Origin of the sequence: Nocardia sp. NPDC047654 (genome assembly GCF_043205035.1) — a bacterium.
Taxonomy (GTDB): domain Bacteria; phylum Actinomycetota; class Actinomycetes; order Mycobacteriales; family Mycobacteriaceae; genus Nocardia.
On sequence record NZ_JBIDDF010000006.1, the window covers coordinates 1 to 54,553 of the forward strand.

Below are 54,553 nucleotides of genomic sequence, written 5' to 3' on the forward strand. Positions count from 1 at the left end.
TGATGCCGCGCCGAGAGTTCCTGCCACAACCCGGGTGTCTTCGAGGTCGTGGTGTTTGCCAGCGGGCCGAGCACGATCCCCGATGCCACCGTGTAGGGGGCGCCCAGCTTCGCCGTGGCGGCGGCGCGGGCGAACTGGCGGGCGAGCATCGCGTCCTTCACCCGCTCAGTGCGCCCCAGCGACTTCAACCCGACGGTCTGGGTCTTGTGCACGAACTTCGCCCACAAATACGTGGCGGTCAACGCCGCGAACGGCACACCGAGCGCGAGCATCATCCGCACACCCGACCAGTCACCGTCAGCGAGCTGGGCGGCACCGGACCACAACAGGGAGGCGGGCGTGGTCCAGGAACCGCCGGCCAGCGCCGATGTCGCGGGCAGCAGCAGGGAGGCGATGGCAAAGTTCCGAAGCCGGTGCGGCGCCAGCGGCCACCGCGCCGCCACGGCGACGATCATGACCAGCATCGCCACGATCACCAGCCCACACACCGTGGCCGTGCCCGCGAAGTCACCGACCGCCGACAAGTCCGGGAGATCGATGCCGTCGAGCTGGCGGATCGGCGGCTTCTCGGGGTGAATGCCGATGGACGGCGGCGGGTCCTGTACGACCATCGGCGGCGGTCCCTGGCTGATCGAGGGTGCGTCCGGGGTGGCGGTGTGCAGGGGGTCGCAGTCGTCGGGAGTGAGGATTGGGGTGCAATTCGGGTTGCTCATGATGCTGCTTCCTGAGGGAGATGAATGAGGGTGCGGCGACGACGCCGGTTGGGGCTTTGCTGCTTGGCGGCTTCGCGCATCGCGGCATAGCGGAGAAGAAATTTCGCCCATTCGCTGTCGAAGTCACGGATCACCAGATCCAGGGCGAGATCGCCGAATTCGTTGTCCGGCAGACGCTCCGATGCCGCGGTGACGTTCTTGAACACCGCAGGGGTGCGGCACAGGTACAGCACGCCGACCATCGCTTCTTCGCGGCTGTCGCGGGCGGCGCGGATCGCGCCTCGCAGCGCGATATCCATGTACTCGGGGTCCTTCTTCGACAACTCGACCTCGACCGCCCACCACCCGTGACGGCCCTTCACGACACCGAGGAACCGGCCGTCGTGCACGTGCGGGCGACCCAACCGCGGCTCCCGCCCGGTCGATACCTCCAGCTCAGCGGCCTTGCCTTTGCCGACAGTGCTGCCGACCCGGTGCCGCAATATGCGTTCCGACACCCACAGCTGCGGGTCAGAGCCGACGAGCATGATCCGGGCTTGGGCCACCGCCCGGTAGTGCTCGGCCAACCCCAACGGGGGATGCCAGTCGGCGGGACGCCATCCGAGATAACGGGCGGCGGTCACCCGCGTGGGCACCACCCACTTCTCCCCGGCCTGGACGTCTTCCAGCTCGTAGATGCGGCCCTCGGCGTGCAACTGCTTGGCCAGGCTGTAGACGTGGTTACGTTCCATGCCCAGAAACCAGCCCAGAACGTCCAACTGCAAGCCGTGCATGTCCACCAACCCGCGCAACGCCTGCGTCTTGCGTGGCGTCGACCGGCTCACCCGCTCCGCGCGCAGCAAGTCCTGAACGGTGGTGCGCGGCAACCCGACCCGGCGGGCGATGTCGGCCTGACTGACCTCACGGGCCCGCAATGCCGTGACCTCGCCGAGCACCTGTTCGACCTGCCGCGCCCGGACACCGAGCGTGCGGACGATCTGCTGATACGTCGCACCATTTGCCCGCAGTCCAGCGATGATCTGATCGCGGTAATCGAACTCCAACCCCGCGTAGCGATCCGGCCGCGCCGCCGTCCTCGTGTTGTGGTTCATCGGATTCGTTCCCTTCGATAGATGGGGGCCGCGCGGCGGGCGGCGATATCGCGGCGCGCCTGGATGGCGACCTCGCTCATGACCTCGGTCTCCGAATCCCGCTGCGTGGGTGCCGGTTCGGTGGTGGTCGCTTCGCTGCGGTCGCGGACGACGGTGCGTGCCGTGATCCCGAGTTGCTCGGCGATTTGGTCGGCCGACAGTCCCTGTGCGGTCAGTGCGGCGACCTGCTCCCGGTGTGCGTCGCGGAGTTGGGTCCTCGTTGGCGGTGTCCACCGCCCGCGCTGCGGCCGACCGTGCGGGTCGTCGAGCGCGGTTTCGTCCCACCCGAACGGCAACGCCCACCCGCGTTTGCGGCCGTAGTCGCGGGCCCGCTGCGACGGCCCGGGGGTCATCTGCAACCGGTCGAACAGGGCCTTGATCGCCCGCTCCCGCTCGGCCGAGATGGTCTGACCGGTGTGGTCGACCGGCAGGCGACGCTGAACCAACGCCGCGAACGTCGCGTGACTGGGATCGATCCCCAACTCCCGCGCCAAATGCGATTGCGGGTAACCGAACGCCACCAGCGCCTGCACCCGGCGACGAGCACCAGTGATCGGCACCCGCGCGTTCGCCTCGGCGACATCCGCGACGCGCTCTGGGACCTCGACGGCCAGGAGAGCGCGTTCGATATCAGCGCTGATGCGTGCGGTATCCGCGCGGGTGACGTTGACAACCGTGGCCTTGGAGACCCCGGCCAACGCCGCCACATGCGTCTTCCGCAACCCCGCACCCAGCAACCGCTCCACATGCGCCCGCGCCTCGCCGGCCTCGACGCGCGGCTGCCACCGGCCGTAAGCCATCTGCCGACGCCGCAACCGGTTGTAGGCAGGCGCACACAAACCCCGCCCCTCAGACCCGGGACCGCCACACCCGCACGGGCACACCGGGAACCGATCCGCCGCGCTCATCGGCTGCGCTCCCTGCCCTCACGGCCGTGACCAGCCGACCCGCGACGCGCAGCGATATCCGCCCGAGCCTGCAAGATGAACTCCCGCATCTCGCTCGCATCGATCCCACGGCGCTCACACGCATTGACCGAGCGCTGCCAGCGCGCCAGCTGCAACGCCTCCAACTGCGCGTCGGACGAAACACGCTTCGCCACCGCAGACTCCGCGTCGTATAGGTGCGCCTTCAGCGGCCCTCGTGACCCACCCCGAGCACGCAGCACCTGCGCCTCGTACTCACCACCAGGGCTCTTGCCCTCCCGGGCGAGCTGGCGACGGGTCCGCAGATGCTGCGGCGCCAAACCCCACGGCCACGTCGGGACACCGAACCGCTTGCCATCCGGATCGTGAAACCTGCTCATCGCGACCGCTCGATCCCACGGGAACGCTCCCGACGCAAACGGTCCCGATCAGCCGCGAGCTGGTCGCGGATCTTCACCGCCAACGCCGGACCATGGCGGTAGTCGAGCAACCGGTCCCACACCTCAGTTCGCTCGGCGTGAACCTGCGCCTGATGCTCACCGACGTGCCGTGCCCTCGACATCTCGAAGTCGTTGTCGCGGTAGCCCTTCGCCTCCGACACGTCGCCAGCGGTGAACACCATGTCGGCCAGCACACCGTGAACGAGATCCAAGCGGGCCTTCTCGGCCTCCAGCTCCGCCTGCTCCCGGCGGCGGTCCTGTGCGCTCACCGCGCCACCCCCTCAGGCAGCTGCGACCGCGGCACACACGACCCCGCAGGTTCAGCCGGAACCCCGGCATCCACCGGACGGCAGATGTTCGGCGACGGCACGTAGTCCTGATGATCGATCCATGCAGCGGTACAGCCACCCATCCCGATGAGCAGCAGCACACCGAACACGGCCAGCCGCACCATCAGCGGCAACAGCCCCAACGGGGCGAACACCGCACTGGTACCGGTGAACTCCGGACCAGCCATCGAATGCAGCGGGTTGTGTCCGCCACGGCGGTCGAAATGCGTGACCGTGTAACCCTGAACAGGCGGGTCCTGCCGCCACGGCGCGCTCATCGCCGGACCTTCCATCGCCTCGACGACCGCCAGAACGCGATCGCGCCCAGCAGCATCACCGCGAAACCGACAACCTCAGGCGCCGTCAGCACGAGGTAGCCGACCGCGATGGCGGCGACCGCAAGAATGAACGTCCGCGCCCGCATCAGCACTCACCGCCCTTGCGGCTACGACCGCGACGACGGCGGACCTGCGCAGACTTCAACGCGAGCCGCGTGTAGTGAGCCTTCCGAGCCTGATCAGCGCGGTAGGCGCGCTCCTCCGGGCTCAACAGCCCATCCGGGTCGACAATGCGGTCGAACTTGCTTGCCATCGCCGCCCGCGCCTTCGCGGTGCGCGCCGCGCGATCGGAAGTCTTCGCCCAGGACTCGTGCGCCGCGATACGCGCCTGCAATGTCCGCTCGACCGGGGTGCTCATGCCACACCGCCCGACTCGACCGGCTGCACCAAGGTGACAACCTCGGCCCGGCTGACGTAGAGCACCCGCGATGGGCGCCGTCGATACGCCTTCAACATGCTGCGGGCAATCCACCGGCGGACCGTTGTCGGGTGCACCTCTCCCGCCAAGCTGGCGGCTTGGCGCAAATTGATCAAATCGTTTGGCAGAGAGATGCTTTCGGGCGCGTCAATCTGGGCGCATACTGCGCGTTCGCGCTGGTCACTGACCGTCGGCGTTGGGCGCGCGGGATCTACACTTGACATGCTTCAGGGACTCCTATCCATCTGAAGTGCAGAAATGCTGGAGCGGGCGGCAACCCGCTTTGGCGATCACTCCCCGGCGGCGGCAACCGTCGGGGAGTTTTTTCTTGGAGTAGTCGCTGGGCGCTGAGCCCCATCGACAAGACCACTGTATATGTACAGTTGTATATGTACAAGAGCCTATGTGCAGCTATGCTCGCACAGCTTCGGCTCACACCCCCTGCCGATCGCGCATAAGCGGGAAGGGGCCAGATTGGCCCGTGTGCATATACAGTTGTGTAGGATAAGAATGATTTTCAATAAGAAACGGCTGCTCGCCTGGAAGGACTCAGTTCATGGCAGAACCTGCATACGTCTCCATCGCTGCGGAGTACGCCCGTGAGATTCGCAGTGGGGCGCTCCCCGCTGGCACCCAAATGCGAAGCCTCAACGAACTGGTCGAACGGCACGGCGTGTCGAAGATCGTCATCATCCAGGCCATACAGTTGCTAGAGCGCCAAGGACTCGTTCGCACCGTCCCTCGCCGCGGCACCTTCGTTACCGACCATCCGAACCTTGTTCGGGTCGCGCCCGAGCGTCAGATGGAAGACCCAGAAGACACGTTCAGACACGAATCCGACGGGGACATTCGTATCGAGCGCGAGAGCGAGCATCTTGCAGCGTCAGAAGGGCTTGCCGATGCATTCGCGATCTCAGTCGGCGACGAGGTGCTTCACGCGGTCACCCGCGCGACCGAGGACGGCCGACCGATCTCGATCTCGGACACGTACCAACCGATCGGAGCGCCGGACATCACGACTGCCACCGTCCTCGAGGAGATAGTTGCCGACCGGATTCCGCTGGCGTCACACGCTGCATGGCTCGGCACCCCTGCGGGTGACCTCGTTAAAGCGGTGCGCCAGCGGTATCTCGGTCCAGGCGACGATGTACTGATGCTGTCCGAGATCTCTTATCCCAGGGATCGGTACGACGCATTCGTGTTCCGGATGGAACTCAAGCAACAGCTGAAGCAGTCCCCCACCGAATAGGTGGTCAAGCGGGGGTCAGCGGCGAACCCAGCCTTGCGCTACATCGGCAAGGTTCCACCAGGAGACGTACTGGGCGTCTTCAGATTCCAGCGTCCACCCTGAGGTCAGCGCATCGAAGAAGGCGTCATCGCCAGTCTTACCGCCCTTGGGCTCGCCAACGAACAGAAGTCGATCGCCTCCGGCGCGACTGAACTCGTCGAGCGCCTTCGATGCCATCGCATTGCCCCAGCCAGGCGGCCAACACAGGAACAACACATAGTCATTCCGGCCTCGGATCCGCTCAGTGAACGAAACGAGGTCGCCTACAGGACACCAGGTGTCACGCTGACCAGATGCACTGGGGAAGGAGATATTCTCGGTCGCATCTGGCGGCTGCGAGTCATACGCGTCGACGTCCAGACCAGCGGCGGCCAGCTGTGCTGCCCAATAGCCACGGCCAGCGCCGAGTTCGACTACAGGCCGCCCAGCGCAGAATTCCGTCATCCAAGCGATCGTCTCCGGCGACGGAATCGCGTAAGCGTAGACCGCTTGCAGAATCGTCTGCGCGAACGCGAGTCGCGCACTGCCCTGCGAACGCCCGCCGTTGACCACTCGTCGCCCATCCCGATGGGAAACCGAAGGGGCCACGATGTCCCAGTAGGGATTTCGACTCTGAGTGTCGTCTCCCGTCATGTAGTTCACGAATCGAAGGTCGAATGCAGCGTCGGCCTGGTCGTCACCGCTACCGGGGATCATCGGCGCCGTGTCCAGGTAGTCGGCCACCTTCGGGTACTCGGTCCGGAGCCGCTGCTCGTCACCGAGTAGCGCGGCCAGCTGGTCGCGACGATCTGGAGAGAGGACGAACCCAGTCATGGACTCCATAGTGCCCGTATAGCCTTTACTGATGGTGTCGAATGCACGACAGCTGATGCGTTCGCCATCCGGGTCTCATTACAGCTTGTCTCCAAGACGCGCTCGGCGGTGGGCTGCTTTTGCGCGTTGGTCAGCAACGGACTTGCCGTAGCGGTCGAGCATCTGACGGGAGCGCCATCCGGCCAACATCATGAGGTCCTGTTCCTGGCCGCCGTTGGCGAGCCAGTTGTGAGCGAACCAGTGGCGCAGCATGTGCGGGTGAATGTGGTCGATGCCCGCAGCCTCGGCGCGGCGTTCCAACATCTGCCGTATGCCGTGGTCGGTCATAGGACCCTGCCGCCCGAGCCACAGCCGGTCGCTCTTCTTCGCGAATTGATGTTGGTTGCGGGCGCGCAGGTACCGACGCAGTGCGATGCGCGTCTTGTCACCGAACGGTGACGATCGCGGCCGGCCGCCCTTGCCGACGACCAGCGCGCTGTTTTCCTCGAAGTCCAGATCGTCCAGACCGAGGTTGGCGACCTCGCCGCAGCGACACCCCGTGTCCGCGAACAGACGGATGATCGCGTTGTCCCGCCGCGAATCGAAGTCGGTTCCGGCGCACTGGTCGAGCAGGGCCCGCAGGGATTCGAGGCTCGGCACCGGCACGAGCTTGTCCGGAGCGTCTGGCAGGCTCAGTTTGTCGAAAGGGTCGGATTCGATGATCTCTTCGGCCGCAAGGTATTTGAAGAACTGCTGAAGGCTCCGATACTGGCTGCGCGCGTACTGCGGGGACAGCGGCTCACCGGTCCGCCGGTTCGTTCTCGACAGCAGTGTCTCGATGTACCCGCCGATGTGGTCACGGGTGATCTCGGGCGCGTCTGTCGGGAGAGCCTCGGAGATCAGGTAGTCAGCAAAGTAGCCGATGTGGACCAGGTAGACATCGATCGTCTTCTTGGCGCGGTTCTTCCTCCGCAGCTCGGTCGCGAAGTCGTCTCGCAACTCCCGGATGTCGTCCAGCGAAGCCCTCCCCATGGCCCGATGCTACCGCAATAATCTATTCGTGGAAGAGCGCTGTTCTAGATCGAAACCTCTCCAGAAAAACAAAAACCCGCTGGTCAGCGGGTGTTTGTGGGGCGGGCGGGGCTCGAACCCGCGACCAATGGATTATGAGTCCACGGCTCTAACCGACTGAGCTACCGCCCCGTGCCGCGGGAACCGCGAGCGTTGTGGATGCTACCGGGTTCTATGGGGTGGAAACCAGTCGCCTGGCTTAGGGTGGAGGCTTCGGAAACTTACTGGAGGGTCAGGTATGGCCGGTCTGTTCACGAAGGTGCTGAAGGCGCATCAGTGGGTGTACGAGAACAGTGGTGGGCTGGTGGGGCATCGGCTGCTGCTGGGGAATCCGACGCTGCTGCTGCGGACGGTGGGGCGTAAGTCCGGTGCGCAGCGGACTTCTGCGCTGACGTACGCGCGCGACGGCGGGGACTATCTGGTGACGGCGTCCAACGGCGGGTCGCCGCGGCCGCCGGGGTGGCTGGCGAATCTGAAGACGCGGCCGGAGTGCGAGATCCAGGTCGGGCGGCGGAAACTGACGGTGCGGGCCCGGGCGACGTTGCCGGACGATCCCGAGTACGCCCGGCGGTGGGCGCTTGTCGACAAGGTGAACAAGGGTCGCTACAGCGCCTATCAGAAGCTGACCAAGCGGCCCATCGCGGTCGTGGTGCTGACCCCCGCGCAGCGGGATCAGTCGTCGCGATAGTCCTCGTCCCAGTCGTCCTCGTAGTCGTCGGCGTCGTCACGGTCGTCCCATTGCTCGGCTTCCTTGGGTGGCCGGCTGGCGAACGCCACGACAGCGACGACGAAGCCGAGGACCACGATGACGATACCGACGACGAGCAGAGTCTCCACCCCGGCACCCTAGCGCCGTCGTCGGGACCTCGCACTACGTCAATTGTCCAGTTCGCCGCTTTGTTCACACTGTTAACAAAGTGCGCCCCACGGCCGCTCGGGACTCGATGGCGGCATGCGCCCGATGGGCTTCGTCGAGCGGGAAGGTCTGGCCGATGACGACCTCCAAGCGCCCCGCGGCGACCTCGTCCTGGGCGCGCCGGGCCAGCGCCTGCCAATCGACATCCGAACCGGTGATGTCGAAAAGCCCGTAGACGGTGACATCGCGCGCCGCCGCGTCGTCCCGGTCCAGCGTGGCGAATTCACCTGCGGCAGCGCCGTATCCGAAGAAGCGCCCGCCGTCCGCGACGACCGTGAGGGCAGCCTCGCCGAGCGCGCCGCCCGCGCCGTCGAGCACCACGTGAGCGCCCGCTCCCCCGGTCGCCGCGCGCGCCTCGGCCGCCCAATCGGGCGCGGAGTAGTCGACCACCGCGCTCGCGCCGAGCCGCGCGGCCAGTTCCAGCTTCGTGGCGCCACGCGCGGCGGCGACGACGTTCGCGCCGGCGGCACGGGCGAGCTGGATCAACAGGACGCCCAGCCCGCCGGCCGCGGCGGTGATCAGCACCCATTCCCCCGGTTGGACAGCGGCGCGGTCGGACACGGCGAGCGCCGTCCTGCCGTCGTGGGTGAGCGCGACGGCCTGCGCCGGGGTCAGCCCCTCGGGCGAAGTCACCAGCGTGTCCGCCTTGGCCAGCGCTTTCTCGGCGTATCCGCCGATCGGCAGGCCTCCGCCGATGCCGCTGGCCGCGGTGGGCGTCGACACTCGCTTGCCGACCCAGGACGGATCGACGCCGGGACCGACCGACGCCACCACACCGGCGATCGCGCCGCCGGGCACGTACGGTAGCTCGATCCCGAAGAAGTCGGTGCCCCAGCCGGAACGCAGCCGAGTGTCCAGGAACATCACATCCGCGGCGGCCACGTCGACGACCACCTCCCCCGGCCCGGCCGTAGGATCCGGCAGCTCCCGCACCACGAGCACCTCTGGCCCACCGAACTCACTGGCTTGTACAGCCCTCATGACACACCCTTCGTCGTTCCTTGCCGTCCATCGACGAAGATCAGCATGGAACCTCAAGGCGTGTTGAGGTCAAATCGTGCGTCAGGAACCGCCGCCGCAGCTGGAACTACTGCCCCCGCCGCAACTGGAGCTACTGCCCCCGCCACAGCTGGAACTGCTGCCGCCGCTGCAACTGGAACTGCTTCCCCCACCGCAACTACTACCGCTCCCACCACCGCAACTACTGCCGTGGTGGTGATGGTCGTGGTGGTGGTGATGTCCGCCCCCGCAGCCGCTCGGCTGGTCGAACCCGCCGATCAACCCGGCGCCGCCGGCCGCCCAGAACGGATCCGTGGAACCCCCCTCGTGATATCCCCCGCTTCGATGCCCGACGCCCCACCCACCGTACGGTGGCGGCGGCAGGTACCGGTTGCGCTGCGAGCGGATGACGACGACCACGATGATGATCGGAACCGCCACGAGGAGCAGCACCATCAAAAGAATGAACAGAAGGATGAGTGCGCTCATGTCAGAACGGTAGCGGCCCATCGGCGCCCACGTACAGTGAACTGTGGTGAACTTCAGGTTCCGTAGATCTCCGGCGCGCGAGATCGACCTGGCGATCGTGCGCGCCGCCGTGGACGCGCTGGAACTGCCCGAGGCCGTCTACAAGACCTGCCCTTGGCAGCCGCGGGAATTGGTGGACAAGGGATTGCGGCAGTGGCTGTTGTGCTGCGGCGCCGCCATGCGGGACGACCAGGTGATCGGTATGCCGTCGCACGCGGTGGACGAAGCATGGCACGGGTTCATTCTGTGCACCAAGCTCTACGCGGAGTTCTGCGCGACCGCCTACGGCCGGTTCCTGCACCACTTCCCGGAAGGCGCCGGGCCCCCGGTCGATTCGCACGGCAGCATGGCGGAGCAGCTCGGCCGCACGGTGGTGGCGTGGGCGTTCGTGGCGGCTCCGGGCGAGGAATGCGTGCTGTGGGATCTGGACCGCCGGGTCGGCGTCGAGCAGCCGTGGGGCGTCGAGCCCGAGCGAGTGGTGGCCGTGGAGGCCGAACTCGCCCGTGCCCTCGCCTCCTGATCAGGTCAGCTTCACCCGCGCCGCCAGGAATCGGACGACGGCGGGCGCGAGCCGCCCGAAGTGGTATTGCAGGTGGGCCTCCGGGGTCACCGGCACGACGCTGCGATCGCCCTCGATGGCGCGCACGATCCGTTCGGCCACCTTCTCCGGGCCGTAACGCCGCATCCGATAGAGACTGTCGTAACGCTCCTGCTTGCGCTGCTCCTCCTCCGCGCTGACACCGGAGAACCGAGTGCGCCGCACGATGTCGGTGTGCACGATGCCGGGGCAGATGGTGTGTACCGAGATTCCGCGCCCGGCCACTTCCGCCCGGAGACAGTCGGAGAACATGAACACCGCCGACTTGCTGGTGGAATAGGCGCTGAACCCTTGTTGCGGACTGTAGGCCGCCATGCTCGAGAGGTTCACGATGTGCCCGCCGAGGCCGCGCTCGGCCATGGCCGGGCCGAACGCGCGACAGCCGTTCAGTACGCCGCCGAGGTTGATCCGCATCACCCGGTCGAATTCCGCCGCCGACGTCTCGAAGAATCCCCCGGCCTGTCCGATTCCGGCGTTGTTGATCAGGATGTCCGGCACGCCGTGGGTGTCCAGCACTGTCGCGGCGTGCGCCCGCATCTCGTCTTCGTCGGCGACATCGAGCGGATAGGCATGCGCCACACCGTGTTCGGCGGCGATCAGCTCGGCGGTCTCCTTCGCGGCCGCGAGATCGATGTCGGACACCACGATCTCGGCCCCGCGACGGGCCAGGGCGAGAGCGGTCGCGCGGCCGATGCCGCTGCCCGCGCCCGTGATGACCACCAGCTGATCGTCGAACGGCCGCCCGGTGCGACCCACCTCGGCGCGGCGCAGCGTCCGGGGCGCCGCCGAGCCGCCGAGCGTGTCGATCAGTTCGGTGGTCGCGGTGGCCAGTAATTCCGGATGCGAGAACGGCATCCAGTGCCCGGCGGGCACATCCCGCCGCCACAGCCGCCCGGTCCACTTGTGTTCGTCGTCGAATCCCGCGGGCCGCACGGCGACGTCGCGTCCGGCGACGATCAGCTGCACCGGCACCTCGGTGTGCCGCTCGCGCGGGGCGAGGATGCGCTGCACGATGTTCGCGCGATAGATCAACAGGCCGTCGACGATGTCGGCGCGGAAGGTCGGGCCGAGCCGCACGTTCGACGGCGCGGTCTCGTTCATGATCGAAACCACCCGCTGCCATACCCGTTCGGTCCCGGCCAGGCCGAAGGCGGCGCGCGGCAGCCCGGGAGTCATGAAGAAGAAGGTGTAGGCCGACGACAGCAGCTGGGTGAACGGCTGCCACACGTTGCGCGGGGTCGGCCGGGCCAGCCGGTTGCGGATCCACTTGCCGATGTGGTCCAGGTTCGGCCCCGACACCGAGGTGAACGACGCGACCCGGGTAGCGGCGCGCGGCTCGCACACCGCTTCCCACACCTGCACCGACCCCCAGTCGTGGGCGAGCACGTGCACGGGCCGGTCGGGGCTCACCGCGTCGGCGACCGCGAAGAAGTCCGCGGCCAGGCGATCGAGCCGGAAGTCGGCGGTGCGGCGGGTGCGGGTGGAACGGCCGTGCCCGCGGGTGTCGTAGGTGACGACGTGGAATCGCTCGGCCAGCCGCGGCACGACCGCGTCCCAGAGGTGATGGGTGTCCGGCCAGCCGTGCACCAGCACGACGGTCTCGGCGGCCGGGTCGCCGTATTCGTAGACGGCGAGGTCGAATTCGCCGCTGCGCACGGTTCGTTCGATCGCGGGGAGTTCGGCGATTTCGGTGGTGGTCATCATTCTCCTTGGCCGATCGGGAGGCCGGATCACAGGTCGAGCACGAGGCGTCCGCCATCGGCGCGTGAGACGCAGACGAGCATCGCGCCCGCCTCGCGTTCGGCGGCGGTGAGCACGCTGTCGCGGTGGTCGGGTTCGCCGGCCAGCACCCGGACTTTGCACGTGCGGCAGAAACCCTGCCTGCACGAGTACGGACGGTCGGGCCGGGACGCGAGGACGGCGTCGAGCGCGGTGCGCGTCGCGCCGACCTCGACGACCTCCCCGGTGGAGGCGAATTGGATTTCGAACGGCTTGCCGTTCACGATCGGTGGTGGCGAGAACCGCTCGGAATGCAGTTCCACGGACGGCATTTCCCGCACCGCGGTGGCGATCACGGCGATCATCGGCGCCGGACCGCAGCTGTAGATCGCGGTATCGGGACCGACGCCGGGCAACAGGGCGCCCGCGTCGGGAAGCCCGTGCTCGTCGTCGGTGCGCACCACGACGCGGTCGCCGAAGCCCGAGATCTCGTCGAGGAACGGCAGTGTCGCGCGGCTGCGCCCGGTGTACACCATCGACCACTCGATGCCGAGCCGGTGCGCCAGCCTGGCCATGGGCAGGATCGGCGTGACGCCGATGCCGCCCGCGACGAAATGCGGTCGCGCCGCCGGAGAGCCGTGGCCGGGCACGGCGAAGGGGAACGCGTTACGTGGACCGCGCACCACGATCGGCGAGCCCACCGGAAGGGAGTCGTGCACCTCCACCGAGCCACCGCCGCCGTCCGGGATCCGGCGCACCGCCACCCGGTAGGCGCGGACGTCGGCCGGGTCGCCGCACAGCGAGTACTGGCGCAGGCGGCCGGATGGCAGTTCGAGGTCGAGGTGGGCGCCGGGGCGCCAAGGCGGCAGCGCGCGTCCGTCGGGGGCGGCCAGCCGCAGGCCGACCACGTCTTGGTCGTGCGCCTCGATCCGGCGTTCGGTGACCACCAGCGCCAACCGCCGGTCGTCCACCTTCGGACGGGGATCGCGCCGGTTGACCAGCGTGGTCCAGCGCAACCGCGCCGAGGCGACCGCGTCGAACACCCGCACGGTGCGATCGACGTCGCGCCTGCCGAACAGATCCGCGGGCAGATGGTCGGGGACGGTCACGAGGCAATCGCCCGCGCCGCAGGGGATTTGGCCAGGTAGGCCACCGCCTGCGCGGTGGAGCCGACCGTCTCCGGGTGGTAGCCCGGCTGGAAGGTGCTCAGTGCGCTCCACAGCAGCGAGGGGACCCCGGGCAACGCGCCACGCCACATCGCGCCGAAGACTCTCGCCAGCAACCGGGGGTAACCGAGATCGGGCAGATCCCGGTCCTGGTGGACGAGGAACTTGGTGCCGCGCACCACCAAGGTCAGGAAGATCGGGAACACCAGCAGCATCAGCCCGGCGCGCCGCAGATAACCGGCGCCGAAGTAGACGGCCACGTCGTGCGCGACGTGCCGGTGCTCGACCTCTTCGGCCCCGTGCCAGCGGAACAGGTCGGCCATGCGCGGGTCGGCGCCGAACCGCTCCAGATCCGCGTTGAGCACCCAATCGCCGAGGTAGGCGAAGAAGTGTTCCAGGCAGGCGATGAAAGCCAGCCGCTCGACCAGCACCTGCCGCTCGGCCACACCGTCCACATCACGCGGCCCGAGTGTCCGGCGGAACAGGTACTCGGCCTGCCGCAGATAGGGCTCCGGATCGATGCCGTGCACGGCGAGCACCTCGTGCAGCACCTTGTCGTGCGTCTCGGCGTGCATCGATTCCTGACCGATGAACCCGAGCATCGCCTCGCGCAGCTTCTCGTCCCGCACGTACGGCAGCCCTTCGGCGTACGCGGCGCAGAACATGCGCTCGCCTTCGGGCAGCAGCAGATTGAGCGAGTTGATCAGGTGCGAGGCGATGGGTTCGGTGGGCATCCAGCGCAGCGGTGTGTCCGACCAGTCGAAACGCACGTTGCGGGCGTGCAGCGCCACCGCGCCCGGGTCGGTGTCGGGCCGCCGCCCTGCCCTGCGAAGTAGCTTCATCGATACTCCTCGATCCGCACGCGCCCGTACTCGTCGCGCGTTTCCTACATATCCGTAGCAAGCATCATACACATATATGGAACCTTCGGTAACACACAAAACGGCCACCCGCCGTTGTACGGTGGCCTCACTTCGCGACAGTCGTCACACCGGCCACGATCGCCACAAAACTAGAACATGTTCTAGTAGTCTTTTGCTATGGAACGATTGACCGGATTGGATGCCAGCTTTCTCTACTTGGAAACCGGAACCCAGCATCTGCACGTGTGCGCGCTGCTGATCCTCGACCCGTCGTCGGGTGACTACTCGTTCGAGGGCTTCAAAGCCGAACTGGCCCGGCGCATTCCGCTGATTCCGCAGATGCGCCGTCGCGTGTACGAGGTGCCGTTGAATCTCGACCATCCCGTCTGGGTGGAGGACGCGAATTTCGACCTCGACTACCACGTGCGCCGAATCGCGATCGCGCCCCCGGCCGGACGCCGGGAACTCGCCGAACTCGTCGGGGACATCGCCAGCCGGCCCATGGACCGCGATCGGCCGCTGTGGGAGATGTCGGTGGTGGAAGGCCTCGACGACGGAAAGGTCGCGGTGATCTGCAAATACCACCACGCCGCCGTGGACGGCGTCACCGGCGCCAACCTGATGATGCACCTGTGCGATCCGGAACCGGGCGCCGCCAAAGAGGTCCCCGACCAGCAGTGGCGCCCCGACCCGAAACCGAACGACTGGCAACTGCTCGCCGAAGCGGTGGTGAAGTTCCCGGCCCGGGCGGGCATCGTCGGCATGCTGCCGAAAACCGTCGGCATCGTCGCGAGCTTCGCCCAGCGCCGCCGCAAGAACAAGGCGGGCATGGCGGTACCGTTCTCCGCTCCCCGCACGCCCTTCAATCTCGCCATCACCCCGCATCGCGCCGTCGCGTTCACCGACGCCGAACTCGACGCCATCAAGGAGATCCGCTCCGCGTTCGGCGTCAAGGTGAACGACGTGGTGCTGACCGTCGTCGCCGGTGCGCTGCGCACCTATCTGGCCGGACGCGACGAATTGCCGGATCGCTCGCTCATCGCCTCCGTGCCGGTGTCCGTGCACGAGTCGACCCGGCACACCGCGGGCGTCAACAAGGTTTCCGCGCTGTTCGCGACGCTCGGCACCGACATCGCCGACCCGGTGGAACGCTTGCGCGCGGTGGCCGAGGCCAATCGCGGGGCCAAGGAAGAGCACGAGGTGATAGGTGCGGACTTCCTGCAGGACTGGTCGAAGTACGCCCCGCCGAACACCTTCCGGCTCGCGGCGCGGATGTACTCGTCGCTCAAGCTGGCCGAGGTGCACCCGGTGGTGCACAACCTGGTGGTGTCCAACGTGCCCGGTCCCCCGATGCCGCTGTACTTCCTCGGCTTCCGGGTGGACGGGATGTACCCGTTCGGGCCGGTGTTCCACGGCGCGGGCCTGACGGTGACCGTGCTGTCGAACAACGACAAGCTGAACTTCGGTTTCATCGCCTGCAAGGAACTGGTGCCCGACATCGGGGCGCTCACCGACGCCGTTCCGGGCGTGGTCTCCGAACTGCTCTCCGCGGCGCGGACATCGGGCTGAGTGCCGGTCGGCTGTCCGCCATCGCCGCCGGACAGGACCGAGCACCGTCAGATCTTCGCCGCGACGGCCTCGCAGGCTTCGAGCAACACCGGGACGAAACGATCGGCCTCGAGCACGCAACACGCGTGCCCGGCCGCGACACGGTGCGTGCTCGCCCCCGGGATCATTGTCGCCATCTCGACCTGGCGGTAGACCGGTACCGCCCGGTCGCGGGTCGTGACGACCACGGCGGTCGGCATCGTCAGAGTCGGCAGCCACGCGGTCGCGTCGAAGCGCCCGACCGCGGCGAGCACCTGGGTGAGCGCCCAACCACTGGTACTGCGGAACTCGCCCAGTGCCCAGCGATCCAATCGCCCCGGCGTCCAGGTGACCACCGGAAGCTCGGGCAGACGCCCCGCGAGCTTCTCGGCCCGGCGGTAGGAGTAGGGCCCCACGGCAGCGGCGAAGGCCGCGAACGTTCGGTGAAAAGCGTGCTCGCGCCATTTCTCGCGGAACCGATAGGGCGTCGCGCAGAGCACCAGCCCGCTCACCCGGTCCGGATGGCGATGCGCCGCCAGCAGGCCGACGATCCCGCCCAGCGAGAATCCCGCGCAGATGGCCCGGTCCAGTCGCAGCGCGTCGAGCACGGCCACCACGTCATCGGCGCAGTCCTCCAGGGTGAACCGCTCGGAGCGGATGCCGCGCCCGTGCCAGCGCTGATCGAACAGGATCACCCGGTACCGCCGGGCAAGCGCCGCCAGCGACGGGAACCAGGTGAGGTACGCGGTACAGGCCGTGGCGTGCAGCAGCACGAGCGCGGGCGCGTCCTCCGGGCCCGGGATGTCGACCACGTAGGTCCGGCCCCGGCCCGGCAGTTCGACCAGACGGCCACCGGGCACCTCGGCGATGTCGGGCACCCGGAAACGTCCACCGAACCGCGTCGCGCTTCGGTCGGGGTTCGTCATGACGCACCTCCCGAGCGGTCACACCGTGGCAAGTTTTAGAACGCGTTCTACACGATCATGACATATGCGCGTGCGACTCCCGAGCGATTACCTGGGTTACTGTCGCGAGACGTGCCGACACCAGGCGCATTTCTGTAACGTGTTACAGATAATTCGAGAGACGGAGGTACCCCGGATGGGGCGGTTGACCGGCAAAGTGGCGTTGATCAGCGGCGGAGCGCGCGGCATGGGCGCGGCGCACGCCAGGGCCCTGGTCGCCGAGGACGCGCGCGTGGTGCTGGGCGACGTGCTCGACGACGAGGGCGCCGCGGTCGCCGCGGAACTCGGCGACAACGCCGCCTACGTCCACCTCGACGTGCGCGAGCCGGGCGACTGGCGCAAGGCCGTCGACGAGGCGGTACAGCGGTTCGGGTCACTGAGCGTCCTGGTGAACAACGCGGGCATCGTGAACGGCAACCTGCTCGTCGCGTTCGAGCTGGCCGAATGGCAGCGGATCATCGACATCAACCTCACCGGCACGTTCCTCGGCATGCAGGCCGCCACGCCCGCGATGATCGAGGCGGGCGGCGGCTCGATCGTCAACATCTCCTCCGTCGAGGGCATGCGCGGCAGCCCGGGCCTGCACGGCTACACGGCCACCAAGTTCGCCGTGCGGGGGCTCACCAAATCCACCGCGCTCGAGCTGGCGCAGTACAAGATCCGGGTGAATTCCGTGCATCCCGGCCTGATCCGCACTCCGATGACGGAGAACATCCCCGAGGACTTCCTGCAGATCCCGCTCGGTCGCGCCGCCGACCCGGCCGAGGTCTCCGCGCTGGTGACCTACCTGGCCAGCGACGAGTCGTCGTACTCCACCGGCGCCGAGTTCATCATCGACGGCGGTCTGACCGTGGGCGTTCCGCACAAGAGCTTCGGCTGAGTCATCGGCCGGTGGCCAGCAGCACGAGGGGTGGCAGCGCCACCGACGCGAGGCCCATGAGCACGTTGCTCCACTTGTAGGCCACCAGCAACGCGGCGAATTCGCGCAGGAAAGCGCTCGGCAGGTAGTAGAAGGCGGTCCTGGCGCCCGTTACCTCGGCATCGAGGCGGAGGCGGCGCGCCAGGATCGCCGTGCGCAGCACGTGGAAATTGCTCGTCACCAGCACCATGCGCGTGGTGGCGCCGCGCTCGCCGAGCAGCCGCTTGGTGAAGAGCAGATTCTCCTCGGTGGTTTCCGAGCGATCCTCCAGCACCACGTGGTCTTCGGGCACCCCATGGCGGATCAGGTAGTCCGCCATGGCCGACGCCTCGGAAACCTCCTCATCGGAACCCTTGCCGCCACTGGCGATCAACAGCGGGGCGCGTCCCGCATCGGCTTCGCCACGGTAGACCTCGATCGCGCGATCCAGGCGCGCGGCCAGCAACGGCGGCACCTCGCCGTCGACCAACCCGGCGCCGTGCACCACGATCGCGTCCATCTCGGGACGATAGGACAGCAGGCCGTAGCAGAGCGAATACAACAGGAACGCCGCGAAAAGGAACCCGACGTAGCTGATCGCCATCGTCAGCGAGGCCAGCAGCACTACCAGCCAGCGATTCTCGGTCACCAAGGCGAGAGCCAGCACCACATAGGGCACCAGCAGCCCGAAGCCGAGCCCGAGCGGCAGCAGATTCGGCAGACGCCACCCCTCTCGACGCACCAATTGCGCGCCGTTGGCGATCGACAACCCGGCGAGCACCAAGACCAGCAGCGGCGACAGGAGCACCAGCAGCGGTGCGAGCACCACCGGCAGATCCCCTTCGCCGACCCGGCCCACCGCCCACGCGCCGACGAACCCCGCCCCGAGGAGCAGGAAAACGCCGTGTCCCAGCCGCCTGCGGTCCCTGCCGAATCGCACCGCGAACACACCGAGCAGGACCACACCGACCAGCAGAAGCACCGGGCCACGGTAGCCGACCGGGGGACGGCGCGCCCCTGCGTCGACAGGCGGCGCGGCTACCTCGGCTTTTTCCGATCGTCCCCTACAGTGTGCAGGTCCGGGCATCGGTCAAAGCGACCGGCGGCCGGGAGCATTCGACTTCAGCACACCAGCGTTACGGAACAGCACGTCGTGATGAATGGGAGTCGTCGAAAACCATGCTTCGATTGGTCATCGCCACCGCCGCGGCCGCGCTCTGCGTGATCACACCGCAAGCCGCAGCGCAGCCGATCTATCCCGCACCTGATCCGGATCCGTTCTACGCCACCCCGGCCGGTCTGGATCGCGCCGCACCCGGCGATGTCCTCGCCGTACGGCAGATGCCCGCACTGCCCGTGTTCCCGGGCTCGACGGTCACGATGATCAAGTTCCGCTCCACCAACTCCGTCGGCGACCCGATCGCGGCCACCACTACCGTGCTGACTCCGCCGAATCCCATCCCGGGTAGGCCGCTGCTGTCCTACCAGCACATCATCAACGCACTCGGCACCCAGTGCTCGGTATCCCGGGTGCTCTACACCAGCGACCCCAACCTGGCAGTGCGCGAAGCACCCGCGCTCAACGGCCTGCTGCTGCGCGGCTGGTCGGTCGCTCTCCCTGATCATCTGGGCCCCACCAGCGCCTACGGCGCCGCGAAACTCGGCGGCATGATCACCCTGGACGGTCTGCGCGCCGCCCGGCGGGTCGAGGGACTGGGACTGGTGGACAGCCCGATCGCCCTACTCGGCTACTCCGGCGGCGGCATGGCGAGTTCGTGGGCGGCCGCGCTGGCGCCGACCTACGCGCCGGAACTGCCGCTGGCCGGGGTGGCGGCGGGCGGGGTGCCGATGAATCTGGTCAAGATGATCGAGGGTCTCGGCTACGCGCCGCACGCGGCATTCGGCCTCGCCTTCGCGGCGGCCCTCGGACTGGAGCGGGAATACCCGGCACGGCTGCCGGTGAGCGAGCAATTGAATTCGGTCGGATTGGCGGTCCGCAACAGGATCGCCGACAGTTGCACGAACGAGATCCTCCTGGCAGGCGCCGGGCGCGGCATCGTGGACGTCGCGGCCTCGAATTCGCTGGCCGACGACCCGCGCGCTCGCGGGGTGCTCGAGGAGAACAGTCTGGAACTCTACGACGGTATTCCGGCCGTGCCGCTCTACCAATGGCGCGCGGAGAACGACGCGCTGATCCCGGTGGAGTCGGTCGATGCCACGCTCGGGCGGTATTGCCGTGCGGGCGTGCGCGTGCAATACGAGAAATTCCTCAGCCCGGACCATTTGTCCGCCGCCCTACTCGGAATCCCGTCCGCGCTCGATTGGTTGGACGCGCGCCTGCACGACGTGCCCGCACCGAGTAATTGCTGAGGGCGGCCCGGTCGGCGGCAATGCACCGCCGACCGGGAACGGATCGCTCCGCCACACCGCCACATCGGATCTCGCGGCGGGAGCTAGACGTCCTTGCCGCTCTCGTACGCGTTCTGCCGCGCTTCGTCGAGATCCGCTTCCGCACGGGCCTTTTCGGCCTCGGCTTCCTTCTGTGCCGCGTCCCGCTGGGATTCGGCCTTGTCCTGCTGGGCGCGACCCTCTTTCTTCAGGTTCTCGTCACCGGTGACGACGCCAGCGGCTTCCTTCGCCTTCCCCTTGATGTCCTCGACGACACCCTCGACAGCTTCCCGGGGTCCGCTCTGATGCTCCGGCATCACATACCTCCCATTGATTAGTCGGCTGACATCCGCCGCATACCCGTCCCCGACGTCGTCAATCGTCCTGTGACTCCCACCACCTGCCACATCCACAACCGCCAGACGCCGTCATCCGACGGAGAGGACTGCGCCGTTTGGCGAGTTTCCGGTGAGACGTGGCTTGAATGCCACTGGGCGGCAACGGGCCTCGTCGATACATTCGATTCGCCGAAGGCCCTGCTCACAAGGAGTCCGCCGATCATGAGTTATGTCGCGCCGATACTGATCGGCGTCCTGTACGCGCTGGCCATGTCGGCGATTCCCGAGCCGCATCGCCGCCGTTTCAATGCCGTCATGGTCGCCGGCGCGGGAGCCGCGTACCTCAGCGGAGGCGGATTCGGCGGCTGGGAATTCGTCTGCACCGCAGCCGTCACCTACTGCGCCTACCGGGGACTGGAGTCCTGGACGTTCATCGGCATCGCCTGGCTCCTGCATACCGCCTGGGACCTGTTGCACCACTTCAAAGGCAATCCCATCATCCCGTTCGCGCACGACTCGTCCCTGGGCTGCGCGATCTGCGATCCGGTGATCGCCGCCTGGTGCCTCTACGGCGGACCCTCACTGTTCCGTCTGCGCGGCGAGGCCGCCATTTCCTGACCGGCCGATCAGTATCCGGAGCGCGGCTCGAAGCCGGGGTCGGGGAGAGAGGGCGGCTCGGCCGGCCGCGGCTGCACGGGTTTCGGCTGCGGCGCGGGCTGCGGGACCCGTACGACGGGGGCCTCCACCGGCGGCGGAGCAGCGGGTTCCGGTACGGCAGCTTCGGATGCGACGACCTCCGGCACGGCGGCTTCGGGCGCAGCGACTTCCGGCGGCCGGTTCGCGGCTTCCGAAACGATCGGCGGCGCGGGCTCCGCGACCGGCGCCGGATCCGTAACCGACGTCGGCGAGACAGCGCCGACAGGCGCAGGCTCGGACGGCTCGCCGCACCCACCGACCGCGAGGGCGGCGATTCCGGTCGCGATCAGCAATCGAAGGGATCCGAATCGGCTGGTGCGCACGGTGCCAGGCTATTCGCGCACCTCGTCGACGGCAGTCGTCCATTCGACCGACAGCGGCTGACGGCGCGGCGACGGGATACTGGATCCTCCTGTGTTATCGAAAGATTGGGTGTGCGATGAGGTCGCTCCGAGGGAGGTCGACGGTCACCGCGGTGCTCGCGGCGGTGTCGTTGGCCGTCCCGATCCCTGGCACGACCGCCGTGGCCGATCCGGCCGGCGGGACCGCCCTGGTCGTTCTGGGCGATTCGTTCACGGCGACCGCTCCCGTCCTGGGCCATGCCGACGACGGATGCACCCGTTCGCCCTCTTCCTGGCCGAACCAACTCGCGGCGGCGACACAGCTGTCCGGGACGGCCCAATTCCTCGACGTATCCTGCAACGGTGGCACGATCGACACCGGCAACGGCTGGACTCTTGTGCATCAGGCACGGAAGGCGTTCGCGCAGGGTGGTTTCGGGCCCGACACCCGGGTCGTACTGATCCAAGCGGGACTGAACGACGTGTGGGGCAACTCGACCGGAACGGCGTTCCCCTCGACCGACTGTCTACTCAATATCGTGGCCGGGTGCGGGTTCGACGCCGCCGATCAGAACCGGCTGCCCGACTACCGCGCGGTGACCGGCTCCGGTTACGCCGATCGGGTACGCGAGGTCGTCACGTTCGTGCGTTACTACGCGCCGAAGGCCAGGGTGGCACTCGTGGGGTATCCGGAAGTGTTCCCGCCGGGACAGTCGACCGCGTGCATGGATCTCGCTGTGGCCGGACGGGTCGTCCAGCCGCGCGCGGAAGGCTATATCACGTACCTCGATCGAGTCCAGGACGCGCAGCGGACGGCCGCGGGGCTGTTGGGGATCGAGTTCGTCGACGTGCGCGCCGTCACCGCGGGGCACGCCAGTTGTTCGGACGATCCGTGGGTCAGCGGCCTTGCCGGCGCCGACTCACCGTTCGACGGCGCTCCGGTACATCCCAACGCGCGGGGCAACGGCGTCGTCGCCGACCGGATGCGACAGCAATTCGGGCTCTGAGCAGGCCTCGCCCATGCTGCCCGACCACCGTCCAAGCACCGAACTGCCCGCCCTCACCGGCGCTCGATGGTGGGCGGCCTTCGCGGTATTCGTATTGCACGCACTGGTATTCCTTCCGGTCTACCCCTTCCAGAAGTCACAGCTGTTCCGCACCATCCACGGCTTCGTTCCCATGCAATCGGGCGCGGCAGGGGTGACCTTCTTCTTCGTGCTGTCCGGCTTCGTCATCCACTGGTCGTGCCGCGACGGTAAGTCGGTCCGGCTGTTCTATCGCCGCCGGATCCTGAAGATCTACCCGACCCACCTGGTCGCCGCACTGGTATTCGTCGCCGCGGCGGGCGTACCGCTGGCCCGTCCGGTGGTGTGGGCGCCGAACATTCTGCTGGTGCACACCTGGGTGCCGAAGTGGACCACGCTGGGAGGGCTCAATGTGCCGTCCTGGTCGTTGTGTGCGGAACTGCTCTTCTACCTCAGTTTTCCCCTTGTCGCACCGGCTGTCGCCCGGATTCCGCGGCACAGACTGTGGTGGGCGGTCGCGGCGGTGCTCGTCCTGATCCTCGCCTTGCACACCGGCTTCTACCTCTGGGCCGACGGGCCCAAGGGAATCGCCAACACCTTCGCTCCGAGGCTGCTCCGGGGTGAGGTCTCCCCCGAGTTCGAAATCCACGCCTCACCACAATGGTTCGCGCAACGCGATATCCCGATTCCGCCGTCGTATTGGCTCAGCTACCTTTTCCCGGCATCGCGACTGCCCGAGTTCTACTTGGGAGTCCTCGCCGCTCGCCTGGTCGCCGAAGGGCTGTGGCGCAACACCCGGCCGGCCATGCCGCTGACGGCGCTCGCGCTCGGCTACGCCGCCACCTGGTTCGTTCCGGTGAACTACAAGATGTCGGCGCTGCTGGTGGGACCGATGGCGGGCGGTGGTGGCCACCCTGGCGACCCGCGACCTCGCGGGCGTCTCCGGTCTCAACGCCCGCCGCCCACTGATCTGGCTCGGTGACATCTCCTACGCGTTCTACATGATCCAGTTCCCGGTCATGGTGATCATCACCCGGCTGTTCATCGGCGGCCGGCGATACTCGATCGGCGGCTGGGCGATGTGGGCGACGGTCACTCTCATGGCATCCATCCTTGCCGCGGCAGCGATCTATCACGGCATAGACAAGCCGATCATGAACCGTTTCGCCGGACGATCGGCCCGCGAACGCAGACACTCGGCCATCGCGACGCCGAGTCATCCACCGATCAGCGCGCGGACGAAGCCGTAGGCGATCTCGTTCGCGGGCCTTCCACCGGCGGGCCCGTCGCGCAACGTGCACAGCACGATGATGGTGATGTCCGTGACGGGGTCGTAACCCATGAACGTCTGAAAACCCGGAATGGCCCCGTCGTGGCCCATCATCGGCCCGAACGACTCCAGCCCGAGACCGTAATGGATGCCCGCCGGATCGCTCCGGTTCAGCGGAGCCGCACTGTCGAGGCGCTGTCGCTGGAGCGGGGACCCGAGCAATTCGTCGCTGCCGACCAGCTTCCGGACGTAGGCGGCCAGGTCTTCCGCGGTCGAGATCACCGCTCCCGCGGCCCCGATCCACGAAGGATCGAGATTCGTCACATCGGTCGGCAGCAAGGTGCCCGCTCGGGCTGCCAGGACTTCGTCGTCCGGCAACCGCGGCGACGCGAGCGCCTCGACGTTGGTGCCGTACAGGTATCCATGCGGTGACGGCGCGGGCAGTGACACGTCACCGGCGGCCGGAAAGGACGTCTTCGCCAAGCCGAGCGGGCGGAAGATCCGATCCATGAGCAACGAGCGGATATCCTCCCCGGTGATCTGCTCGAGCAGCGACGCCAACAGGATCGTATTCGTATTCGAATAGCGGAACTCCGCGTCGGGTTCGAAATACGGCGGCGACGAGAAACCCAGCCGCAAGAGCTCTTCGGGCTCCCATGTGCGCCCGGGATCCTCGTCCATCGCTCGCGCGAGCCGCGGCGCCTCGTTGTAGCTGAACAACCCGCTGCGCATGTTCAGCAGCTCGGTGATCGTGATCTGCGCGCCGTTCGGAACGCCCGGCCGGTACTTCGACACCGGATCGTCCAGTGCCAGCTCGCCTTCCCGGACCAGTTGCAGTGCGACGGTGCCGACCATCGTCTTCGTAGTCGAACCGACCCGGAAGAAATCGTCCACCGTGATCGGGTCTTCCTGCCCGACGGTCCGCGTCCCGAACGCCTGACGCCAGACGGTGTCCGGTGTGCGCACGTAGACCACCGCGCCGGGAACGAGCATCGAATCGAGAACGCCGCGCACGATCGGCTCCAGCCTCCGGCCGAGGGCAGTCGATTCACTCGGTCCTGCGGGCGACTCGTGCTCGCCCGACTCGGTTCCGCTGCCCGCGACGACAACGGTCGCGTACGCGACGACCACTGCCACACCGAGCCGTGACCAGCGCGTTCTCCCCTTGTGGATGGTGTGTATCGGCATCAGTCACCGACCACGGACAGTGTGCCGTCGGTGAAATTCGTGACATAGACGTTTCTGGTGGCGGGATCGACGACGACACCGTGCGGGCGGGCCCCGACCCGGATCGAATTGCCGGCCTTGCCGGTCCGGGTGTCGATCGAAGAAATGGTGTTGCCCGTACGCGCGTCATCGAGACCGTGGTTGGTGACGTACACCGTCCGCCCGGGTTGATCCACCGCCACACCGACCGGCCCGAGCCCCACGCGCAGCGTCGCGGTGACCGCGCGGGTTCGGATGTCGATCACCGAGACGGTGCCATCGGCGTGATTGGTGACGTACGCGGTTCGCGTATCGGCGTCGATCGCCACACCCCACGGCTGGTTCCCGACATTGATGGTGGCGACCACGGCCGACGCGACGGGGTCGATGACCGACACCGTGTGATCGACCGCGCCGGGCGGGCCCGCGTTGGCGACGAAGACGCCGCGCGTACCGGGGTCCACGGCCACGCCATAGGGATGGCTGCCGACCGGGATCGTCGCGGTGACCACCCTGGATCCGGTGTCGATCACCGACACCGTGTTCGCCTCGAAGTTCGTGACGAAGGCGGTGTGCGCGGCGGAGTCGACGGCGATGCCGTACGGCCCCGCCCCGACCGCGATACTTCCGACCACTGCCCGGCTACGCGTATTGATCAGGGATACCGAGCCGCTTCCGGCATTGGTGACATAGGCGATGCCCGCTGCCGCGTCGATCGCGACCGCAGCCGGTTTCACCATGCCCGACGCGGTGACCGACGCGGCGGCGGACGTCCGGGTATTGATCACCGAGACCGAGTTGCCCGCGCTGTTGGTGACGAACACGCTTTCGGTGTTCGGGTCGACCGCGACGCCCCATGGTTGCGCCCCCACCGCGATCGTCGAAGTCACCGTCGCCGGAATCGCCGCCACGGCCGGCCCCCGGTTGCCTGCCGGGCTCGGATTGTTGCCGCCCGACGTCTTGCTGGTCAGCAAGCCGACGATGACGAGAACGACGGCTATCCCGGCGATCACTTTCACGCGGGTCGAGACGCGCTGGTAGAACGGGCGGCGGCTAGTGGGCCGAGGCGGAGCCGCCGGCGCGGGTGGTAGTACCGCCGCACCGGCCCCGCCGGTGGGGGCCGGGCCGCGCCATGGTGGTGTGCGCGTTGTTCGTGGTGGTGGCGATGGCGTTCGGGTCGTCGCGTGGGTGGCCGCGTCGGTGAGCGCCGCAAGCCAGTCCGCCGGGCGGGGCCGCTGCCCCGGCGTAGCGGACAGGGCCGCGTCGACCAGCACCCGGACCGGACGCGGCACGGCGGCGGGCAACCGGTGCGGATCGCGGGTGCTCTGGTCTCCGGCCAGCAGCCGCAGGACGAGCAACCCGAACTTATAGGCATCCGATCGGGCGGTCGCCAGTTCCTCTCCTGGATTGATCACCCGGACCTCCCAGTCCGGGGTCTCGACCTGCGCGGACACCGACCGGGAGCGCAGTCGCATGGCATCGCAGTCGATGAAGTACACCTTCCGGTCCGGCTGCAACGAGAACAGCAGGTTCTTCGGCGACAGGTCACCGACCGCGATGTGGTGGCGATGCAGAATCGTCAGCGCCTCTGCGGCGTCCGCCAGCAATTCGTAACGGTGCCGTTCGGTCAAGGGGATGCCCCGCCTCGCGAGGAAGGCGTCACCGTTGAGCAGGTGCTGGAACTCCGCGGTCTTCGACTGCACCGCCGAGGACATGGTCATCTTGATGAAGAACTCGTCCGGGATCGCGGGCATCACGAACCCGGTCACCTGCGTGGAGCTGTCCGCCTCCACCAGCCGGCACGGCCACGCCACCCGGGAGAGCAGATCCATGCCCTCGGCGAAGGGCAGCGATTCCAGATAGGCAGGCATCTCGTCCAGCACGTCGACCGAGACGCTGGGCAGCACAGCGGGTTTGTACTCCTTGTACACCACCGCCTTCGCGTATCTCATCCGCGCACCGGGCGCGCTGTAGACCACCCCTTGACCGCCGGAAGCCAGTTTGGTCAAAGGGCCCAGCTGACCGACCTTCACTCGCTGCTGTGTCACTGCCCGTCCCGTCAGTTCTCCCTCGGCCAGATGGCCACCAATGTGCGGTCGTCGTCGAAGGTCTCCCGCGAGAAATCCAGGGCGTGCGCGAATTCCAGCTGCGACGGCACTCGACCGGCGAGCACCGAGGCGAACAACGCGCCGACTTCGCCGTCGCCGCTCCCGAGCGGATCCCCGAATCCGTCGGTCCCCACCAGCAGCACCTGACCCGGCTCGACGATCACCGAGATGGGCTCGACTTCGTTCGGAACCCTCGGCAGCCCGCTCACCGCGGATGACGTCAACCCGGAGCCGGAAGCCGGCTTACCGCCGAGCACCGGAATGAAACTCGCGCCCGAGAGCAACCACACACCGGAGTCACCGACCCCGGCCAGGGTCGCCGACAACCCGCCGTCGGCGTGCTGCTCGCACACCACACACGTCAGTGTGGTCGCCAGCGCCTGCTCGGCTTGCTCGGCATCCGCTTGCGGCAGCGACAGGACGGCAGCCGCCCGCTCGGTCAACATCCACGCGGTGCTCTGGAACAGCGAGTGCCAGCCGATGTCGCCGAGCTCCTGCGCGGGCTGCTCTTCCAGCCACTGCGTGGCGTAGCGCACGGCGGTGGTCGAGCCGATGTGCGAATGCCGCGCCGCCGACACTCCGTCGGCTACGGCCACGATCAGTCGCTCCCGATCCGGCGCGGCGGTGACGGCGAAATCGTCCTGGCGCGGAGCACCGTTGTACCGGTGCAGGTATCCGCGCACCGATGCCGCGCGGATCGTGAAGGGGCCGCGCGACCATCCGTCGATCATGGTGTCCGCGCGGTACGGCGTTCTGCCGTATTCGTCGCCGACGGCTTTCGGCTCGAACGCCGGTGTGGGAGCACCGACGACGATCGGCGCGCTCGACAACCGGCTGGGTAGGGCCGAGGCGCTTTGCTCGGTTGCCGGTTCCGGATTCGCGACATCAATCGTGTCCGCCGGCGAGGAGTCGTCCGGCACGTGCTTGTCTCGCTTGCTCAGAAAGCGCATCACACCGTGTCCACCGCGAGCGAGACGAAGTTGTCCGGCTTCTCCACCTGAAGCGTCGCCTGGCCCGTCGCCAACGCCTGGCCCGAATTGATCACCGATTGCGTCAGCGCGGTGATGAATTTCGAGATCGCGACGCCTGTGTCGGTCCCAGCGGCGGTGATGAACGCGTACTTCGGGTTCGTGGCGACCCGCCTGATAACGTTGGCGTCGGCCTGCCGGATGCCGAACGCGAGAATGTTGGGACGCGCCGCGAAACTTGTCAAACGCGCGTGTTCGCTCTCCCAGCCGTCTCCCGGATTCGGCGCGCCGTCGGTGAGGAAGAACACCGCAGGCCGGTTCACCAGATAGCCGTCGGATTTCAGCGCGGTGATATCGCGCGGTATCCGATCGGTCAATTCGGCGAATGCCGCCGCGAACGACGTCGAACCACGAGCCCGCAGTTCCGGCATGGCGTCCAGATGCCGCAGATCGGTGGGCTCCAGGTAGCAGACCGCGGTGTCGGAGAACCCCAGCACGCAGAAACGTACCTTCGCCGCGGCCATGGATTCACCCTGCAAGGTGTCGAGCAGGCTGGTCAGGCCCGTGTTCAGATCCGCTACGTCGTCGACCATCGAATACGATTCGTCCGCGACGAAATACACCGGAAGAATCGTCGCCTTCGGTTCACTCATTCGGTGCCACTCCCTTTCACCTGCCACCCGGGCGTGCCAATGCTACCTTTTCCTACGAGAATTCACTGTCGGCCGTTCAACCGACAAACACGTTCGGCGCCGACAATTTTTCGCACGCGCCGCCGATCGTCACAGGTCGAGCCATCCGACGAGAATCAGCACCGCGACTGCGACGGCTATACCGATACCACCGATCCCCATCACGATGTCGCTATTCGTGAGATACCCGATCGCCGGCGCGAGCAGGCCGATACCACCGGTATAGGAAACAATGACGTGACCGTACTCGGCCGGCACCAGAAATGCGATGAGTCCGACAACGCCCTTTTCTCACGTCACCGGTCACGCAGGGCGGAAACGGTGACGAGGACCAGAGACAGCCCGATGGCCACGGCGATGCTCCAAGCGAATGCGCGCGCGCTCGGATCTGTGAGCACAGCGGCGCCGCTGAAGGTGACGGCGAAGGGTAGGAGCAGAAACGAGATGACAGCGATGGTGGTCTGATTGCGGCGATCGCGGTCCTCGGACACCCGATGACGCTCCTCGCTGCGGCGCCTGCGTGCCTGCGCTTCGGCGATCGCCTCGTCTTCCAGTCGAGCGCGACGGGCTTGCAGATACCGGGAGATGTCGTCCAGGTCCGCCACGACCTGCGCGTAGAGGTCGGTCATCCGATGCTGGTTCTGGAAGGCGCGCAGCACGTCCGCGACTTGCGCCCCACGCTCGGAGATGTTGTTCCACCACAGCTTCGCGCGGGTGTCGAGGATCTCGGCTTCCAGCGACTCGACCGGCCCCGCGCCGGTGCGGTCGACCCGGATGTCCGCGATCCGATCCGCGATGCGGTGCAAGGCGTTCAGTTGCAGTGAGCCGAGCAGAACGGCGTCCACATGGATCGACCGCACGTAAGCGCGTGCGACGGGGTGGAATTCGGTGGCGTCGGTCGATGTCAGTGCCGTGTAGGTCACGCCGTCGCGCAGAATCAACGCGCGCCAATCCCCCGACAGATGGACGACGTCAGCGAAGATCCGGGGATCGCCGGGGTCGGGCAGGCCGTCCGCCACCGACGTGCCAGACGCCAGAAACCACTGCCATCGCTGCAACGTGGACCAGGAACCGAGTGCCGCCGGATCGGAAATCGGCTCCGGCATCGGATCGTTCGTCCAGCAGAGGTGGGTGACGACGCGAGGCCTCCCGGACTCGAACGATACGACGTCGACAAGGCTGGACAACCATCGGCGGCCCTCCCCTCGCACCTCGGTGAGTTCGGACAACACGTCGACCGGCTGCTTCGACAGCTCCACGTGCGCGACGGCGTAACCGCCTTCTTCGCCCAACAGCAATTCCCAGCCGTGGACGATCGCACCCCGCCGGTCCGGCGGCTCACCGGTCGGCCGTCTGTGCCAACGGCCGGTGGCCGCCACCGAGTCCACCGCGCCGTACAGCGCGTCGTGCACGCGAGCCGAGAAGTACGCGGTCCGAGCGGTTCGGTCGGCGACCACCGCTTCGCCCCCACGGCCGACCGCGGCACCGGCACTCGGGATCGGCACCGGGAGCGGGCCGGGGAACCAGCCACAAGCCGATGGCATTCGATCGGCCTTCCAACGCACCCGAAAGATCAGGCACGCGAACACGTCAGCGGCCACGATTTCTCCTGAGTCCAGTGGTCACGGGCCTAGTAGCCTTCGATGGAGAACGCGTCGGCATACTGCTCGGCGCGCGGAGACAGCGGTGCGTTCTCGAGCACGATCTTCACCTCTCGCAGCACCTCGACGACACCGGCCAGCAAACCGACCTGCAACTTCGTCCACGACTCGGCGTCGTCGTCGGCGAGGACCTTCCGTCCGGTCAACTTGAGGCAGACCGCACCGAGCAATTCGGCATCGCGACTCGCGATCAACGCGTGCCCGTCGCTGTTGCGGAACCGCCGGACCGCGTCCATCCGCCAATCCCGGATCGTGTCGTAGACGCCGTCGATGCCGTACCGCTCCTTGGGCTCCTTGGGCTGCTCGCCCTTGAGCCGCCGGTCCAACGTCTCACCGAACGCGTGATGACAATCCAGGATCCATGACGTGAAATCGCGCGCACCGTGCAGCGGACGGCCGAGATCGAGCAGTTTGCCGTGATGCACGTGGCCGAACAGATCGCTCTCACCGCAGCGGCGCGAGAGGTCGTTCAACTGGGTCCGCAATTCCAGCAACTCCTCGGAGAGATCCCCGAGTTTCCGCCGCACTTCGCGGTCGACGCGGCGACCCGCGGGATGAAGCGTGTCGATCGTCGACTGCAGCCTGGCGCCGCCGGGACCGGACGGTTTGCCGACGTGATGTGCGACACCGGTGCCCAGATCCGCGAAATAGCTGTGCAGTACGTCTACCCCGCCGGTCCGGCTCGGATCGCCACCACCCACCCGCACCAGTTCCCGCAGCAACGCGTGGTTCGGGATCACACTGATATGCGGATCGCGCTCGCCCGGTGGACGATTCGTCTGCCACCAGCGCATGAACGTGTCGCGATCGCCGATCCCGACGGCATGGAGGTTGATGCTCAGGAATTCGTGCAGTTCCTCCATCAGCGAGACTGGATCGGCGATCGCGACCACGGCCTCGCCCGCGGTTTCCTCGCCCTTCTCTTTCCAGTCGGCCCCGTCACTGACCAGAACTATCAATCGGTCGTTACCCGGCACACCGTGGCGGTGCAGCAGGTCGGACGCGAAATGCAGGGCCTGTCCGATGTCGGTTGCCGCGTTCTCCGGCCGCAGCAGGCCGATGGCGCCCTGGAAGTCCCGCAGTGTCCGCTCGTCGTCGGGGCCCTGGATCTCGGCCATCGAGCCCGACCTAGGGAAGACGCACATCGACGTGGTGGTGAACTTCACCAGCGCGATACGGGCCACCCGCCCGGTCACGTGCCTGCGGATCTCGACCATATCCATGAGCGAACGCTTCAGGGCATCCATCCGCGATATGTAGGCGGATCTCCGGCGCGATCCGAGGCGGACGACGTCGGCGCGGTCCTCGATGTCGTCCCAGCTCATCGAACCGCTGCAATCGGCGAGGATCACGATGTCGACCCCGTTGCGATTGCCGGCCAGGAACACGTCCATTTCGGTCTCGGCGTCGATGTAGCACAGGTCCGTCCGCTCCCGCCCGGAGCGGTCGAAGACCTGGCGTACCCGGAAGGACTCCCCGTCGGCGTATACCCACGAGTCACCTCCGCCGAGATGGACTTGCTGGCCCACGATGTCCTTCGCGTTCCGCAACTGCTGGCAGACCTCGTCCAGACGGTTCTCGGTGAGCGGTTCCAGGACGATCCGCGCAGCCGGATCGCACGCCATCGCGCTCAAGCGCCAACCGTGCTCGTCGATCACGCCCAGCCGCAGCTCATCCACCAGATCAGTGCTGACGACGACGGATCCCTCCGCGACCGAAGGCGAGGCGATGATCCGCACCGCCGCCTGCCGCGACGAGTCGGCGCCCACCTCGAAGAGGCCGACCCGGGCGGTCTCGACCCGGCCGGACGTACCCTGACGATCCTCGGCGCTGACGGCGACGATATTCGCGGTGACCAGCCCATTTCCCTTGGCGACCTGCAACGTGTGCCGCCTGCTGTCCCATTCGGTCGATGTCATTTCCGCTCCACTTCGACCCTGACCCCCAGGTCGTTCGACGCCGCTCGCTTCTCCGCGCCGCCGCGTCCGATGAATCTGCCCATGTATTCCGGCTCGACGTCGACGAACAGCAGGTTGGACCGAGGCCGATAGTCCGCGAAGCTGATGTGGTTCGCCACCTCGGCGCGGCCGCGTGCCCGCAACCAAGCGGTGAGTTTGTCGAAGAGTTCGCGGCCGCGTTCCTCGTCTCCTTCGAAAACGGCCACGTCCTGTTTGCGTATCTTCTCGTGCTCCTGCAACAGACGGCGGACAGCATTGTCGGTGCGGCTGTCGTGCTGCAACTCACCGAACATCCGGTCGATGGAGATCATGTCCAGCTTGCGTGAACGAGAATTGATGAAGATATGCCGGACGATCGTCAACCGGGGCAGCCCGATATATGTGCGCCTGGCCTCGGAGCGCTGACCGCGCCGCCGATTCGCGGTTCCCGCCACGATCTGGAAGACGATCTGGCGGTCCTCCAGCGACTTCAGCCGCCGCGCGTGATCCGGGCACAGCCCGAGCCCTCGTTTATGTGGCCCGAAGATCTGCCAGCGATACGCGTGCCTGGCGCATGCCGCGTTTCCGCAAGTCGCGCGCTTGCCATCGACGACGAACTCGCAAGCGATGCTTCCGGTCGAATTGCATCCCGGGCCCGCGCATTCCGGGAATTCTTTTCGATAGCAATCGAGGCAGTACGACGTGTCGGCGCCGCCGGGGTGCCCGACCCGGTGCCGGTCGCAGAACGCGTTGCGTCCCCGGCATATCTCCCCGTTGCACCAGAACGTGGCCGCGGCACCGCACGCGCAGCTGGGCCGGTGGCGCGCACAGGTCGCGGTCATCCGACCCTCGATGACGACGGCGTGCTCGTCGCACACACGTCCCAGCCGATCCCCTTGGCCGCACCCGGTGCACAGGAAGGGCCCGTAGGTGACCTTGCCTTCCGCCGAGCAGGTCGTGCACTTGTGCCGGACCATGGCGGGCTCCAGGACACCCCGGATGGAGAAGGCCGTGGTGTCGTCGACCCGCTCCGGAGCGCGAAGCCGATCCTGTATCCACAGAACGCATGTCCGGTTGTCCCCCAGCGGGACAACGACCTTCTCGGCGTCGCGAAGGCCGGCGCCGTTCAGATGCTGTTCGATCTGCGTCCACAGCGCCCGCAACTCGGCCGCGTCAGTGGGCGGATTGCTCGTCTGCCGGATATCCAGCACGACATTGACGGGCTGATTCACGACTGCGCCCCTTCGGTGGAGCCCAGGATGATCATCTCGACGCTGGCGCGGCGATCGGTTTTGCGTGCGTAGGTTTGGTTGGTGATCAATCCGGCACACGCTCCCCTCGGCAGTCTGCGTGCCAGATCCATCAGCGCGTCCACCGCGGATTTCCGTTCTGCCTCGGCCACATCGAGACGCACGCAAACCCGCTTGTTCTGCGACAACCGACTGCCCAGCTCGTCCGGTACGCCATCGCCGAGTTCCTCCGGCGCGCTCAGTTCGAGCACCGTGGCGTTCGGCTGCCGCAGCACGCGGCGAATCTCCTTGCTGCGACCGAGGCGCGACAGCGCCGGAGCCAGATTGCGCGGCGGGCGACCAGCCAGCAGAGCGCGCAGCCGTTCATCCATGTCACGCTGCTCGGTCAACTGGTCCAACTCGCGAATGATCTCGTCGTCCGACCGGCGCTGACGAGCGGGGCGAGCCGGCCCCTTGCGCCCGTTCGGCGTCGAACGTCGCGGCCGGGCCGTCAGCTTGGTTCGCCAGGCCGCCTCCAAGGTTCCCAGGCTGCCCGGAGCGACCCGCCTGTTGTGCCTGGTCAGCTGGTCGTCCGCGAGCGTCGCCCGATCCCGCAGCAGTGCCGCGATCTGCTCGACTCCGAATGCGTGCTGCCTGCTCCAGACGGCCAGCAAGTCATTCTCGGTCTGGGCGTATTCCGGATGCAGCTTCGCGAGTTCCGGAGCGGAGAGCAAGGGCAGGATCTCGCGCGGCTCGATCTGCATCGCGCGCAGTTCGGCATCGAGGTCGTCGAGCAGATCGGACACCGACTCGGCCGCCGAGCGGCGAACGGTCGCCTGTTCCCGTGCCTTCCGCGGGTCGTCCGCCTCACGCTCGAACTCCCCGCCCATGCCCCTGGCGATGGCGTTCGATCGATTCCTGTCGAGCATCCGTTGCGGGACGGCGGGCATACGCCGACCGTCGCGCTCCATCATCCGCGCACGTACCGCGAGTGCTTGCAGCACGACCGCCTGCGCGACGGCCGAACTCGGGAAGATCTGCGCATCGAGGCATCGAACGCTGACATTCGGGATCTCCAGTTCCGTGTCACCGACCGGATTCACATCCATCACAGCGAAGCCCGATACGCGGTCGTCGCGGCGCAACGCCTGCTCGACCCGCCGCAGGTGCCGGACGGACGCGGAGGCGATATAGCGGGTGGAGACTTGGTCTTTCGATTCCGCCAGGCGCAGCGAACCACGTCCGTTGACGCGGCCCGCGACGAACAGCGCGCGCCCACTGAGCGCGACGAGTTCGGGGACGTAGCGCCGGATCAGGTTGCTGAGAATCTCCCGCTGCAGGTCATCGGCGACTTCGACGGAATGCCCGTCCTCGCACAGCCGACGATGCGGCGGGCCGCCCCAGGAGATGCCCGACGGCAACAGCGTCCCACCGGCCTGTCGCACCTGTTCCGCGGCGGCGGACACGACGTCGGCCAAGGCGCCGACGAGCGCGGCGCGCTGCGCGGGATCGCTGATCCAGACCGGCCCGGTATCGATCCACAGACAGCCGGGCCGGTTCGCATTGAAACACACTCGCGGGAACCCCCCGCCAGAACCGGACAACGCGCTGGATGACCGTTGCAACTTTCGATGCATTTCGTCGATATCGTCTGCGACGATTACGTAGCCCTTCAGAATTCGATGCCGTAATGGAGCATTTCTGTAGGCGCTTACGAGCACAATATATACCTCATCACCCCGGCGGCGATGCGAACGTTCACGTCCCGTCGCCGATCATACTTCCGATAATGTTACCGCTGAGCTACTCGGCGGAAGGCGCCAGCGAGGAGTCATATATCGCCGACTTCGACGCGTATCGAGCAATATCTTGCCGAGTCCATGCATTTCCCGGCAGAATCCCGACCGGCGTCAGCGGCGTCGTACCCGAACATCCACACCCGGATCCCGGGCGGGCGCGAACGGTCCCGCCGTCCCGGCAGCCTCGGTCGACGCGGTCCGCGAGGGACAGCTCCGGGCCCGTCGAGTCGCCCGCACCTTCGGCGTCGCAGCGTCGTCCGGACCGTCCAACCGCGACAGCCCGGGACCTTCGATGGTCAGAGGTCCTCGATGTCGATCAGCCCATCCTGCAATGCGCGGGCAACGAGGGCGGCCTTCGTCGGCGCGGGCCGGCCGACCGCGGCGTACTTGTCCCTGATCCGGGCCAGATGGGTATTGACCGTTCCCAGCGAGATGTATAGGCGCCGACTGACTTCCAGTTTGGAGTCCGACGCGATCCACGCCAGCAGCACCTCGATCTCCCGACTGCTCAGCGCCGGACGCTCCCGCGCCCCCAGCGCGGCGGGCAGCGGGTCGTTCCTGTGGTCGAACGCGACACTCATGAATTTTTCCTTTACAACACTTCGATATTGTTTTCGAGCTACTCGAAGACACGCTGCCGATTCCACGGGAACTCGGCGCGTATTCCACAGTTCTTCACCTCGGCTTCGCGGCGAGACCAGCCGAAACGTGTCTCGCGAGATGAACCGGTGGACAACAGAGAAGGATTCGTGACAACGACGAATCCGGTCGGAGGACGACAGCGATCCGACCGGCCGGGGTCGTGGACGCCTACCGCCGTCCGAACAGGTCGCGCAGACAGACCCGCAACAGGGCAACGGTTCCGACGAACAGCGTGAAAAAGATCAACGCACGCGACAGATCACCGGAGTTCCCGGCGTTGCCCGTATAGGCGGACTGGCCGTAGAAGAAGTACGCGACGTCGAGGAGCAACATCCCCGCCAGCACATACCAGGTCCAGAGGCGCCGCCGCGGGCCGTGGTTGATGCTAATCCGCTGTCGGCCACCATTGTTGGCGAAGATGCTGCCGCCGTTGTTGGCCATGTTGACTTGATTGTTCGCATTGGGATTGTTGTTCGATCCCGGCGAAGGGTGCATTTTCATCTCCTGCCGGGGCCGTCCAGCCTGATGCGCTGGGTCCCGTTCTGATTGGCGTTCACGATGCCGCCTTCACTCGCAACGTTGACCTGGTTGTTCTGCGTACCCGGCGCGGCTGCCCGCTGCCGATCGTCAGGCCGGCTCTCGACCTGCGGGGCGAGCCGCCCGAGTAGGCCGCGGACGTCTTCTTCGAGCGTCCGGTAGCGAATACGCCAGTATTGCGAACCGGAAAGGGCGCGAATGTCATTCGGAAGCTGCTCCGGGCTCGGCAGCGGCGTGTCGTCCAGCACCACGGGAACCACACGTATCCCGCGTTCGAACGCGGTGCGCAACTCCAGCCGCACCCAGTCGCGAGGGTTGTCGATCCGACGACGTCCGCGTGCGTCGCGCGCCTCGAGCCAATGCGGGCCGATCACCGACACCATCGTGTCGCACTCCTGGAGCGCCCGGCGTATCCGGCGTGCGTACAACACGCCCAAGGCCAGGGAATCCTCGTCCCGGAAGACGCGCGCCCTGCCGAGATGGTGGGCCATCTGCTTCGATATCTCGTTGACGGCGTAGACGCTGTCGACGATGCGGTAGTTCAAGAATATCTCCGTCAACTGGGGCACTCCTCGAGGACGGTTATCAGCGCAGCACGGCGCGATGGTGAAGATTTATGATGTGGGATAGCGGAGACAGGAATTAAACCGACCAGTTCGTTGCACCCCTCGCGTGACATCCTTCCGGATGCCTCGCGGTCACAAATCTCGTCCTCGACCGAAACACCACGGTTTTCGAATATAAGTCTGCACTCGAACCCGGATCCGGGCGACCGGAACAGCAAACGTTCGGTCATATACCCGACCGGGTGCAGCAAACGACCGCGCCGCGAAAGATTCTGGTTGGTTTATTTCCCTATTTCGGTCGACTTCCCGCCACCGGTGCTCGGCAGTCGACCTCACGCGGAGCCACGTGTCGATGTCTCAGTGTAGGTCGGCCTATTCCTTCCCTCGTCGCCGCGACGCATCGAAGCGGCGTTGTCGTCTCATGGTCGCCCCCGACGTATCCGATCCCGAAGACACTGCCGCCCAGCGCGATATCGCCCGCGCCGGTGGCTCAGGATTTCCAGGCCGCGAACTACGGCTCGCTCTCCAGCATCCAGCGGGCAGCCGACCGGCAACAGTGGTTGTCCGTTGCCGCTGCGAACGGCAACGGACAACCAGTCGTTCAACGCCTCGACAGGGCGGACATGAGAGCCGGTTGGATGTCGTGCAGCGCGGAGTGCCCGCGGTAGCGTCCGATCGTGCGAGCGAACTCGCGCAGATCGGCGCGGATGGTCATCGAGTCGACCGCACTGATGATGTCGAGCAATGGCTCGATCAGTGCGCACGCTCGGTCCAGCTCACCGAGCGCGGCGTACACCAATGCGCGGCGGGTGCCGAACCGAGCACGGTCACGGTCCGACTGCTCGAAGTTCTGCGACAACGCTCGATCGAACAGAGCGGCGGCCTCCCGGAGGTTGCCGAGGTCGTAGTGGCACCAGGCCTCGATGAGCACAGGCCGTTCATGCAGCGCTGACGGCCCCAGCGCGTTGTCCCCGGTGCGGTGTGCCGCGTCGTAAAGATTCGCGGCCTTGTCCAGCGCTCGCATCGAACTCGAATCGTCCAAGCCGATGGCGTACCCCTGTGCGGCTCCGAGCGCGGCCAGCCAGCGGATCCGAGGATGGACGGCGTGGTCGGCGAGCACTTGTTCGGTGAGGCCGGTCGTCGCGGACGAATCGCCGCGATACAGGCTCAGCACCGCCCGGCGGACGAGCGCGTAGCTGGTCATGTGTTCGTCACTGACGGTAGAGGCGTGCAGGACCGCCTGATCGGTCCACCACAAGGCGCCCCGCTCGTCACCGCACTCTTGCGCCATCCATCCGGCGAACTCCGCGGTACGCGCGGCGTGCAGCAGCAGTCGCTGACGTTGCTCGCCGGTGCTGTGCCGCGCCGAGGCGACCGCGGCATGCGTTTGAGTGACGACCATCGGCAGCACGATGCTCGGGCTGCTGGTCCGGCCGAGTTGTCTCGTCTGCTCGAACATCGCGCTCAGACCGGGCAAGACGACGGCGGAGCCGGTGAGCACCGGAGGGAACGCGGTCACCGGCGGCGCGTGCGACTCCCCGAGGTGGAATGCACCGGAACCATCCACCTGCAATCGGACGATCCACTCGGCCTCCGAACGGATGTCGTCATCGATCTCCGGATCGCCATCCGGTTGCGCTTCCGGCGGAGCGAGCATCAGCAGATCACCGCCGGCGGACAGGACCGTATCGCAGATGCGCGCCAGCGCCACGGAGGGCGACTTGTGCCCGTTCTCTATTCTGCTCAGGTGGCTCGTGCTGTAGTGCACGCGTCCGGCGAGCGTCCCCAGGGTCATCTTCTGCTCGACTCGGCGTCTGCGCAGCTCCGGACCGAATTCAGCACCTGCCATCATTACCTCGGATCCGTTGCCTGCCGGGGCGTCTCGTCCACGACGAGATACTCCGACGAATCTGCAACTGCCCCTTCGAGCCGGGGCCGACCGGCTACCACACCCCTTGTTGCCGAGAGTCTACCGTCCACCGCTTCTCGCGGTACGCGAATTCGTTGTCGGACAATGCCCGCTCAGCCGATGCGTCGATGCCCTGATTTGTCCGTCGCGGCCGTCCCGCTCCTGCTGCCGTACCCTGGCGACGCGGACCGGAATACTGAATTGCTCTCCGCCGGACGAGAATTGGGGACGGAATGGATACGGATCATCGAGTCAAGCACCTCGAGATGTTGCAATCCATCATCGCGCGGTTGAGTCAGCAGTCGTTCACGGTGCGCGGATGGTCGGTGACTCTGGTCTCGGTGATCTTCGCGCTGCTCACCGCGCAGGCTCGGCAGGGATCGGGCCTGATACTGCTGGCTTTGGCGCCTACCTGGATCTTCTGGGGTCTCGACGGGTACTACCTGAGCCTCGAACGCCGGTACCGTCAGCTGTTCGCCTCCGTCGCCCAGCAGTTGCGAGACCCGGCAGCGACCGGATTGCTTCCGTTCGACATGACCCCCGTTTCCGGCCGTCCGGCTCGCGATCTCGCGCGAGCGATCGTCACCCCCAGCGTGGCCGCGATCCCCGCGGTGCTGACCGCCCTGATCATCGGCTACCGGATAGTCACGATCATCAACGATTGAGAGGCGGCCGCGCACGGGTACCTACCCGGTCCCTGCCGCATACGGCGAAGCCCTGGCAGTCGATGCTGCCAGGGCTTCGCCGTGCCGGATTCGCTCAGTGCTTGGCGAGTTCGGGAGTCGCGGTCTCGAATTCCTCGGCTTCCGCCGGGGCGGCGGCCCGGCCCGGCAACAGCACGGCCATGACGATCACGAGCAACGCCAGAGCCGCCGAGACGAGGAAGGCCAGGCGCATGCCGTCGAGATGGGCGGTGACGAGATCCGCGCCTTCCGCGGCGCGGGTGGTGGCGTGCGCCGACATCACCGTCACCACCAGTGCGGTACCGAACGCCGCGGCGACCTGCTGCAAGGTGCCGAGCATGGAGCTGCCGTGCGAGTACAGCTGCTGCGGCAACGCTCCGAGACCGAGGGTGAACACCGGGGTGAACGCCGCCGCGAGCGACACCATCAGCAGAATGTGCAGGGCCAGCAGCTGCCAGTACGGCATGGTCATCGAGATCTGAGTGAACCCGGCCAGCGACGCGGCGATGCCGATCGAGCCCGGAATCACCAGCAGGCGCCCGCCGAGCCGGTCGAACAGGCGGCCGACCGTCGGTCCGAGCAGCCCCATCGCCAATCCGCCCGGCATCACCAGCAAGCCGGTGGCCAAGGGGCTCAGACCACGCAGGTTCTGCAGATACAACGGCAGCAGGATCATCGATCCGAGCATCGCCATGAACGCCACCGACATCAGGATCAGCGCCTTGGCGTAGGTGCCCGACAGCAGGACCCGCAGATCCAGCAGCGGCGTGCCGGTGCGCTGCAGGCGCAGCTGACGCCACACGAACGCAGCGATCAGCGCCGAGCCTGCGGCGACGATCAGCGCGGGGCCGGTGAGGTTGCCACTCTCGAACCGGCTGAGCCCGAACACCAGCCCACCGAACCCGAGCGCCGCCAGTGCCACGCTGGACACGTCGATCTGCCCGGCTTGCGGTTCACCGACGTTCTCCAGCTGACGCAGACCCAGCCAGGCGATGATCCCGGCGATCGGCAGCACCAGCACGAAAAGCCAACGCCACGAACCGATTTGCAGCACCGCTCCGGAGATCACCGGACCCATCGCGGGCGCGACCGAAATAGCCAAGGTGACGTTGCCCATCACCCGGCCCCGGTCCTGTTCGGGCACCACCGTCATCAGCGTGGTCATCAACAGCGGCATCATCACCGCGGTGCCGAACGCCTGAACGACTCGCCCGAGCAGCAGCACCGCGAACGACGGGGCGACCGCCGACAGCGCGGTACCGGCCAGGAAGACGCCCATCGCGGCGGCGTAAGCGTGCCGGGTGGACACACGCTGCAGGAACCAGCCGGTGGTCGGGATGACCGCCGCCATCGTCAGCATGAACGCCGTCGACACCCACTGCGCCGCCCGGTCGGTGATCGCGAGGTCTTCCATCAACCGCGGAATCGCGTTGATCATGATGGTCTCGTTCAGGATCACGACGAAAGTCGCGAGTACCAGCACCCGGATGACGGTCGGTGTCCGCCCTCCCGAGGCGGGAGCGGATAATTCGGCGGACATCGGATACCTCCGGGGCAATGGGTCGTTGACAAGAACATGTGGCCCTGTGCCGAGTCACCGGATCGGGTCCCGGCGCCACAGCTGTAGAGACGGCGTCGATTGCTCGAACTCATCGGGCGCGGGTCAGTATTCCGGTCGGCACCGACAGAAATCACCCGATTTTCCGGCCGACCCACCGCACACGCCTACCAGAAACCGCTGTTCAGCAGCCGCTCCCACCAGGTGCCGAAACCGAATCGTGAGCCTGGTCACTGCCCGCGAACCACTGGTTTCGGCGCTCGCAGCCCGTTCCTACGCCGACCTGCGGACGAAGACCACGATGTCGTCGAGAGCATCCTCGACTCGCCCGGCGATCTCGGGCTCGTTCGACAATCGGCGCACTACTGGAACCAACACGTTCTTCAGTGGGTGACGGCCGCGCGATTGCCCGATGGTTTCGGGCGAGATGCCCGAGAGCGGTGACCGCGGCCGCACGCACGCCGAAGTCAGGACTATCCAACAACCTCAGCGCACGGTCGGTCACCCACGCGGCATCCGGACCATGCGGTGCCACAGCGTCCACCACCCGACCTCATTCCCAGGGAGCAGGACCGGTCCCGGAGTTCCATGCGGCCAGCGCACGGCTGTCCACGAGCCGGATTCCGCTCCGGGCGGCTGTAGCGCGAGCGGGCGCGGTGAACGACGCCGTCGCGACCAGCGCGGCAATGTCGAATCGGTGCCAGGTCAGCAATCCACCGACCAGTTGCTGCATCTCCTTGTCACCGACCCTGCGTGTGATGTTGTACCGCTTGGCCTGCAGGATCAACCTGCGCCCGTCCGGAGTCGACGCGACCACGTCCGCGCCGTGGTCACCCGAGCCGCCCGAGACCTCCACCTGACGGCAACCGCTGTCGCGACACAGCGAAGCCAGCGCGTGCTCGAACTGCTTGTCATTCATATCGTGAAACGGCAAGACGGCACGTAGTCGCTTGTCCACGAGTTCCCGACGCCGCCGGATACGCGACTTCCACAACACCGCCGCGATTACTGCCACGACGACAACCCCCACCACCGCCGCGATAACGACCACAAGGTTGTCCCTGGCGAATCGCACCACCGGGGCCAGAACCACAACCCCGGCAATCCCGAACATCAACAGCAGAGCCACGTTGTCGGAGTGACGACGCCGTCTTGCCATGTCTCCCCCTCGGCGATGCCGGTCGATTGTCGGCGAAAAGAACCGTAGCGCAACCGACCGACAAACTTCCCCCGAATCCGGCTGCCCCACCCCCGCATAGCAGCGTGCACCCGACGGGCGAAATTCAGCATGTTCGAGTTCATCGAGCGCCGCACTTCTCGCGCTGATTGCGCATGTCCGGGTGATTCTCTCCCCCGCAGGCTCGCCTCGAGAGCGCCCCTGCGGTGCCGCGCTGCGACGCACAGCACGGTTCTTCGAACGGCGGTGACCAGCAGGCGCGTCGGCCAGGCGACCCGGTTAGGTCCATCACGACGCCGCGGTGGTACACAGGGCGGTCATGAGCGGGTTGCTTGCCGGAAATAAATACGGCCCCCGACCTGGCAAGATGAACTGCTGGTCAGAGGCCGTTTTCTGCTCCCCCATCTGGACTCGAACCAGAAACCTGCCGACTAGCTGAACGGTGCACTACTACAGACAACCGGATCTGTCCGGTGCAGTACGAAATACGCTGCGGGGCAGACGATGTGGCGGCCACGCGCTACTCGGAAGACTGTATGACACGACCCGGCACGACTGGGACCGGTCGGGACTTCGTGGAGACTTCATGGCAGCTTGGTTCCCCTGCTCGGCAACGCGCGGTCCTTGTCGGTGGAGGTGTGTAGATTGCTCGGCATGCCCTTGGGGGACCTTCTGAATGAAGTACTGACACTGCAAGCTGATCGGACCAACGACCCGAACGCCCCCGCGATGCGACGGCGAAGGACGTTGGTGGAGGTCGAGATTCGGGATCTGATCCGGGATGTGTTGTCGGAGCCGTTCCCGGCTTGGCAGGCCGATGGGAGCAACGGGAAGGGCGCGCCGGCCGAGACTCCGTGGACCCGGTTTTGCGACCTGGAGCGTAGCCCGAAGCCAGGGCAGGGGTGGTACGCGGTTTACCTGTTCGATGCATCCGGAGACAAGCTGTATCTGTCGCTGAACCAGGGCACCACCATTTGGGACACCGAGCGCCGTACCTTCGTGTTCCGGCCGAAGGAACAGTTGTCCGGCCGCGTGCAATGGGCCCGATCCGTGCTGGCCACCGATGGCGCCGCACCGAAGACGTTCACCGACATCCATCTGTCGGGCAGGTCCCAGTTAGGTAGGGCCTATAACTTCGGCAATGTCCACGGCATCGAGTATCAGGCCGGAGCTCTACCGTCCGAAGACGAGTTGCGTCAAGATCTGCTGCATATCGGCCGGCTGCTGGAGAAGCTGTACACGGTCGACGCCCAGACCGTGTACCTGCCAGGTGACGAACCCCCCGAGGTCGCTGACGTCGAACTCGCCGCGGATCAAGCCGCGGGCAATGTGCGCCGCAAGAAGAACGCCGGCCAAGGTTTTCGACTGGACACGCCCGCCAAGCTGGCTATCGAGAAGCACGCTGTCAAGCTGGCGACCGAACACTTCAAGGAGCTTGGTTACAAGGTCGAATACACCGGCGACAAGCAGTCGTACGACCTACTGGCCACACTGGAAGGCTTCGAAGACGATCCGCTCTATGTCGAGGTCAAAGGAACCGCTTCCCTGGGTGAGCAGATCCTCCTCACGCGAGCAGAGGTGGAGCATCACCTTGCACATCCGAACAATGCGCTCTTTCTAGTTCATTCTATCCTTTTGGATCGGACGAACGGCGCCACCATCGCCTACGGCGGCACACCAATAGTGAAACAGCCATGGAAGATCGATGAGGCCGGCCTGACGGTGATATCTTACAAATACCGCATCCCCCCGGCATAGGCTCACAAGGTGTCGCGCATATTGACTGGACTCACGAACAGGAATCGAGCTGCGGATTGTGACTGTGAAGGCGTGGTTGGAAGGCGAAGAGTTCGATCTGCAGGATCTCGCTGCGCTTTTCCCTACCGGCGATACCCGAGTCGTTCACGAAGGTGACGGCTATTTTCTGACATCACCCGATCTTGATAATCGATCGCCTGCGGCGCCTATTCAGCAGGTGGCAACCACAGCCTTGACTCGCATCAACGGGATCGGCCGCGCGATAAACCCTGATTTTCGCCCCGTTCGACTGAGCGGACGATACGACGATGGGCAGAATGCATTCGTCGCGGTGGAGGCATCGTTCGGAGGTCGCGCCAGACTGACCGTTGATGCGGTGGTGTGCAACGCCGACGGAGAGGAGATTCCTCAGCCATCGCCACCTGGCCCCGTATACGTCGACATGGCGTCCGACAAGGATGTGTCGGAAGTGCTGACCATCATGGGCCAATCCGGCGAACTCTCCTGGGGCGAGTTGTACAAGATCTACGAGATCATCCAGGACAGAGTTGGCAGTCTTTCTGCCCGAGGCTGGGGCATCGCAAAGAATACTGAGCAAGCCTTCACGGCCTCGGCCAACCATCAGGCAATCTCTGGGAGCAAGGCTCGACATGCACGTTTCAAGGGGTCGCCTCCAGGGGAATCGAAGCGGATGTCAGAGGAGGAGGCTCGTCGGTTCATTAGCGGCGTGGTCGCTCACTGGCTGAAAGAGCTGTCCGACGGCCACATGCCGATTCCCGGTTCGACGTAGAGGTCTGGCAAATCAGTCGCCGTCACGGCGAGCGACCGCTAGTGTCGGTGGGTCGATTCGAGGAGTGTAGGTCGGTGCACTCCGCTCGGTTGCAATCTACTGAGGAGAATGATGGAGGGCGACGACCAACTGATCGGACGAGTGGCTGAGTGGCTGCAGAACCAGGGCTATCCACTGGAGATGCGGACAGCGAGAGAGCTACAGTCCAGGGGAATTTGGGCATCGCTAGGGTGGTACTACACAGACGTGCAATCGGGCCAGCAGCGAGAGACCGACGTGTATGCTCGGGCGGATCGCGACGATGGACAATCAAGATCGGTGGAGGTCTGCTTGACCATCGAATGTAAGTCTTCCCGAGATAAACCGTGGGTTCTGTTCACGGATGATACAAGCAGCCCGTCGCTGTTTAGTATGCGGTGGCAACGCCTCGGTGTCCCGAACCAGGCCTGGTTGTGGAAGGCAGTGAGGAAGGCGAATTCCCGAAAGCTCCCCACTCCCCTATTAGACGGATATGGCCCCTTTGGCTACGCTTTGGCAAGAACATTCGCCAGTAAAAACGAAGATGTGGCGTTTAGCGCGATGATGTCTGTCGCCAAAGCAGCAGCCGGGCTTCGTGAGCAACTCGCTGCTGCTCATAAAGACTTTGGCAGTGATGATGCAATGCATGCTGTCGTACTACCGGTTCTGGTGGTCGATGCGCCACTTCTGAAATGCGAACTTGACGACGACGGAACCGAGCGGTTATCTAGGATCGATCGTGGAACAGTTCTGTGGAAGTATCAGCTCACGCCAGGACACCCGCCGTCCACGATCGTGACGATCGTGACACCCGCAGCACTTCCGTCACTCGCTGATGATCTGAACAAGACAGCGGATAGCTTGTACGCCAGTGCAATCGGGAAGAAACCGGCATAGCGCTACGTGCCGACGTGATGGCCCTGCTGGGTGGTGGATTGCACTCATAGGCGGGCTGGCTGCGCCTGCCCCTTATAGGCCTGCCTTTCGCGCGTAGAGGCTCCGGGGTCAAGAGTGGCGAAAGCCATCAGCGAAGCTGACGCCGTAGGCGCTCTTGACGCTGGAGGGGCGCGTGAACACAATGCAGGCCACCACACAGCAGGGCCAAGCGGCCGAAGGACGCTCAGTAGTTCGGCAACCAGGAGAAGGGGGCCGAGGCCCCCTCCGGGATCAGTACGGGTACCGCGCCATGGTCTCGAGGTTGCGGCGGATCTGGGCGTCGCATCGGTGGCAGCGCCACCGGATCTCCTGCTGCTCTCCGTAGGTGGGGTACTCGTAGAGGAACGGGACTGCGGCGGGGTTGTCGCATCCGCGAAGCTGGCAGGTATCGGGCTTGGTGATCATCGTTCGGGTTCCTCTCCGGTTGGGGTGGTCTGACTGAGGGCGTCTCGATCACGGCTCCGGCGGGTGTCAAGAGTGGCGCCAGCCATCATGCAGTGACGCCGTAGGCGCTCTTGATGCCCGCTGGTGGCGTGATAGCCCTCGGATCAGTCAGACCGCCACGGCCGGAGAGGAACTGGTGACCGGCGAGCCCTGTCGGCTGGATGCGGTGACGTCGTTCGTGTATCCGGGGACCTCGGCGGGACCACAGCCGGTGGACCGGGCAGAGTGCCGGCCGATTCGTGCTCGGCTGCGGGAGGTAAGTCGGGTACGGCTTCCGGCGTGCCCAGCACTGCTTCGGTTGATGCAGAAGCGACCAGACAGGAACTCCGTGCGCCCCGGCGGCCGAGCGGCGCCGACGCGCTCGACGCGCCGCGGACGACGCCTCATCAGTACGCGCTGCGCGTCGCAGCGCGGCGGCGGCGCGAAGCGCCGCCGGGGCGCTCTTGATCCTGTATGGCTAAATTCGGCAACAACTCGCACAACGCATGTATCGCAGGACACACGGCCTGCGAGCTCCCAACATCAGAGACAATTTCCCCGGCGCATGGCTAGTCAAGTGAGCGACAGCCGTGCTACTAGACGTCCGGATCAGGTTTCGCCATGAAGTCGGCCCCGAAGAGGTCGATGTATATTCCGAGAAGTTTTCGAAGAACTGCAAAGAACGAGATTACGAGATGCACAAGGATTGCGGTGCATATGCCCGAAGAAACACCCGCTTGCCATCTACCATTTAAGGCTAACCACGGCCACGATGCCAGGACCGCCAGACAGAGAGCCAGAATCATCGCAATTAATGAAACGTAGAGTGCTCCGGCGGCGGAATCGGCGACAAGTTCTTTCAGCCTCGTTCGATATTTATACTCCTCGCTTTCACTAATCTTTATTCGCAGGTTCGCCAAGAATACGAAGGTGCTTAGCATCGCTCCTACCAAGAGCGATGTAGCTGACAATAGCTGCGTAACACCGCTCAATTGGAAGCGAAATGCCGTGAAACAGATAAATACCACACCTGGCGCTCCGTATAATACGAACTTATCCAGACGGCTCGGTGGTTTATTGTTGACGCCACGAAGCGCGGTCGCGTGGTATGTAAAGATGGGCCATGGGCTGAATCGGCTTAGTTTGCCCACCTTGATATCCCCTGCCTAGTCGAGTATCTTCGGACGCCACTGGGCGGAAAGATCCACGTTCAGGTTATCGAGCGCAATTTTGGCCGTCGAAATAACCGCCTCTACGAACTCGCGCGCACTTATTGGCTCATCGGTATCAATTGGATACGTGAACCGGGGCCATGATGACGTAACGTCTATCTTTCGTTGGCGGCCGTCATGAACTGTAATGACTTGCTGTTCGTCAAAATCTTCATCCTTGAACCCACGAAGGCCAACGATACCCGCCAACTTCGGGGGCTTATTTGAATCCCTCATTGCGCGCACGGCGGACAATATACGTCGCTTCACCTCCGATCCATCGACCAGAGAGAGTTGGAGCCTGGCACTCTTAACGTTTTCTTGCGTGAACGCGGTTCTATCCGCAGAGCGAGTCGACTGGACAAGTTCGACGCCAGTAATTCCCACCCCTTCATCGCTCAAGAATTCACTCCACGCCTGCGCATCAACCAAATCAGAGGTAAGCCGGATGCATATTCCGTATTGCCTAAGTCGACTGTTCAGCATTGCGCAAATGGGTGCAGTGAGATGCGACCTCCCTCGCACCTCCGATATCATCAAGCCCGACACCCCGTATGGAGGAATAATGAAGAGAATGTGAAAGTCTTTTAATACAGCATCAGACAGCTTTATTTCACGCGGCGGGTCGTCGGGGTTTCCGCTTTCGACATCGAAGATCTCGCGCCTTTCGCCGTAGTCACCGCCCTGAGCTGTCAGAAGAATGCCCCACCCAGATTCTTTCACGACGGATATGCGTGTGTATATCGACTTTCCGTCATCCTTCTGCCCAGCACTGCTGGCATCTTCGATCACCTTCAAGACTGCGCTGCGGAGCCCCGTGGTGGCCTGCGGCTCAGTGAAGGGCACCCTATCGTCAGGCTTCCTGAGCGGGGTTACGTAGAGCTCCATGACCCGGTAGCCGAAGGTAGTCATGTATCGCCCCCTGTCATCCGATTCGAACCAAAAGCGTCTCCCATCGAAGTAGCCGCCGTCAAGCACACCTTACGTAACCCGCGAGTAAGGAGCAGACGGACAAGTATCGAACACGTGTTCGATACTTGTCAAGCAGTCCGGCTCCACGAAGGCCGCCGCGGGCACGACCCACGAACTAATACTGCTCCAATTAATGACGGCTTGTTTTATAAGTTGTAGGCGTAGTATCCAATGTAGCGATCTGCTGCGCGTTTAGAATCGGATAACGGCAATTGACTTGTCGTCGTGGCGTTTAGACCGAGGGCACAGCCGCCCGTCGGGGTCTTCCACAGACTCCCATTCACGACACCGGACGAGCAGGTTTGAAAGTGCGCCTTCGTTCATCTGAGCTACTTCCGGCCACGGTATACCCATTGCGGCAAGAGGTTCGGCTGCGCCATCGGTAGCAAGGATTGCCCATCCTGCACTTTTCCGTGGATAACTTCCAGTCAAAGAATGGTTCGCCGCTGCGGGGTCAGCCTCCGCGATCCAGTAGCCCCCTTCAGTATTTCGGTAGAAGCGTTCAGCGCGCTGGAGCGCTGCGAGAATTGCGTGATGCGTATCGTCGTAGCCCCTCCCGGCCTGCAGGCGACTTCGGTAGAGCTTGGACTCCGGCAGGTTGAGTTCGGTAAGACGCTCGTCCACGACCACCTCGTAGTTTCCGTCGTTTACGCCAATGACCGCCATCGAGTCCCCGAGGATCAGAATCTCGATATTATGTTCGTTGACTCGAAATATCGCCACGGTACTCGAAGGCGCGGATCCTGGCTGTAGAGAAAGTCGTGCTGCTGTAGTCGCAATCGCGCTTGACAAGATTGTAGGTAGTTCAGCGCGATCATCCTGAAGTCGACGCACCAACTCACGACTGAGTACGTCCACGTAGGCTCCGGCCGCTTTTCCATCAGCACTGAAAGACGACGCGCCATCAAGTACAACTACCGAACTGCCTGTCACAGCGACTCTGTCTTCGTCGGACTGCGCCGCTAGTTGAGCTGTGGCTACCTGCACTGTTTCACCATTCCGGCCTGTAGGGGCCAATGATGAGTCGACTATCGATTATTGCGAACTCCTCGTCGAAGTCCGCCTCGACAACGCCGCAAACGAATCTCTCGGCCGGCTCGAACAATGTGGCGAGGCTGCGGTCTATCCAGTGCGCTACCCCGAGCGATCCCACGCTAGTGATGCCAGCAATATGAACAATCACGCGCCCCTCATCGACTCGTCGAGAAAAATACCCTATATCGGTGCGCGTGGACCCGTCTTGACGAAACGGGGACTGGTGACGCCTACTGGTCCGCGCGTCGGTGATCCACCATCCTTCGTCAGTACGCTCGAAGTCGAAGACGGGGTCGTTGGCGAGTAGCCTTCGCGCCAGAGGTGCCGACTTAGGGCCGCAGACGACTACCGCGTCCCCTGCGGGGACCTCGTTGGAATCAGGATCGATAGCAAACCGGTTGGACGCCAACGACAGTCGAGTCAGCGTTGCTTCGATGGCCTCCTGTGTAGCCTGATCGGATGCATCGAAGTAAGGGCGTTCGCGGCCTTCTTCGAATCCGAACCTGCGCGGAATTCCGATCGAGACAGGCCCAACACCGAAAAATGCACGCTCCGGCTGCGGAGCGGTTGATCGAATCTGACTGATACGCCCCTTGGTGAGCCCGAGTAGTTCTGCAATCTCGGTGTAGCTCATCCCAAGTTGGCGGTGCGCTTCCTCAATCGCAGCCTTTCGCAGCCGAGCTAGCTCAGTGGCCCGCTGCTGATAGATCGTCATCAAGTCGGTGGCTTTTCGACCGCGACGGATCGGATCCGGGTCGTTCCGCACCTGGTCGAAGTCGTCAGCGAGAGCCATAGCTGCGAGTTTAGAGGGTCTTGACTTGGCGGCGCAGGTGGGCGTAGCCTCGAGTTTATACCCCCTAAATCGCACCGCGGTTGCTCACCTCGTGAGTTTAGAGGGCCTATACGGAGGTAGAACATGGCTATCAGCAGGGGTTTCCGGTTTCCGATCGAGTTCGGTAAGGCGTTCCCGCAGGGGTTGGTGTTGCTGGGGGAGATCGGCCCGGCGACGAAGTACAACCCGAATCTGAACGCGGCTCCGGAGCAGTTGATCGATTACGACCCGAAGACGGGTGAGGGTACGGCGTTGCCGTTGTGGAAGGCGACGGTGACCGATCCGCATGAGGACAAGGCCAAGCGTGCGAGTTTCGAGGTGTTGTTCATCTCGTCGCATCAGCCGGTTCCGGCGACTGAGGAGATCGTTCCGGGTACGGGGATGCGGATGATCCGGCTGGAGGGTTTGACCGCGGAGCCGAGGGTGATGGGGCAGGGCGAGTTCAAGTACCAGGGCTACCAGTTCCGGGCGACCGGGATCGAGGGTGACAAGAACACCCCGAAGGCCACCACCGCGGCCGGTAACGGCAACGGCGCGAAGGCGGGTGCGTGATGAGCCCCGCGGCGTGGATGAAGGTCACGACCTGGGCGCGCTCCGCCGATGAGCTGCCGGTGCAGGTTGAGTACGTCTCCAGCATCGGCATGGTCAGGGTTTCGACCGGTGTGGGGGAGCTCTATTTGCACCCGGAGGTCGCGGTACGTCTGCGGCAGCGGTTGGCCGACGCGTTGAACGACTGCCCCACCGTGACGCTCGTAGGCGAGTCGGCGATGGTCGCGGGTTCGAAGGCTGTGGCGTGATGTTCGGGGATGACCGTTCGGTGCGGATGCGGTTGGCGCCGGTGGCGGCGGTGTTGATCATCGTCGGTGTCGGTGTCGCCGCGTTCGTCCTCAGCTACGAAACGCTCCGCGACTTGGCGGAACTGGCGGGCATCCACGAGGACGACTCGTGGCTGTTTCCGGTGATCGTGGACGGCACCATCATTCAGGCCACGGTGTCGGTGATGGTGTTGTCCAACCGGCCGGTCGAGCGCCGCTGGTTTTCCTGGGTGCTCGGGCTGGGTGCGGTGGTGTCGGTGGCGGGCAACAGCCTGCATGCCTTCACCGATGGGCAACAGCTTCCGAACTGGGTGGCGGCGGTGATCGCGGCTGTCGCCCCGATCGCGCTGTTGGTCGACACCCATGGCGGGGTGATGCTGTTCCGCGCTGCTCAGCGCAAACCCGCAGAGCAACCGGCCGTGGAAGCCGTTCCCGAGCCTGAGCCCGATCCGGTGCCGGAACCTGAGGTGCCCGCGATCCCGGCTCCCGATCCCGACCCTGAGCCCGTGGTAACTCCGCTTCCGCCGGTTCCTGCTCCACCTGTCGTGGCGGTGGCTCCGGTTCGTCCACTGCGGCCGACTCGTCCGGTTCCTGTTCCTGTTCCTGTTCGTCCGCGCCCGGTTCAGCAGATGCTGCCGCTGGCGATTGGGGGTAACTGATGTTCACCAAATCCGTTCTCGCGGGAGCGCTGTTCCTCCCGCTGCTGACCACCGCGACCGCCCCGGCTGCTGTCGCAGTCTCGGATTCGCCTCGCTGCGCGATGTTCTGCGAGGACCAGCAGAAGCGTCCGCCGCGGGAGTGCGTGATGTTGTGCGATCAGCCTGCCCCGCCGGCCGATTCGAACGGTTGCCGTCTGTTCTGCGAACTGGGCAAGCGGCCCGACGCTGAGGGGGTGGCGTGATGTCGCTGACCGAAACCCTGGTGACCGTCGGTGCTACGGCGGTGGCCACGGGGATGATGTGGCAGTGGCGGCGACTCGGTGCCGGGACCACACCGAAGCCGGAAGATCACGCCGCGGCTGCCCCGCCGGAGCTCCGGCCCGCGGTGTTCATCGTGACCGATCCCGCGCAACTGGCGTTGATGTGGCCCGCACTCGGGCTGGGGTCGCGGGAGATCGGCTACCCGAACGTCCTGTCGGCCACCTACACCGAGTTCGGTATGTCGGCCGAGGTGCAGATGCTCGGCGGGCAGTCGCTCAAGGACTGGAACAACGACGCCACTTGTGCGGCCCTGGCTGCTTACTTCGGCGTCCCAGCCGTGACCGTCACAGCCACCGACCCCGGCTTCGTCCGCTTGGACCTGCGGGTCTACGACACCTTGGCCGACACCGCAACCCTGCCGGGCCTTGCTTCCGGGGTGGGTGTGGATCTGGAAGCGGTTCCGGTCGGCGTAACCGAGGACTTCGACACCTGGCGGGTGCGGGTGCTCTACGGGCACATCCTGCTCGCGGGTGCCACGGGGTCGGGGAAGGGCTCGGTGCTGTGGTCGATCATCGCCGCACTCGGCCCCGCGATCGAAGCCGGGTTGGTGGACCTGTATTTGGCGGACCCCAAGGGCGGCGCGGAGTTCGGCAAGGGCGAGAACCGGTTGTTCGTCCGCTTCGCCACCGACAATCCGACCATCCTCGCGATGCTGAACGAAGCCGTCGATTTGATGGACGAACGCCTGGCCCGGATGCGTGCGGCTGGGTTGCGCAAACTCGTCCCCACCACCGATGAGCCGCTGATTCTGATCATCATCGATGAGGCCGCCTCTCTGTCCTCGTACGCCACCCGCAACGAACAGGAGGAGTTCCGGCGCCTGACCGGCCTGCTGCTGTCGAAGGGCCGTGCGGCGGCGGTATCGGTGATCGCGGCGCTGCAGGACCCGTCCAAGGAGACGATGCCCAACCGGCAACTGTTCCCCGTCCGCATCGGCCTCCGGTTGGACGAACCTACCCAGAACGCCATGGTCCACGGCCAAGGTGCACGCGACCGTGGCGCACGCTGCGACGAGATCAGCGACCGAACACCAGGTGTCGGCTACGTCGGCGAAGACGGTTCGACCGAGTTCGTGCGGGTGCGGGCGTTCTTCGTCTCCGATGACGACATCGACGCCATCGTGGACGCCTACTCACCCGCACCTGAGATCACCGCTCCTACCGAGGATTACAGCGATTTCGACCCTGATGACCTGGGCGATGGTGAGGAGTCCGAAGACGGGCCGGTGGCGGCATGAAGCGGGGTTTCGTGACCGAGGTTCATGTGGTCGTCTACTGCGACGGCTGCGGCGACATCTACTCCGAGAGCGCCGGCGAGTCGATCTGCTTCGACTCGATCAACCAGGCCGTGACGTACATCAACGCCCGCAGCGGCGGCGTGGGCTGGGTGTATGACGGCGACCGCGTGTGGTGTGACGGCTGCCAGGCCACCGCCCGGTGTGCCGAGCACGGCCACTGCTTCCCCGAGTCCTGGCAAACCACCCTGTGGCCGGTGGGCTCCTCCACTTGTTCCCGCGCCTGCGAAGTGTGCGGCATCCCGGAAATCGAGGCCCTGCCATGAGCGACAACGTCCGCTCCATCCATGACCACGACGAGATCGATGCGGTGATCGATTCCCGCGCTCTGCGCCGCTGCCAGCTCGACCGTCGCGGTGTCGACCCGGTGAGAATCGCGGTGCATCTGCTGGTGGAGACCGGTGACGCACCGGGTTGGGATGCCGACCTGGACGACGGCTACCGATGGGACGAAGCGGCATGACCATCTCCGAGCCTGCGGTGTTCTTCTACCTGCTGCACCCCTCCCAGGTGAAACCCGGCGACGTCGTCTATGAGATCAACGACCGACCCTTGCCCGGCGGGCCGCTCATCCTCCGCGAAACACGACCCGTGCCAACCACTTCGGCTGGTGCGGTGTGGGAACTGGTTCCGGAGCAGGGCAGCCCGCAGCGGGTAGATGCCGACGGCCGGCTGAAGGTCGGACGAGACAACACCGTGAAGCGAGTGAATCCGATCGTGGCTGCCGCGGCCGGTCAAGTCCGCCGCAAGCGACGCCGCACCACTGATCTGCACGCCCCGTGCCGGGGGCAGATGACCTTGTTCGACCTCTCCACCTCGGAGGCTGACCGATGAACACCAAGCCCCACAACACCCGAAACAACCACACCCGGCTCGACGTGTTCGACCTGCTTGCCCTGGGCCTGCTCAACATCCTGTGGGGCACGCTCATCGGCCTGTGGTGGCTGCTGCTGTTCCCGATGATCTCCATCCCTCTCGCCCTGGTCGCCACCGTGTGGCTGCTGCTGGGGTGGCCGGTGGGTCTTGCGACTGCCGGGGTGTCCGTCGCGGGACTGCTGCTGTGGCAGCGCCAGCA

The 54,553-nt window shown here is 65.6% G+C and carries 62 protein-coding genes and 1 tRNA gene (1 of these 63 cut by a window edge); 24 read left to right on the top strand and 39 right to left on the bottom strand.

All coding sequences use genetic code 11. The features are described from left to right. The 8 genes from ACGF7Y_RS18415 to ACGF7Y_RS18450 all read right to left on the bottom strand — a co-directional run. Nucleotides 1-713: hypothetical protein (locus tag ACGF7Y_RS18415; RefSeq protein ID WP_393235193.1), on the bottom strand; the 713-nt coding region annotated here is incomplete at its 3' end. After that, nucleotides 710-1,804 carry a hypothetical protein gene (locus ACGF7Y_RS18420; RefSeq protein ID WP_393235196.1) on the bottom strand — a complete coding sequence of 365 codons (1,095 nt, stop codon included), beginning with the start codon at nt 1,802-1,804 and terminating at the stop codon, nt 710-712. The genes ACGF7Y_RS18415 and ACGF7Y_RS18420, both read right to left, overlap by 4 nt. Next, complete coding sequence (locus ACGF7Y_RS18425) at nt 1,801-2,643, bottom strand: hypothetical protein (RefSeq protein WP_393235199.1); 843 nt, start codon at nt 2,641-2,643, stop codon at nt 1,801-1,803. Before ACGF7Y_RS18425 ends, ACGF7Y_RS18420 begins: the two co-directional genes overlap by 4 nt. Nucleotides 2,644-2,747: 104 nt before the next feature. Continuing rightward, on the bottom strand, nt 2,748-3,149 hold the full coding sequence (locus tag ACGF7Y_RS18430) for a hypothetical protein (protein WP_393235201.1): 402 nt from the start codon (nt 3,147-3,149) through the stop codon (nt 2,748-2,750). Next, the gene (locus ACGF7Y_RS18435) at nt 3,146-3,478 is read right to left on the bottom strand and encodes a hypothetical protein (RefSeq protein ID WP_393235204.1); all 333 of its coding nucleotides are present in this window, start codon (nt 3,476-3,478) and stop codon (nt 3,146-3,148) included. The genes ACGF7Y_RS18430 and ACGF7Y_RS18435 overlap by 4 nt, the downstream gene beginning before the upstream one ends. Continuing rightward, the gene (locus ACGF7Y_RS18440) at nt 3,475-3,816 is read right to left on the bottom strand and encodes a hypothetical protein (protein ID WP_393235207.1); all 342 of its coding nucleotides are present in this window, start codon (nt 3,814-3,816) and stop codon (nt 3,475-3,477) included. The genes ACGF7Y_RS18435 and ACGF7Y_RS18440 overlap by 4 nt, the downstream gene beginning before the upstream one ends. Then, a complete protein-coding gene (locus ACGF7Y_RS18445) occupies nt 3,813-3,968 on the bottom strand; it encodes a hypothetical protein (RefSeq protein WP_393235210.1) in 156 nt (51 codons plus the stop codon). The genes ACGF7Y_RS18440 and ACGF7Y_RS18445 overlap by 4 nt, the downstream gene beginning before the upstream one ends. Beyond that, complete coding sequence (locus ACGF7Y_RS18450; protein WP_228783076.1) at nt 3,962-4,234, bottom strand: hypothetical protein; 273 nt, start codon at nt 4,232-4,234, stop codon at nt 3,962-3,964. The genes ACGF7Y_RS18445 and ACGF7Y_RS18450 overlap by 7 nt, the downstream gene beginning before the upstream one ends. A gap of 616 nt (nt 4,235-4,850) precedes the next feature. Between ACGF7Y_RS18450 and ACGF7Y_RS18455 the strand changes: the two genes are divergently transcribed. Continuing rightward, complete coding sequence (locus ACGF7Y_RS18455; protein ID WP_393235213.1) at nt 4,851-5,543, top strand: GntR family transcriptional regulator; 693 nt, start codon at nt 4,851-4,853, stop codon at nt 5,541-5,543. A gap of 15 nt (nt 5,544-5,558) precedes the next feature. Here ACGF7Y_RS18455 and ACGF7Y_RS18460 read toward each other — a convergent pair whose 3' ends face one another. The 3 genes from ACGF7Y_RS18460 to ACGF7Y_RS18470 form a co-directional block, all read right to left on the bottom strand. Further along, nucleotides 5,559-6,395: a hypothetical protein gene (locus ACGF7Y_RS18460; protein WP_393235216.1), complete on the bottom strand. Its 837-nt coding sequence runs from the start codon at nt 6,393-6,395 to the stop codon at nt 5,559-5,561. Nucleotides 6,396-6,473: 78 nt separating this feature from the next. Next, entirely contained in the window at nt 6,474-7,406 is a 933-nt protein-coding gene (locus ACGF7Y_RS18465; RefSeq protein WP_393235218.1) for a tyrosine-type recombinase/integrase, read from the bottom strand. Nucleotides 7,407-7,503: 97 nt separating this feature from the next. Further along, nucleotides 7,504-7,577 (bottom strand) — tRNA-Ile (locus ACGF7Y_RS18470). Between the two features lie 106 nt (nt 7,578-7,683). Between ACGF7Y_RS18470 and ACGF7Y_RS18475 the strand changes: the two genes are divergently transcribed. Continuing rightward, nucleotides 7,684-8,133: a nitroreductase/quinone reductase family protein gene (locus tag ACGF7Y_RS18475; RefSeq protein ID WP_393235220.1), complete on the top strand. Its 450-nt coding sequence runs from the start codon at nt 7,684-7,686 to the stop codon at nt 8,131-8,133. Here ACGF7Y_RS18475 and ACGF7Y_RS18480 read toward each other — a convergent pair. Together ACGF7Y_RS18480 and ACGF7Y_RS18485 are read right to left on the bottom strand one after the other, a co-directional pair. Further along, nucleotides 8,118-8,282 (bottom strand): hypothetical protein, encoded by a 165-nt coding sequence (locus ACGF7Y_RS18480; protein ID WP_393235223.1) that lies wholly within the window; start codon nt 8,280-8,282, stop codon nt 8,118-8,120. The genes ACGF7Y_RS18475 and ACGF7Y_RS18480 overlap by 16 nt on opposite strands. 64 nt (nt 8,283-8,346) lie before the next feature. Next, nucleotides 8,347-9,342, bottom strand: a complete 996-nt coding sequence (locus tag ACGF7Y_RS18485; protein WP_393235225.1) for a zinc-binding dehydrogenase — start codon at nt 9,340-9,342, stop codon at nt 8,347-8,349. 76 nt (nt 9,343-9,418) lie between these two features. Between ACGF7Y_RS18485 and ACGF7Y_RS18490 the strand changes: the two genes are divergently transcribed. Then, nucleotides 9,419-9,580, top strand: coding sequence for a hypothetical protein (locus ACGF7Y_RS18490; RefSeq protein ID WP_174371796.1), 162 nt, complete (start codon nt 9,419-9,421; stop codon nt 9,578-9,580). 312 nt (nt 9,581-9,892) lie between these two features. Continuing rightward, nucleotides 9,893-10,408 carry a hypothetical protein gene (locus tag ACGF7Y_RS18495; protein WP_393235228.1) on the top strand — a complete coding sequence of 172 codons (516 nt, stop codon included), beginning with the start codon at nt 9,893-9,895 and terminating at the stop codon, nt 10,406-10,408. On the opposite strand, the gene ACGF7Y_RS18500 is transcribed toward ACGF7Y_RS18495, so the two are convergent. From ACGF7Y_RS18500 to ACGF7Y_RS18510, 3 genes are read right to left on the bottom strand one after another with little or no spacing between them, the layout of a single operon-like run. Beyond that, a complete protein-coding gene (locus ACGF7Y_RS18500; protein ID WP_393235230.1) occupies nt 10,409-12,190 on the bottom strand; it encodes an SDR family oxidoreductase in 1,782 nt (593 codons plus the stop codon). A gap of 26 nt (nt 12,191-12,216) precedes the next feature. Next, entirely contained in the window at nt 12,217-13,284 is a 1,068-nt protein-coding gene (locus ACGF7Y_RS18505; protein WP_393235739.1) for a PDR/VanB family oxidoreductase, read from the bottom strand. A gap of 26 nt (nt 13,285-13,310) precedes the next feature. Beyond that, nucleotides 13,311-14,213 (bottom strand): metal-dependent hydrolase, encoded by a 903-nt coding sequence (locus ACGF7Y_RS18510; protein WP_393235233.1) that lies wholly within the window; start codon nt 14,211-14,213, stop codon nt 13,311-13,313. A 198-nt stretch (nt 14,214-14,411) separates the two neighbouring features. Between ACGF7Y_RS18510 and ACGF7Y_RS18515 the strand changes: the two genes are divergently transcribed. Further along, entirely contained in the window at nt 14,412-15,803 is a 1,392-nt protein-coding gene (locus tag ACGF7Y_RS18515; RefSeq protein WP_393235236.1) for a wax ester/triacylglycerol synthase family O-acyltransferase, read from the top strand. 47 nt (nt 15,804-15,850) lie between these two features. Here ACGF7Y_RS18515 and ACGF7Y_RS18520 read toward each other — a convergent pair whose 3' ends face one another. Continuing rightward, nucleotides 15,851-16,747 (bottom strand): alpha/beta fold hydrolase, encoded by an 897-nt coding sequence (locus tag ACGF7Y_RS18520; protein ID WP_393235238.1) that lies wholly within the window; start codon nt 16,745-16,747, stop codon nt 15,851-15,853. A gap of 175 nt (nt 16,748-16,922) precedes the next feature. Between ACGF7Y_RS18520 and ACGF7Y_RS18525 the strand changes: the two genes are divergently transcribed. Beyond that, complete coding sequence (locus ACGF7Y_RS18525) at nt 16,923-17,666, top strand: glucose 1-dehydrogenase (protein ID WP_393235241.1); 744 nt, start codon at nt 16,923-16,925, stop codon at nt 17,664-17,666. 1 nt (nt 17,667) lies between these two features. On the opposite strand, the gene ACGF7Y_RS18530 is transcribed toward ACGF7Y_RS18525, so the two are convergent. After that, nucleotides 17,668-18,666 (bottom strand): YdcF family protein, encoded by a 999-nt coding sequence (locus tag ACGF7Y_RS18530; protein ID WP_393235244.1) that lies wholly within the window; start codon nt 18,664-18,666, stop codon nt 17,668-17,670. 197 nt (nt 18,667-18,863) lie between these two features. Between ACGF7Y_RS18530 and ACGF7Y_RS18535 the strand changes: the two genes are divergently transcribed. Further along, entirely contained in the window at nt 18,864-20,054 is a 1,191-nt protein-coding gene (locus ACGF7Y_RS18535; protein WP_393235246.1) for a lipase family protein, read from the top strand. An 83-nt stretch (nt 20,055-20,137) separates the two neighbouring features. On the opposite strand, the gene ACGF7Y_RS18540 is transcribed toward ACGF7Y_RS18535, so the two are convergent. Next, entirely contained in the window at nt 20,138-20,389 is a 252-nt protein-coding gene (locus tag ACGF7Y_RS18540; RefSeq protein WP_040865672.1) for a CsbD family protein, read from the bottom strand. A gap of 243 nt (nt 20,390-20,632) precedes the next feature. On the opposite strand from ACGF7Y_RS18540, the gene ACGF7Y_RS18545 reads away from it, so the two are divergent. From ACGF7Y_RS18545 to ACGF7Y_RS18560, 4 genes are all read left to right on the top strand, one after another. Then, nucleotides 20,633-21,028, top strand: coding sequence for a DUF6010 family protein (locus ACGF7Y_RS18545; RefSeq protein ID WP_393235250.1), 396 nt, complete (start codon nt 20,633-20,635; stop codon nt 21,026-21,028). 517 nt (nt 21,029-21,545) lie between these two features. Then, nucleotides 21,546-22,454, top strand: coding sequence for an SGNH/GDSL hydrolase family protein (locus ACGF7Y_RS18550; RefSeq protein WP_393235253.1), 909 nt, complete (start codon nt 21,546-21,548; stop codon nt 22,452-22,454). Nucleotides 22,455-22,467: 13 nt separating this feature from the next. Beyond that, entirely contained in the window at nt 22,468-23,454 is a 987-nt protein-coding gene (locus tag ACGF7Y_RS18555) for an acyltransferase family protein (protein ID WP_393235257.1), read from the top strand. After that, complete coding sequence (locus tag ACGF7Y_RS18560) at nt 23,378-23,722, top strand: acyltransferase family protein (protein ID WP_393235260.1); 345 nt, start codon at nt 23,378-23,380, stop codon at nt 23,720-23,722. The genes ACGF7Y_RS18555 and ACGF7Y_RS18560 overlap by 77 nt, the downstream gene beginning before the upstream one ends. On the opposite strand, the gene ACGF7Y_RS18565 is transcribed toward ACGF7Y_RS18560, so the two are convergent. The 13 genes from ACGF7Y_RS18565 to ACGF7Y_RS18625 form a co-directional block, all read right to left on the bottom strand. Continuing rightward, entirely contained in the window at nt 23,689-24,930 is a 1,242-nt protein-coding gene (locus ACGF7Y_RS18565; RefSeq protein ID WP_393235263.1) for a serine hydrolase domain-containing protein, read from the bottom strand. The two genes, ACGF7Y_RS18560 and ACGF7Y_RS18565, sit on opposite strands and share 34 nt — an antisense overlap. Then, nucleotides 24,930-26,996 (bottom strand): hypothetical protein, encoded by a 2,067-nt coding sequence (locus ACGF7Y_RS18570; protein WP_393235265.1) that lies wholly within the window; start codon nt 26,994-26,996, stop codon nt 24,930-24,932. The genes ACGF7Y_RS18565 and ACGF7Y_RS18570 overlap by 1 nt, the downstream gene beginning before the upstream one ends. A gap of 11 nt (nt 26,997-27,007) precedes the next feature. Then, complete coding sequence (locus ACGF7Y_RS18575) at nt 27,008-28,006, bottom strand: protein phosphatase 2C domain-containing protein (RefSeq protein WP_393235740.1); 999 nt, start codon at nt 28,004-28,006, stop codon at nt 27,008-27,010. Continuing rightward, nucleotides 28,006-28,677, bottom strand: coding sequence for a hypothetical protein (locus ACGF7Y_RS18580; protein ID WP_393235268.1), 672 nt, complete (start codon nt 28,675-28,677; stop codon nt 28,006-28,008). The genes ACGF7Y_RS18575 and ACGF7Y_RS18580 overlap by 1 nt, the downstream gene beginning before the upstream one ends. Before the next feature lie 129 nt (nt 28,678-28,806). Then, nucleotides 28,807-28,974: a hypothetical protein gene (locus ACGF7Y_RS18585; RefSeq protein WP_393235271.1), complete on the bottom strand. Its 168-nt coding sequence runs from the start codon at nt 28,972-28,974 to the stop codon at nt 28,807-28,809. 38 nt (nt 28,975-29,012) lie between these two features. After that, nucleotides 29,013-30,317, bottom strand: a complete 1,305-nt coding sequence (locus tag ACGF7Y_RS18590) for a hypothetical protein (RefSeq protein WP_393235274.1) — start codon at nt 30,315-30,317, stop codon at nt 29,013-29,015. Nucleotides 30,318-30,346: 29 nt separating this feature from the next. Further along, a complete protein-coding gene (locus ACGF7Y_RS18595; protein ID WP_393235277.1) occupies nt 30,347-32,296 on the bottom strand; it encodes a vWA domain-containing protein in 1,950 nt (649 codons plus the stop codon). Further along, a complete protein-coding gene (locus ACGF7Y_RS18600) occupies nt 32,293-33,546 on the bottom strand; it encodes a KH domain-containing protein (protein ID WP_393235280.1) in 1,254 nt (417 codons plus the stop codon). The genes ACGF7Y_RS18595 and ACGF7Y_RS18600 overlap by 4 nt, the downstream gene beginning before the upstream one ends. After that, nucleotides 33,543-35,117: a hypothetical protein gene (locus ACGF7Y_RS18605; RefSeq protein WP_393235284.1), complete on the bottom strand. Its 1,575-nt coding sequence runs from the start codon at nt 35,115-35,117 to the stop codon at nt 33,543-33,545. The genes ACGF7Y_RS18600 and ACGF7Y_RS18605 overlap by 4 nt, the downstream gene beginning before the upstream one ends. 521 nt (nt 35,118-35,638) lie before the next feature. Next, entirely contained in the window at nt 35,639-35,923 is a 285-nt protein-coding gene (locus ACGF7Y_RS18610) for a LuxR C-terminal-related transcriptional regulator (RefSeq protein WP_393235287.1), read from the bottom strand. Between the two features lie 229 nt (nt 35,924-36,152). Further along, entirely contained in the window at nt 36,153-36,479 is a 327-nt protein-coding gene (locus ACGF7Y_RS18615; RefSeq protein WP_393235289.1) for a hypothetical protein, read from the bottom strand. A gap of 2 nt (nt 36,480-36,481) precedes the next feature. Then, entirely contained in the window at nt 36,482-37,081 is a 600-nt protein-coding gene (locus ACGF7Y_RS18620) for a toll/interleukin-1 receptor domain-containing protein (RefSeq protein ID WP_393235292.1), read from the bottom strand. Nucleotides 37,082-37,688: 607 nt separating this feature from the next. Then, nucleotides 37,689-38,939, bottom strand: a complete 1,251-nt coding sequence (locus tag ACGF7Y_RS18625) for a helix-turn-helix domain-containing protein (RefSeq protein WP_393235295.1) — start codon at nt 38,937-38,939, stop codon at nt 37,689-37,691. Between the two features lie 323 nt (nt 38,940-39,262). Here ACGF7Y_RS18625 and ACGF7Y_RS18630 point away from each other — a divergent pair, with 323 nt between their 5' ends. Beyond that, nucleotides 39,263-39,661 (top strand): hypothetical protein, encoded by a 399-nt coding sequence (locus ACGF7Y_RS18630; protein WP_393235299.1) that lies wholly within the window; start codon nt 39,263-39,265, stop codon nt 39,659-39,661. Nucleotides 39,662-39,755: 94 nt separating this feature from the next. Here the strand turns inward: ACGF7Y_RS18630 and ACGF7Y_RS18635 are convergent, their stop codons facing one another. Together ACGF7Y_RS18635 and ACGF7Y_RS18640 are read right to left on the bottom strand one after the other, a co-directional pair. After that, a complete protein-coding gene (locus ACGF7Y_RS18635; protein WP_393235302.1) occupies nt 39,756-41,219 on the bottom strand; it encodes an MDR family MFS transporter in 1,464 nt (487 codons plus the stop codon). A gap of 571 nt (nt 41,220-41,790) precedes the next feature. Beyond that, the gene (locus ACGF7Y_RS18640) at nt 41,791-42,396 is read right to left on the bottom strand and encodes a restriction endonuclease (protein WP_393235305.1); all 606 of its coding nucleotides are present in this window, start codon (nt 42,394-42,396) and stop codon (nt 41,791-41,793) included. Nucleotides 42,397-43,068: 672 nt separating this feature from the next. Here ACGF7Y_RS18640 and ACGF7Y_RS18645 point away from each other — a divergent pair. From ACGF7Y_RS18645 to ACGF7Y_RS18655, 3 genes are all read left to right on the top strand, one after another. Continuing rightward, nucleotides 43,069-44,172 carry an MrcB family domain-containing protein gene (locus tag ACGF7Y_RS18645; protein ID WP_393235308.1) on the top strand — a complete coding sequence of 368 codons (1,104 nt, stop codon included), beginning with the start codon at nt 43,069-43,071 and terminating at the stop codon, nt 44,170-44,172. 64 nt (nt 44,173-44,236) lie between these two features. Further along, a complete protein-coding gene (locus tag ACGF7Y_RS18650; RefSeq protein ID WP_393235311.1) occupies nt 44,237-44,962 on the top strand; it encodes a hypothetical protein in 726 nt (241 codons plus the stop codon). Between the two features lie 330 nt (nt 44,963-45,292). Further along, nucleotides 45,293-45,877 (top strand): hypothetical protein, encoded by a 585-nt coding sequence (locus ACGF7Y_RS18655; RefSeq protein WP_393235314.1) that lies wholly within the window; start codon nt 45,293-45,295, stop codon nt 45,875-45,877. A 270-nt stretch (nt 45,878-46,147) separates the two neighbouring features. Here ACGF7Y_RS18655 and ACGF7Y_RS18660 read toward each other — a convergent pair whose 3' ends face one another. From ACGF7Y_RS18660 to ACGF7Y_RS18680, 5 genes are all read right to left on the bottom strand, one after another. After that, nucleotides 46,148-46,321: a hypothetical protein gene (locus ACGF7Y_RS18660; protein WP_393235316.1), complete on the bottom strand. Its 174-nt coding sequence runs from the start codon at nt 46,319-46,321 to the stop codon at nt 46,148-46,150. A gap of 614 nt (nt 46,322-46,935) precedes the next feature. Further along, nucleotides 46,936-47,280 (bottom strand): hypothetical protein, encoded by a 345-nt coding sequence (locus tag ACGF7Y_RS18665; RefSeq protein ID WP_393235319.1) that lies wholly within the window; start codon nt 47,278-47,280, stop codon nt 46,936-46,938. 225 nt (nt 47,281-47,505) lie between these two features. Beyond that, entirely contained in the window at nt 47,506-48,462 is a 957-nt protein-coding gene (locus tag ACGF7Y_RS18670) for a hypothetical protein (RefSeq protein WP_393235322.1), read from the bottom strand. Between the two features lie 252 nt (nt 48,463-48,714). Next, a complete protein-coding gene (locus tag ACGF7Y_RS18675) occupies nt 48,715-49,509 on the bottom strand; it encodes a PP2C family serine/threonine-protein phosphatase (RefSeq protein WP_393235325.1) in 795 nt (264 codons plus the stop codon). Between the two features lie 4 nt (nt 49,510-49,513). Continuing rightward, complete coding sequence (locus tag ACGF7Y_RS18680; protein WP_393235328.1) at nt 49,514-50,350, bottom strand: sigma-70 family RNA polymerase sigma factor; 837 nt, start codon at nt 50,348-50,350, stop codon at nt 49,514-49,516. Nucleotides 50,351-50,473: 123 nt separating this feature from the next. Here ACGF7Y_RS18680 and ACGF7Y_RS18685 point away from each other — a divergent pair, with 123 nt between their 5' ends. The 9 genes in view from ACGF7Y_RS18685 to ACGF7Y_RS18725 are tightly spaced (each overlapping or abutting the next) and all read left to right on the top strand, a layout consistent with a single transcriptional unit that may run on beyond the window. Then, the gene (locus tag ACGF7Y_RS18685) at nt 50,474-50,941 is read left to right on the top strand and encodes a hypothetical protein (protein ID WP_393235330.1); all 468 of its coding nucleotides are present in this window, start codon (nt 50,474-50,476) and stop codon (nt 50,939-50,941) included. Further along, nucleotides 50,938-51,186 carry a hypothetical protein gene (locus tag ACGF7Y_RS18690; RefSeq protein ID WP_393235333.1) on the top strand — a complete coding sequence of 83 codons (249 nt, stop codon included), beginning with the start codon at nt 50,938-50,940 and terminating at the stop codon, nt 51,184-51,186. Before ACGF7Y_RS18685 ends, ACGF7Y_RS18690 begins: the two co-directional genes overlap by 4 nt. After that, on the top strand, nt 51,186-51,863 hold the full coding sequence (locus ACGF7Y_RS18695; RefSeq protein ID WP_393235742.1) for a DUF2637 domain-containing protein: 678 nt from the start codon (nt 51,186-51,188) through the stop codon (nt 51,861-51,863). The genes ACGF7Y_RS18690 and ACGF7Y_RS18695 overlap by 1 nt, the downstream gene beginning before the upstream one ends. Then, nucleotides 51,863-52,105: a hypothetical protein gene (locus ACGF7Y_RS18700; RefSeq protein ID WP_393235335.1), complete on the top strand. Its 243-nt coding sequence runs from the start codon at nt 51,863-51,865 to the stop codon at nt 52,103-52,105. The genes ACGF7Y_RS18695 and ACGF7Y_RS18700 overlap by 1 nt, the downstream gene beginning before the upstream one ends. Continuing rightward, nucleotides 52,105-53,421 (top strand): FtsK/SpoIIIE domain-containing protein, encoded by a 1,317-nt coding sequence (locus ACGF7Y_RS18705; protein ID WP_393235337.1) that lies wholly within the window; start codon nt 52,105-52,107, stop codon nt 53,419-53,421. The genes ACGF7Y_RS18700 and ACGF7Y_RS18705 overlap by 1 nt, the downstream gene beginning before the upstream one ends. Next, complete coding sequence (locus tag ACGF7Y_RS18710) at nt 53,418-53,744, top strand: hypothetical protein (RefSeq protein WP_393235339.1); 327 nt, start codon at nt 53,418-53,420, stop codon at nt 53,742-53,744. Before ACGF7Y_RS18705 ends, ACGF7Y_RS18710 begins: the two co-directional genes overlap by 4 nt. Next, entirely contained in the window at nt 53,741-53,941 is a 201-nt protein-coding gene (locus ACGF7Y_RS18715; RefSeq protein WP_393235341.1) for a hypothetical protein, read from the top strand. The genes ACGF7Y_RS18710 and ACGF7Y_RS18715 overlap by 4 nt, the downstream gene beginning before the upstream one ends. After that, a complete protein-coding gene (locus tag ACGF7Y_RS18720; RefSeq protein ID WP_393235343.1) occupies nt 53,938-54,312 on the top strand; it encodes a hypothetical protein in 375 nt (124 codons plus the stop codon). Before ACGF7Y_RS18715 ends, ACGF7Y_RS18720 begins: the two co-directional genes overlap by 4 nt. Beyond that, nucleotides 54,309-54,553: the 5' end (the start) of a hypothetical protein gene (locus ACGF7Y_RS18725; RefSeq protein ID WP_393235346.1), read on the top strand. 400 nt of this gene lie beyond the right edge of the window; 245 of the gene's 645 nt are visible here — the first part of the coding sequence; the start codon lies at nt 54,309-54,311; its stop codon lies beyond the right edge, outside the window. Before ACGF7Y_RS18720 ends, ACGF7Y_RS18725 begins: the two co-directional genes overlap by 4 nt.

Excerpts from the sequence above, each read along its gene's own strand:
- ACGF7Y_RS18550 (WP_393235253.1), top strand. The coding sequence starts at position 21,546 with ATGAGGTCGCTCCGAGGGAGGTCGACGGTCACCGCGGTGCTCGCGGCG.
- ACGF7Y_RS18720 (WP_393235343.1), top strand. The coding sequence starts at position 53,938 with ATGACCATCTCCGAGCCTGCGGTGTTCTTCTACCTGCTGCACCCCTCC.
- ACGF7Y_RS18545 (WP_393235250.1), top strand. The coding sequence starts at position 20,633 with ATGAGTTATGTCGCGCCGATACTGATCGGCGTCCTGTACGCGCTGGCC.
- ACGF7Y_RS18460 (WP_393235216.1), bottom strand. The coding sequence starts at position 6,395 with ATGACTGGGTTCGTCCTCTCTCCAGATCGTCGCGACCAGCTGGCCGCG.
- ACGF7Y_RS18640 (WP_393235305.1), bottom strand. The coding sequence starts at position 42,396 with ATGGCAAGACGGCGTCGTCACTCCGACAACGTGGCTCTGCTGTTGATG.
- ACGF7Y_RS18565 (WP_393235263.1), bottom strand. The coding sequence starts at position 24,930 with ATGCCGATACACACCATCCACAAGGGGAGAACGCGCTGGTCACGGCTC.
- ACGF7Y_RS18450 (WP_228783076.1), bottom strand. The coding sequence starts at position 4,234 with ATGAGCACCCCGGTCGAGCGGACATTGCAGGCGCGTATCGCGGCGCAC.
- ACGF7Y_RS18475 (WP_393235220.1), top strand. The coding sequence starts at position 7,684 with ATGGCCGGTCTGTTCACGAAGGTGCTGAAGGCGCATCAGTGGGTGTAC.
- ACGF7Y_RS18645 (WP_393235308.1), top strand. The coding sequence starts at position 43,069 with ATGCCCTTGGGGGACCTTCTGAATGAAGTACTGACACTGCAAGCTGAT.
- ACGF7Y_RS18580 (WP_393235268.1), bottom strand. The coding sequence starts at position 28,677 with ATGAGTGAACCGAAGGCGACGATTCTTCCGGTGTATTTCGTCGCGGAC.
- ACGF7Y_RS18705 (WP_393235337.1), top strand. The coding sequence starts at position 52,105 with ATGTCGCTGACCGAAACCCTGGTGACCGTCGGTGCTACGGCGGTGGCC.
- ACGF7Y_RS18525 (WP_393235241.1), top strand. The coding sequence starts at position 16,923 with ATGGGGCGGTTGACCGGCAAAGTGGCGTTGATCAGCGGCGGAGCGCGC.
- ACGF7Y_RS18680 (WP_393235328.1), bottom strand. The coding sequence starts at position 50,350 with ATGGCTCTCGCTGACGACTTCGACCAGGTGCGGAACGACCCGGATCCG.
- ACGF7Y_RS18425 (WP_393235199.1), bottom strand. The coding sequence starts at position 2,643 with ATGGCTTACGGCCGGTGGCAGCCGCGCGTCGAGGCCGGCGAGGCGCGG.
- ACGF7Y_RS18575 (WP_393235740.1), bottom strand. The coding sequence starts at position 28,006 with ATGCGCTTTCTGAGCAAGCGAGACAAGCACGTGCCGGACGACTCCTCG.
- ACGF7Y_RS18685 (WP_393235330.1), top strand. The coding sequence starts at position 50,474 with ATGGCTATCAGCAGGGGTTTCCGGTTTCCGATCGAGTTCGGTAAGGCG.
- ACGF7Y_RS18465 (WP_393235218.1), bottom strand. The coding sequence starts at position 7,406 with ATGGGGAGGGCTTCGCTGGACGACATCCGGGAGTTGCGAGACGACTTC.
- ACGF7Y_RS18485 (WP_393235225.1), bottom strand. The coding sequence starts at position 9,342 with ATGAGGGCTGTACAAGCCAGTGAGTTCGGTGGGCCAGAGGTGCTCGTG.
- ACGF7Y_RS18515 (WP_393235236.1), top strand. The coding sequence starts at position 14,412 with ATGGAACGATTGACCGGATTGGATGCCAGCTTTCTCTACTTGGAAACC.
- ACGF7Y_RS18695 (WP_393235742.1), top strand. The coding sequence starts at position 51,186 with ATGTTCGGGGATGACCGTTCGGTGCGGATGCGGTTGGCGCCGGTGGCG.
- ACGF7Y_RS18595 (WP_393235277.1), bottom strand. The coding sequence starts at position 32,296 with ATGACATCGACCGAATGGGACAGCAGGCGGCACACGTTGCAGGTCGCC.
- ACGF7Y_RS18440 (WP_393235207.1), bottom strand. The coding sequence starts at position 3,816 with ATGAGCGCGCCGTGGCGGCAGGACCCGCCTGTTCAGGGTTACACGGTC.
- ACGF7Y_RS18700 (WP_393235335.1), top strand. The coding sequence starts at position 51,863 with ATGTTCACCAAATCCGTTCTCGCGGGAGCGCTGTTCCTCCCGCTGCTG.
- ACGF7Y_RS18420 (WP_393235196.1), bottom strand. The coding sequence starts at position 1,804 with ATGAACCACAACACGAGGACGGCGGCGCGGCCGGATCGCTACGCGGGG.
- ACGF7Y_RS18665 (WP_393235319.1), bottom strand. The coding sequence starts at position 47,280 with ATGCTAAGCACCTTCGTATTCTTGGCGAACCTGCGAATAAAGATTAGT.
- ACGF7Y_RS18520 (WP_393235238.1), bottom strand. The coding sequence starts at position 16,747 with ATGACGAACCCCGACCGAAGCGCGACGCGGTTCGGTGGACGTTTCCGG.
- ACGF7Y_RS18635 (WP_393235302.1), bottom strand. The coding sequence starts at position 41,219 with ATGTCCGCCGAATTATCCGCTCCCGCCTCGGGAGGGCGGACACCGACC.
- ACGF7Y_RS18625 (WP_393235295.1), bottom strand. The coding sequence starts at position 38,939 with ATGATGGCAGGTGCTGAATTCGGTCCGGAGCTGCGCAGACGCCGAGTC.
- ACGF7Y_RS18510 (WP_393235233.1), bottom strand. The coding sequence starts at position 14,213 with ATGAAGCTACTTCGCAGGGCAGGGCGGCGGCCCGACACCGACCCGGGC.
- ACGF7Y_RS18430 (WP_393235201.1), bottom strand. The coding sequence starts at position 3,149 with ATGAGCAGGTTTCACGATCCGGATGGCAAGCGGTTCGGTGTCCCGACG.
- ACGF7Y_RS18535 (WP_393235246.1), top strand. The coding sequence starts at position 18,864 with ATGCTTCGATTGGTCATCGCCACCGCCGCGGCCGCGCTCTGCGTGATC.
- ACGF7Y_RS18610 (WP_393235287.1), bottom strand. The coding sequence starts at position 35,923 with ATGAGTGTCGCGTTCGACCACAGGAACGACCCGCTGCCCGCCGCGCTG.
- ACGF7Y_RS18715 (WP_393235341.1), top strand. The coding sequence starts at position 53,741 with ATGAGCGACAACGTCCGCTCCATCCATGACCACGACGAGATCGATGCG.
- ACGF7Y_RS18500 (WP_393235230.1), bottom strand. The coding sequence starts at position 12,190 with ATGATGACCACCACCGAAATCGCCGAACTCCCCGCGATCGAACGAACC.
- ACGF7Y_RS18630 (WP_393235299.1), top strand. The coding sequence starts at position 39,263 with ATGTTGCAATCCATCATCGCGCGGTTGAGTCAGCAGTCGTTCACGGTG.
- ACGF7Y_RS18540 (WP_040865672.1), bottom strand. The coding sequence starts at position 20,389 with ATGCCGGAGCATCAGAGCGGACCCCGGGAAGCTGTCGAGGGTGTCGTC.
- ACGF7Y_RS18615 (WP_393235289.1), bottom strand. The coding sequence starts at position 36,479 with ATGCACCCTTCGCCGGGATCGAACAACAATCCCAATGCGAACAATCAA.
- ACGF7Y_RS18660 (WP_393235316.1), bottom strand. The coding sequence starts at position 46,321 with ATGATCACCAAGCCCGATACCTGCCAGCTTCGCGGATGCGACAACCCC.
- ACGF7Y_RS18555 (WP_393235257.1), top strand. The coding sequence starts at position 22,468 with ATGCTGCCCGACCACCGTCCAAGCACCGAACTGCCCGCCCTCACCGGC.
- ACGF7Y_RS18670 (WP_393235322.1), bottom strand. The coding sequence starts at position 48,462 with ATGACTACCTTCGGCTACCGGGTCATGGAGCTCTACGTAACCCCGCTC.
- ACGF7Y_RS18710 (WP_393235339.1), top strand. The coding sequence starts at position 53,418 with ATGAAGCGGGGTTTCGTGACCGAGGTTCATGTGGTCGTCTACTGCGAC.
- ACGF7Y_RS18455 (WP_393235213.1), top strand. The coding sequence starts at position 4,851 with ATGGCAGAACCTGCATACGTCTCCATCGCTGCGGAGTACGCCCGTGAG.